Below are 55,162 nucleotides of genomic sequence, written 5' to 3'. Positions count from 1 at the left end.
GCTACCTGAGCGGCGAACTGAGCCACGAAGACCAGCGCCGCCTCGGCCTGCCCTGGAGCCCGGCACTGACGCGGCGCACCGTGCGGGCCGTCGGCGGCTCGCTGCTGGCCACCGAGCAGGCCCTGCAGCACGGCCTGGCCTGCCACCTGGCCGGCGGCACCCACCACGCCCACTACGACTACCCGGCGGGCTTCTGCATCTTCAACGACCTGGCGGTGATCGCCCGCTACCTGCTGGAAAGCGGCAAGGCCGGGCGCGTGCTGATCTTCGACTGCGACGTGCACCAGGGCGACGGCACCGCGCGCCTGCTCGAGAACGTGCCCGACGCGATCACCGTGTCCCTGCACTGCGAGCAGAATTACCCGGCGCGCAAGGCCAGCAGCGACTGGGACATTCCCCTGCCGCGCGGCATGGGCGATGCCGATTACCTCAAGGTGGTCAACGACACGCTGGGCTACCTGCTCGCCCTGTACCAGCCGGACATCGTGCTCTACGACGCCGGTGTCGATGTGCACAAGGACGACGCCCTGGGTTACCTGCAGCTCACCGACGCCGGCGTCGCCGCCCGCGACGAGACCGTGCTCAACCACTGCCTGGGCCGAGACATTCCCGTGGTCGGGGTGATCGGCGGTGGCTACAGCAAGGACCGCCACGCCCTCGCCCGCCGCCACGGCATCCTTCACCATAGCGCCGCGCGGGTATGGCAGCAGCGAGGCCTCGGGTAAACTTCGCCCTTTGCCCAGCCGACGCCGCCATGACCGATTTCTCCCCGCCCACCGCCCACTCGGTCGCCATCATCGGCGGCGGCCCTGCCGGCCTGATGGCCGCCGAAACCCTGGCGCTCGCTGGCGTGCGGGTCGACCTCTACGACGCCATGCCCTCGGTAGGCCGCAAGTTTCTGCTCGCTGGCGTCGGTGGCATGAACATCACCCACTCCGAAGCCTATCCGGCCTTCGTTGGCCGCTACGGCGAGCGCGAGAGGGAAATCCACGCCCTGCTGCAAGGCTTCGATGCCGATGCGCTGCGCGAATGGATCCATGGCCTGGGCATCGACACGTTCGTCGGCACCTCGGGCCGCGTATTTCCTACCGACATGAAGGCCGCGCCGCTGCTGCGCGCCTGGCTCAAGCGCCTGCGCGAGGCCGGTGTGCAGTTGCACACCCGGCACCGCTGGCTGGGCTGGAATGCCGACGGCAGCCTGCGTGTGGCGGGCCCCGAAGGCGAGCAGGTGATCCGCGCCGATGCGGTGCTGCTGGCCCTGGGCGGTGGCAGCTGGCCGCGCCTCGGCTCCGACGGCAGCTGGGTGGCGCATCTGCAGCAGGCTGGCGTGCCCGTCGCGCCATTACAACCGAGCAACTGCGGGTTCGACGTGGCCGCCTGGAGCCCGCTGCTGCGCGAAAAATTCGCCGGTGCGCCGCTGAAGAACGTCGCCCTTGGTTTGCCGGGCGAAGCGCCGCGCCCCGGCGAGTTCGTGCTGACCGCCACCGGTATCGAAGGCAGCCTGGTGTATGCGCTGTCCGCCGGCATTCGCCAGCGCATCATCCGCGACGGCAGGTGTACCGTCTACCTTGACCTGCTGCCACAGCGCAGCGAGGCGGCCCTTGGCAACGCCCTGAGCAAACCCCGCGGCTCGAACTCCATGGCCAAGCACCTGCATCGCCAGGCTGGCCTGGATGGTGTAAAGGCCGCGCTGCTGCGCGAGGTGACGCCCGCCGAGCATTTCACAGATCCGCAGCGGTTGGCTGCCGCCATCAAGGCGCTGCCGATCACGCTATGCCAGGCGCGCCCGATCGAAGAAGCGATCAGCAGCGCCGGCGGCGTGCCGTTCAAAGCACTCGACGACAATCTGATGCTGACGCAACTGCCCGGCACCTTCTGCGCCGGTGAAATGCTCGACTGGGAAGCACCCACCGGCGGCTACCTGCTCACCGCCTGCTTCGCCAGCGGCCGCGTGGCCGGTCAGGGCATGCTGCGCTGGCTCAAGGCGCAAAACCGATAATTCAGGGAAGAGGAAAATCCATGCTCACCAGCCTGCAACTCAAGACCTTCGTTCCGGCCAGGGACTACTCCCTCAGCCAGGCCTTCTACACCGCCCTGGGCTTCAAGGCGGCGTGGCAAACGGACCAGATGAGCTACTTCAGCCACGGCGAGCACTGCGCCTTTCTGCTACAGAATTTCTACGTTAAGGAGCAGGCGGAGAATTTTGTCATGCACCTGATGGTCGATGACGTGCGGGCCTGGTGGGCCCACGTGCAGGCAGAAAACATCGCCGAGCGCTTCGGCGTGCGCACCATCGCCCCGGAAGATCAGCCCTGGGGCATTCGCGAATTCATCGTCTTCGATCCGAGCGGCGTGCTGTGGAAAATCGGCCAGGAACTCTAAGTCTGGCCGGTCCCGCCGTTATTTCTAGCGTTTACCCTTGGGCTTGCCACCAAAGCTTGGCACCTTGCGGATCGCCTTGACCGGCGGCTCGGCCGGCTCGTCGCTTTCCATCCAGCGGCCCAGACCACCGGCTTTACCGCCGCCAACCACCTTGGGCTTTTTCGGTTTCTTGGGCTTTTTCACCACTAGGCCGCCAGCCACCGTCTGCGGCACGCGGTGATCGGGGATGAAGTCCGGTTCGTCGACGCGCTGCAAGATCTGCTGGATCAGCGCTTCGATGGCCGACAGCAGTTGCACCTCGTCGGCGCAAACCAGGGATACGGCCTGGCCGCTGGCGCCGGCGCGCCCGGTACGACCAATGCGGTGCACGTAGTCTTCGGCGACGATGGGCAGGTCGAAGTTGACCACCAGCGGCAGGTCGTCGATATCCAGGCCACGGGCGGCCACGTCGGTGGCGACCAGCACGTCGACTTCGCCAGCCTTGAAGCGCTGAAGGGCACGCAGGCGCGTCGGCTGCGGCTTGTCACCGTGGATCGAGTCGGCGCGAATGCCTTCGGCCAGTAGCGCCTGCTCGAGCTCGTCGACGCCCTTGCGGGTCTTGGCGAACACCAGCACCTGCGACCATTTCTTGCTGCGATACAGGTGCAGGAACAGCTCGGCCTTGCGCTTCTTGTCCACCGGAATCAGCCACTGCTTCACCGACTTGGCAGCGGCGTTGCGCGGGCTGACTTCGATGCTCAGCGGGTCGCGCAGCATTTCCTTGGCCAAACCACGGATGGCGTCGGAAAAAGTCGCGGAGAACAGCAGGGTCTGGCGCTTCTTCGGCAGGGCGGCGAACAGATCATCCAGCTCGCGGGCAAAGCCCAGGTCGAGCATGCGGTCGGCTTCGTCGAGCACCAGCACCTGCAACTGGGAAAACTTCACCGCGTTCTGACGGTACAGGTCGAGCAAGCGGCCTGGCGTGGCGACCAGCACGTCGAGGCCCTTGCGCAGCTTCATCATCTGCGGGTTGATGCTCACCCCGCCGTATACCGCGTAGCTGCGCAGGGGCAGGAACTGCGAGTAGGTCTGCACGCTCTGCTGCACCTGTTCGGCCAGCTCGCGGGTCGGCACCAGCACCAGGGCACGCACCGAATTGCTGGCCACCACCGGGCCTTCCATCATCAGACGCTGCAGGATCGGCAAGGTAAAAGCGGCGGTCTTGCCGGTGCCGGTCTGCGCCGCCGCCATGATATCGCGGCCCTTGATGATCGGGCCGATGGCCTGGGCCTGGACGGGCGTCGGGGTCTTGTAGTCGAGGCCGTCGAGGCAGCGCAGCAGGGGTTCGATCAGGCCGAGGGAAGCGAAGGTCATGGCGGGCAACATGGCGGGCAGTGGAGATGGCGCGCAGTTTAGCGCGTCCGGGTATCGATCGCTCAGCCGTTGCAGCGCAGGGAAAGCAACCTGGGTATCGCTACGCTCAACGCTAGGCTACGCGGCGAGCAAGGCGCGCACCTTGGCGGCGGACATGCCCTGCAGCTGACGCAGGAAATCGTGATCCACGGCGCTGCGGCCATGCTGTTCGCGCAGCACCTTGCACAGGTGCAGGGTCAGGTTGGCGGCCATTTCCGCGTCAGCCAGCGCCCGGTGCACCTTGCCGGTATCGGGCAGCCGCGCCCAGCGATTGAGATTGCCAAGCTTGTGGCTCGGCGCACCTGGCAGCAAACGGCGCGACAGCAGCAGCGAGCAGGCGAAATGCTGCACGCGGGTGCGCCCGATCAGGCCCAGCTCGGCGTCCCAGAACTTCTGGTCGAAGGACGCGTTGTGCGCCAACATCGGAATGTCGCCAACGAACTCGGCGACCTCGTGCATCACCTCGGCCGCCGGTGGCGCGCTGCGCACCATGGCGTTGCTGATACCGGTCAGTTGCTCAATGAAGGGCGGCACCCAGGCTCCGCTATTCATCAGGCTCTGGTAGCGGGCAGTGATCTGCCCACCTTCGATGATCACCACGCCGATTTCGGTGGCGCGGGCCTGCTGGGCCGGCGACATGCCGGTGGTTTCGAAGTCGATGACAGCGATGGGTTTCACAGGAACCTCAGTGTTTGAGCAACAGATGGCCCTCGATGGGCACGTAACGGCTGGCTGCGCGCACCAGCGACTGCGCGGTAAGCCCAGGCACGCCGTAAGCCACGGCTTCGACGCCATGACGCTGGCGAATGCGTTCGAGCAGCAGATCGAAATCGCCGTCACCGGAGGCCAGCACCACGCTGTCGACGTTCGCCGCAGCGTCCATCACGTCGATGGTGATGCCCACGTCCCAGTCGCCCTTGGCCGAGCCGTCGCTACGCTGGATGTAAGGTTTGAGCTTCACGGTGAAGCCCAGGTTGCGCAGGATCTGCTGGAACTGCTGCTGCTTGGGATCACCGCGATCGATGGCATAAGCGTACGCCTCGACGATCTCGCCGCCCGCCGCCAGTTCGTTCCACAACGCCGTGTAGTTGAAGTGGCAGCCATAGGCCTGGCGCACGGTGTAGTAGAGATTCTGTACGTCGGCGAACACGGCAATTTTCTTCACCGGACATCCTCACAAGGTTCGCGCGGGTTGCACGGGCGGCCAGTATGCCAGCCCTGGCCCCTCGAGGTCGAAGGCAGCGCCACGGCGGCGACGAACGTCATCGCTGGTGGCCGGCCTGCCACGCTCGTATCATGGCGGCCTGTTTTTTTCGCCTGCGACCGTTCATGAATCCACTCGACGCCCTGCGTGACGCCTGGTTCTTCTTTCGGCAAAACTTCTTGCAGATCCTCCTGCTGTGCCTGCCCTTCCTGTTGCTCGAAGCCTTCGTGAGCCTGCAGCTCGAGGACCTGGTCGGCGCCGCCAAGGTGCCGCTCTATGAGGTGCTGCTCGGCCTGTTCTTCTATCCGCTGTACAGCGCGGCGCTGATCCTGTTCATCGATGCCCGCAGCCGCGGTGAAGAGCCCGGCAAGGGTGCACTGGTGGCCATGAGCCTCAGCCTGTGGCCGCGCTTCGTGCTGCTGGCCGGCATCGGCACCCTGGCGATCATGCTCGGCATCTCGCTGTTCATCCTGCCGGGGTTGTGGCTGATGGTGCGGCTGGTGTTCGCCGACTACCTGTTGGTGCTGCGTGGCCTCACGCCATTGCAGGCGCTGCACGAAAGCCTGCAACTGACCCACGGGCACTTCTGGCCGATCTTCACCTGCGTGATGTTGGTGATGGTACCGCCATGGCTCGCCGGCTTCTGGGCCGCCGATATCTCCGCCGAGCCAGCCGGGCGCCTGTTGCTGGACGTGCTGTTCGGCCTCTGCCAGCTGTTCACCACCGTGGTGGTGTTCCGCCTGTACATGCTGCGCGCCGGCGACAATGCCGCGCCGCTGCCGTAACCTTCGCGAATCGACCCTACCCCCATCGAGACGAGCACGTGGCAAGAAAATCGCGCAGAGAACTGGCCAAGGACCGCGGCGACCTCAGCGATCTGCCGGTGACGGTCAAGGATGTCGCGCTCAGGGCTGGCGTGTCGCCGATCACCGTCTCGCGGGCGATCCAGCGGCCCGAGCTGGTCAGCGATACCACCCGCGAGCATGTACTGGAAGTGGTGCGCGCCATGGGCTACGTGCCCAACCTGATGGCCGGCGGGCTGGCCACCAGCAAGAGCCGCCTGGTGGCCATCGTGCTGCCGACCATCGCCAACTCGATCTACGCCAGCGTGGTGCAGGCGATCATGGATCGCCTCGCCGAGGCCGGTTACCACACCCTGGTCGGGCCCAGTGGCTATGTACCGGAGCAGGAGGAAACCCTGCTGGCCGCCATTCTGGGTCGCCGCCCCGACGGCATCGTGCTGACCGGCACCTTCCATACCCAGGCCAGCCGCCAGCGCCTGTCGTCAGCCGGCATCCCGGTAGTGGAAGCCTGGGACCTGAGCGACGACGGCCTGGACATGCAGGTGGGCTTTTCCCACGAACAGGTCGGCGCAGCGGTGGCCGAGTATTTCTTCGCCAAGGGTTACCGCCGCTGGGCGGTGGTCGGCGTCGACGATCCGCGGGCGCTGCGCCGCTGCACGGCGGTGATCGGCCGCCTCGCCGAGCTGGGTGTGGATAACGTGGCGGTGCAGACACTACCGCTGCCCGCCACCTGGGAAGTCGGCCGCAAGGGCCTGGCCAACCTGCTCGATGCCGGCGAGCAACCCGACTTCATCTTCTGCAGCTCGGACACCGTGGCCCTTGGCGTGCTGGCCGAAGCCTCCACCCGCGGGCTGAGCGCTCCCGCCGATATCGCCGTGCTGGGCTTCGGCGATACCCTCAATGGCCAGTTCGCCAACCCGGCGCTGTCGACCGTCAGCGTCAACGCCACCGAGATGGGCCAGCAAGTGGCCGAAGCGCTGCTGCGCCGCTTCGCTGGCCAGAAGGCCGAGGCGAGTGTGGATACCGGGTTTGCCATTATCGAACGTGGCAGCACTGCTCGATCCTGAATCCTGCAATCTGATCGTGGAAGCGGGCGGGAACGCTTGGAACCTGTTCATAATCTTCCGGCCCAGGTTCGCCGATTTTGGCCGCCAAGTGACGGGAGTGGCCGTTCACCGACCCACTGCGGGAGCGCGCCATGCGCGCGAAAAATCGCCGGCATGGACTGGGCGTCCCCGCCGCTCCCACAGATACCGCGCCGATGACCGCTTCTGTCTTGTTAATTACCGCTGCAAGCGCATAGAGATCGTGAACAGGCTCCTAGTCCATGCCCGCCAAGCCGTCGCGCGCATGGCACGCGCTCACATAAGCTCGTAGACCATCGAGTGGGGCGGGTCGCTCCTGCACGGCCGTACCCGCAACCATCACACTTGAAATTTCCGCTTGAATGATAACGCTATCCGACTATTATGATAACGTTATCTTTTCAATGAGAAGCGAAAGCGATCCGTTATCGCTGCCTCGGCATGGCAGCCAGACCCACCGCAACGCCTTCAACGGCACAGGAACCACGCGATGAACAATAACAACACCCATGCAGGTACTCCGGTCATCACCGCCCTGGAAGTCATTCCCGTCGCCGGCCACGACAGCCTGCTGCTCAACCTGAGCGGCGGCCATGCGCCGTTCTTCACCCGCAATCTGCTGATCCTGCGTGACAACGCCGGCCATGTCGGCGTCGGCGAAGTGCCGGGCGGCGAAGCGATTCGCCAGACCCTGGAAGACGCCCGCCAACTGCTGCTCGGCCAGCCCATCGGCCAGTACCAGAAATTGCTCGGTCAGGTACGGCAGGCTTTCGCCGACCGCGACTCCGGCGGGCGTGGCCTGCAGACCTTCGACCTGCGCATCACCATTCATGCGGTCACCGCCGTCGAGGCCGCTCTGCTCGACCTGCTCGGCCAGTATCTGGACGTGCCGGTCGCCGCCCTGCTCGGCGAAGGCCAGCAGCGCGATGCCGTAGAAATGCTCGGTTACCTGTTCTACGTCGGCGACCGCAAGAAAACCGACCTGCCCTATCGCCAGGAAGCCGATGCCGACAACGCCTGGTTCCAGGTGCGCAACGAAGAAGCGTTGGACGCACAGGGCGTGGTGCGCCTCGCCGAAGCCGCCTACGAGCGTTATGGTTTCAAGGACTTCAAGCTCAAGGGCGGCGTGCTGCGCGGCGATGAAGAAATCGAAGCGGTCACCGCGCTGGCCGAGCGCTTCCCGGAGGCGCGCATCACCCTGGACCCGAACGGCGCCTGGTCACTGCAGGAAGCCATTCGCCTGTGCCGCGATCAGCACCATGTGCTCGCCTATGCCGAAGACCCCTGCGGCGCCGAGAATGGTTATTCCGGCCGTGAAGTGATGGCCGAGTTCCGCCGCGCCACCGGCCTGCCGACCGCCACCAACATGATCGCCACCGACTGGCGCCAGATGGGCCATGCGATCCAGCTGCAATCGGTGGACATCCCCCTGGCCGACCCGCACTTCTGGACCATGCAGGGTTCGGTGCGCGTGGCGCAGATGTGCAACGACTGGGGCCTGACCTGGGGCTCGCACTCGAACAACCACTTCGACGTGTCCCTGGCCATGTTCACCCATGTAGCGGCGGCCGCGCCGGGTAAGATCACCGCCATCGACACTCACTGGATCTGGCAGGACGGCCAGCGCCTGACCAAGGAGCCGCTGCGTATCGAAGGCGGTCTCGTGCAGGTGCCGAAAAAGCCGGGCCTCGGCGTGGAGCTGGACATGGATGCCGTGGCCAAGGCCCACGAGTGCTACAAGGGTATGGGCCTGGGCGCGCGCAATGACGCCGTGGCCATGCAATACCTGATCAGCGGCTGGACCTTCGATAACAAGAAACCTTGCCTGGTGCGCTGAGCGAGCATGCATTGCGCTCGGCTGCCGGGCTGAAGCGGATCGCCGCCCGGCACCCTACGGCCGAGCGCAGGCCTTTGTGGGAGGGCGCCATGCACCCGAATCGCGGGCACGGACTGGGCATCCCCGCCCGCTCCCACTGATACGGGGCCGGGCTTTATGCCGGGCTCGCTATTCCCCGCCGCTGAGGCAGCCTAGCCATGATTCAACTGCGCGTTGAGGCGATCACGGAAGCTCTGGATCAGCGGTTCCCGTGAGCGCCCACGGCGCAGCGCCAGGGTGAAGGGTGCCTGGTAGCCAAAGGTGGTGGGCAGCAGCACTTTCAGGCGCTTCTGTTCCGCCCACTGCTGGGCGTAATGCTCGGGCAGATAGCCGATATAGGCGCCGGACAGCACCAGAATCAGCTGTGCTTCCATCGACTCCACGGTCGCCGCGCTGTGCTTGAAACCATGACGCGCGAGTTCGGCCTGGCTCCAGTAACCACGGCCCACCATGCGTTGCTGGGTGATCACTTCTGCCGGAATCTGCCGCTGGGTATACAGCGGGTGCCTATCGCTGCAGTACAGCCAGTGCTGCTCGCGGTACAGGGCCTGGTAGATCAGCCCGTTGGTACGCACCGAGAAGGCGCCGATGGCCAGGTCCAGGCGATTTTCCAGCACGCCGAGTTGCAGCTCAGCCGGGCTGAGCACCGCCAGGTGCAGGTGCACGGCCGGATGTTCCTGGCTGTAGGCGCCGATCACCTCGGCCAGCGGCAGAGACGGATCGCTTACCGTCGAATCCAGCACGCCCAGATTCAGGGTGCCGCGTAGCTCACCCTTGAGCGCCGCCGAATAACGCTCGAACCCTTGCACCTCGGCCAGCAGCCGCAACGCTTCCTGATGGAACAGCTCGCCCTTGCTGGTCAGGCTGAAGCCGCCACGCCCGCGATGGCAGAGCACGAAACCAAGCTGCGCTTCGAGCTGGCTCATATAGGTACTGATCGCCGAGGTGGACAGGTTCAGCTCCTGCTGCGCCGCGGCGAAACCCTGGTGGCGCACGACGCAGACGAACAGGCGCAGCAGCTTGAGATCAGGCATTGGCAAACCATGACGGTGGACGAGCCCGGCACATGCTAAAGCCTGCTCATCAGTTTAGGAATTTCTGAACTGATTATTTGTGCTGCTCGATTCTTCTCGCCGCCAACCCTGACCAGAATCGGGCCACGACAACCACAAGAACTGTGAGGCCCCCGTGGACAATTCCCTCCACCAGCCCCTGGGCGGCAACGAAATGCCCCGTTTCGGCGGGATCGCCAGCATGCTGCGCCTGCCTCACGTGCAGGCACCCGAGGAGCTGGACAAGCTCGACGCTGCCTTTATCGGCATCCCGCTGGATATCGGCACGTCCCTGCGCTCCGGCACCCGCTTCGGGCCGCGGCAGATTCGCGCCGAGTCGGTGATGATCCGCCCGTACAACATGGCAACCGGTGCCGCGCCGTTCGATTCCCTGAACGTCGCCGATATCGGCGACGTGGCGATCAACACGTTCAACCTGCTCGACGCCGTGCGCATCATCGAGGAGCACTATGACCGCGTGCTCGCCCACGACATCATCCCGCTGACCCTCGGCGGCGATCACACCCTGACCCTGCCGATCCTGCGCGCCATGCACAGGAAATACGGCAAGGTCGGCCTTGTGCACATCGACGCCCATGCGGATGTGAACGACCACATGTTCGGCGAGAAGATCGCCCATGGCACCACCTTTCGCCGCGCCCAGGAAGAGGGCCTGCTCGACAGCCAGCGCGTGGTGCAGATAGGCCTGCGCGCCCAAGGCTACACCGCCGACGACTTCAACTGGAGTCGCAACCAGGGCTTCCGGGTGGTGCAGGCCGAAGAGTGCTGGCACAAGTCCCTCGCCCCGCTGATGGAAGAAGTGCGCGCCAAGGTCGCTGGCGGCCCGGTGTACCTGTCCTTCGACATCGACGGCATCGACCCGGCCTGGGCGCCCGGCACCGGCACGCCGGAAGTCGGCGGCCTGACCACTATCCAGGCGCTGGAAATCATCCGAGGCTGCCACGGCCTGAACCTGATCGGCGGCGATCTGGTCGAGGTCTCCCCGCCCTACGACACCACCGGCAATACCTCACTGCTGGGCGCCAACCTGCTCTACGAGATGCTCTGCGTGCTACCGGGTGTGGTGCGCAAGTGAGCCGCGCGCTCGCCCGGTAGCCCCGGTTTCACATCACCGAACAACCCACACGGGACATCAGAAGCCCGCCGTGGCGCATTACCCGTTCGCGGGTCATGGAGCGCACTGCGCTCCGCGCGGCCCTGCCGCACTGCCGAAGCACCACTACCCGACGGCTGCCGGGGGTGAATAACAAGGTTGGCGCTATGGCGCCCCTGACAAGAATCGTGACAGGCGCTGGAGAAACACATGATCCCGGATATATCCGTAGTACTGATTTACGCCGCCGGCATGCTGCTGCTCGGCTGGTACGGCATGCGCCGCGCGCGCAGCCAGGAAGATTACCTGGTGGCCGGCCGCAACCTCGGCCCGGCCTTCTACATGGGCACCATGGCCGCCACGGTACTCGGCGGCGCCGCGACCGTCGGCACCGTGCGCCTGGGTTATGTGCACGGCATTTCCGGGTTGTGGCTGTGCGCCGCCCTGGGCGCCGGGATCATCGTGCTCAATCTGTTTCTGGCCAAACCGCTGCTCAAGCTGCGCATCTTCACGGTCACCCAGATTCTCGAGCGCCGTTACACACCCGCGGCGCGCCAGGCCAGTGCGGTGGTGATGTTCGCCTACGCGCTGATGATCTCGGTGGTCTCGGTACTGGCCAGCGGCACCGTGCTGCAGGTGCTGTTCGATTTGCCCCTCTGGGCGGCCATCCTGCTGGCTGGCGGCGTCGTGGTGGTGTACTCGAGCGTCGGCGGCATGTGGTCGCTGACCCTCACCGACATCGTGCAGTTCGCGATCAAGACGGTCGGGCTGATGTTCGTGCTGCTGCCCATCTGCCTGTACCGCGTCGGCGGCTGGGACGAACTGGTGGCCAAGTTGCCGGACACCGCCTTCAGCCTGACCACCATCGGCTACGACACCATACTCACCTACTTCCTGATCTACTTCTTCGGCATCCTCATCGGCCAGGACATCTGGCAACGTGTGTTCACCGCCCGCAACGAGAAGGTGGCTCGGGTGGCCGGCAGCCTGGCCGGCGTGTACTGCGTGCTGTACGGGCTGGTTGGCGCGCTGATCGGCATGTGCGCCAAGGTGCTACTGCCGGACCTGGCCAACGCCAACAACGCTTTCGCCTCCATCGTGCAGAGTGCGTTGCCCGACGGCATTCGCGGCCTGGTGATCGCCGCCGCCCTGGCCGCGATGATGTCCACCGCCAGCGCCGGCCTGCTCGCCGCGTCCACCACGGTGACCGAGGACCTGCTACCGAAACTGCGCGGCGGTCGCCCGTCGAGCCTCGGCACCGCTCGGCTGTTCACCCTGCTCACCGGCCTGCTGGTGCTGGCGATCTCCCTGGTGGTCAGCGACGTGATCGGCGCCCTGACCCTGGCCTACAACCTGCTGGTAGGCGGTATCCTGATTCCCATCCTTGGCGCCATCTACTGGAAACGCGCCACTACCATCGGCGCCATCGCCAGTATGGCGCTGGGTTGTGCCACCGCGCTGGTGTTCATGTTCAAGGACGGCCTGGAAGCCAATACGCCGATCTACTACAGCCTGGCAGTCGGCCTGCTGGCCTTCGTGATCGGCAGCCTGCTGACCCGCCCGCAGGCGCGCGCCGCCAGCCTCGCCTGAACCCGTTGCAGATGCTGGTGCAACTACCGGTATCTGCAGATTCATCATCAAGGAGCCAGCATGACCACCTGCGGTGAATTTCTCGTCAAGCAACTCGAGGCCTGGGGCGTCGACACCGTCTTCGGCATTCCCGGCGTGCACACCATCGAGTTGTACCGCGGCCTGCCGGGCAGCGGCATTCGCCACATCACCCCGCGCCACGAGCAGGGCGCCGGCTTTATGGCCGATGGCTATGCGCGCGTCTCCGGCAAGCCTGGCGTGTGTTTCATCATTACCGGGCCGGGCATGACCAACATCGCCACGGCCATGGGCCAGGCCTATGCCGACTCGATTCCCATGCTGGTGATCTCCAGCGTCAACGAGCGCGAGCGTCTGGGCCGCGGCAACGGCTACCTGCACGAGTTGCCGGATCAACGCGCCCTGGTCGCTGGCGTAGCCGCCTTCAGTCATACGCTGATGAGCGTCGACGAATTGCCAGACGTGCTGGCCCGCGCCTTTGCGGTCTTCGATGGGCGGCGACCACGACCGGTGCATATCGAACTGCCGCTGGATGTGATCACCGCCCCCGCCGACTACCTGCGCCTACAACCACGACTGATTGCCCCACGCCCGGCACCACAGGCCGCACTGATCCAGCAGGCGGCGCAGCGCCTGCGCCACGCCCAGCGGCCGCTGCTGCTGATCGGCGGCGGCTGCGTGCAAGAGCCCGAGGCAGTGCGCAGGCTGGCTGAAGCACTCGATGCGCCCACCGCCCTGACCATCAATGCCAAGGGCCTGCTGCCCGCCGCCCACCCGCTGCTGATCGGCAGTAATCAGTCGCTGCCGCCGGTACGCCAGCTGGCGCTGGACGCCGACGTGGCGCTGGCCATCGGCACCGAGCTGGGCGAGACCGATTACGACGTGGTGTTCGACGGCAACTTCAGGATCGGCGGCGAGCTGATCCGTATCGACATCGACGCCGAGCAGTTGCAGCGCAATCATGCGCCGGCATTGGCCATCCTCAGCGATGCCGGCCTGGCCATCGAAGCGCTGCTGAAACAGCTGCCGCAGCGCGAGCGTGATGAACAAAGCAGCGGCGCCAGGCGCGCGGACGCAGTTCGCCGGCAAGTTATCGAAGACTTCGCCGGCTGGGCGCACTACCGCCAGCTGTTCGACTGCATCCTCGACGTGCTGCCCGACGCGCGCTTCGTCGGCGACTCGACGCAAACCGTGTATAGCGGCAACCACCTCGTCGAGCTGGACGGCCCACGGCGCTGGTTCAACGCCTCAACCGGCTACGGCACCCTGGGTTACGGCCTGCCGGCAGCCATCGGCGCCAAGCTCGCCGAACCAACTCGCCCGGTGATCAGCCTGATGGGCGACGGCGGCATCCAGTTCACCCTGCCGGAACTCGCGAGTGCCGTGGAAGCACGGGTCGGCATCATCGTGCTGCTGTGGAACAACCAGGGCTACGGCGAGATCAAGCGTTACATGCAACGCCGCAACATCACCCCATTGGGCGTCGACATCTACACACCTGACTTCCCGACCATCGCCCGCGGCTTCGGCTGCCTGGCCGAACGCGCCTGCGACCACGCACACCTGCAAACCCTGCTGCGTGAAGCGCCGAGCGACCGGCCGCTGCTGATCGAGATTGCCGAAGCGCCGCCGTTCGCGCCGTGAACGCGCGGCGCGGTTGCTTACTTGCGCGGCTTGGCACGCGCCGTCGGCTCGGCGATCAGCGGGTCGTCCGGCCAATAATGCTTCGGGTAGCGCCCCTTCAAGTCCTTCTTCACCTCGGCGTAAGTGGTGCGCCAGAAGTTGGCCAGGTCTTGGGTCACCTGCACCGGTCGCCGCGCCGGGGATAGCAAGTGCAGCAACACCTGCTGGCGGCCATTGGCGATGCGCGGCGTCTCGGCCAGGCCGAACAGCTCTTGCAGGCGCACCGCCAGCACCGGCGGGTGCTCGCTGTAATCCAGGCCGATGCGCGAGCCGGACGGCACTGCGATGCTGCGCGGCGCCCATTCGTCCAGACGCTGAGGCAGCGGCCACGGCAACAGGGTTTGCAACATCGCGTGCAGGTCGAGGTTGCCGAAGTGGCTCAGCCGGGTGACCTTTCCCAGGTACGGCGCCAACCAGGTTTCCAGCGCGGCCAGCAGCGCCTCGTCCGAGACATCCGGCCAGTCGCTGGCTGCCTGGCTTTGCAGATCGAGGCCGCGCAGCAACATCACCCGCGCCTGCCACTGACGCAGATCGGCCGTCCACGGCAGCAGCGCCAGCCCCTTGCGCCTTACCAGGCCGATCAACGCGCTGGTGCGCGCCTCGGCGTCCAACCCCGGCAAGGCTTCGCTGCTGAGCACCAGATCACCGATCTTGCGCTGCCGCTCGGCACGCAGCACGCCTTCACGTTCGTCCCATTCGAGCAGATCCTGGCTGCTCACCTGTTCGGCCAGCACCGAGTCGAACAGTGCCGGCTCCAGTTCGGCAGCCAGATAGATGCGCTCCTCACGCTGGCCCTGCCGACTGCCCAGGTCGGCGACCACCAGCCAGGTGTGTTTCATCAAGGCGTCGGCTTCGGCAAACTGCGCGGCACGTCCATTGGCCAGGCGATATTCGGCGCCGCCCTCGCGGCGCTGGCGGGCGATGCGGTCCGGATAGGCGAACGCCAGCAGCGCGCCTAGCCAGCGGCCATGCTCGGGGTCGCCGACCGCCTCGGTGATCGGCACCCGACGCAAGTAGCCTTGGAACTGTTTGGCCAGTTGTCGCGCGCGCTGCACGCCGCCATTGGCACCGCGCGCAGCCCGGCTCTCGCCCGCCAGCAGCGTCAGGCGACTGTGCAGGTCGGCTCCGCCACCTCGTTGAATATCACGCTCGCCCAGCAGGGCCGCCAGGTCGCAGGCCAGCCCACCGAGCCCAAGCGCCTGCCCGCGCAGCAACAGATGAGCCATACGCGGATGTGCCGGCAGCTCGGCCATGGCCTGGCCATGGGCGGTCAGCACGCCACGTTCGTCGAGCGCGCCGAGGCGTTGCAGCAAGTCGCGCGCCTGGGCATAGGCCGCGGCAGGCGGCGGATCGAGCCATACCAGCTCGTCCACCTCGACGCCCCAGCGCGCCAATTGCAGTGCCAGGCCCGCCAGGTCAGCCTGAAGAATTTCTGCCGAGGAATAAGCAGGCAATTGCTCATGCTGGGCCTGGGACCAGAGCCGATAGCAGGCCCCCGGCTGCAGACGCCCCGCACGGCCCGCGCGCTGGGTGGCTGACGCGCGGGAAATGCGCGCGGTGTCCAGGCGCGTCATGCCGCTGCCGGGATCGAAGCGCGGCGCCCGCGCCAGCCCGGCGTCGACCACCACGCGCACACCGTCGATAGTCAGGCTGGTCTCGGCGATGTTGGTGGCCAGCACTACTTTGCGCAGCCCGGATGGTGCCGGCTCGATGGCCGCACGCTGGGCCGACAGTTCCAGCTCGCCATGCAGCGGACAGACCCGCACGTCGCTGCGCCTGCCCAGCGCTTCCTCCAGTTGCTCGGCCACCCGGCGAATTTCCGCCTGGCCGGGCAGAAACACCAGCAGGCTGCCGGGCTCGTCGTCCAGCGCCTGCAGTACCGTCTGCAACACTCTAGGCTCCAGCCACTCGCCGCCCTGCCACGGCGCGCCCCAGCGGATGTCCACGAGGAACATGCGCCCTTCGCTGCGCAGCACTGGCGCGTCACCCAGCAAACCGGCCAGGCGCTCGCCTTCCAGGGTTGCGGACATCAGCAGTATCTTGAGCGGCGCCTCGCCACTGTCGGCACTGCGAAACATCGCCCGCCCATTGAGGGTCAGCGCCAGGGCCAGGTCGGCGTCCAGGCTGCGCTCGTGAAATTCGTCGAAAATCACCAGCCCGACACCTTCCAGCGCCGGGTCGTCCTGCAGGCGGCGAGCGAGGATGCCCTCGGTCACCACCTCGATGCGCGTGTTCGGCCCCACCTTGCTGTCAAGGCGGATGCGATAGCCCACCGTCTCGCCGACCTGTTCCCCCAGCTCACTGGCCAGCCGCTCGGCCGCGGCACGGGCAGCCAGGCGCCGCGGCTCGAGCATGATGATGCGCTGCCCGGCCAACCATGGCTGATCGAGCACGGCCAGCGGCACACGGGTGGTCTTGCCGGCACCGGGCGGCGCCTCGAGCACCACTTCATCACGGTCGGCCAGGACGCGGCGCAGGTCGGGCAGCAGGGAATCGATCGGCAGGCTGTTCATCGGGGCTCCAGTTCAGGCCGGCGATTATAACGGCGAACCGCCGCCATGCTTGCTCGGTCATATACCGTCGAAGGCTGCGTATTGCTGCGTCACGGCAGCTTTGCAATGCTCGCCTTGCTATAGTGGCATCCACTTTTTCTGGAGGTGCTCGATGCGCACGAAATCCCGCGTTATTGGCGGCGTTCTCGCCGTTACATTGGTCACTCAACTGTCCGCTTGCGGCACCGTCTTCTTCCCCGATCGCCGCGGCCAGATCGAGGGCCGGGTCGACCCACTCGTCGCCGGCCTGAACGCCATCGGCATCCTCTTCTACGTGATTCCCGGGCTGATCGCTTTTGGCGTCGACTTCGCCACCGGCGCCATTTACCTGCCAGGCGGTACCACAGCACAGGTCGATACGCAGTCCCTGAAAAACGTGGTGGACGCCGATGGCAAGGTCGATACCGCCAAGCTCAAGGCGCTGATCGAAACCCAGACCGGCCACAACCTGCCGCTCGACGACCCACGCCTGATCCAGCATAGCGGCAGTACCGAGCAGTTGGCGGCCTACGGTCTGCGCCCCTCCGCCTGATCCCCCGCAGCCCGTCAGTGATGACGGGCTGCGCCCGCCATCGTGCATGGATTGCCAATGACTCTCGACCGCCAGCACGCCCGCCTGATGCGCCAAGCCACCGCCGCCGCACTCTGCGTGGCGCTCACCCTGGTGCTGTGCAAAGCGATCGCCTGGTGGGCCAGCGGCTCGATCAGCCTGCTCGCCGGCCTTACCGATTCTCTGCTCGACAGCGCCGCCTCGCTGCTCAACCTGATCGCCGTGAACATCGCCCTGCGCCCCGCCGACGATGACCATCGTTACGGCCACGGCAAGGCCGAAGCACTCGCAGGTCTTGGCCAGGCGCTGTTCATCGCTGCCAGTGCCATCCTGGTCGCCGTGCAAGGCTTCGAGCGCCTGCGCCAGCCTGAGCCGCTGACCGCTCAGGGCCTGGGCATCGCGGTAATGCTGCTATCCATGGCGCTGACGGTCGCCCTGCTGATGTTCCAGCATCACGTGGTGCGCAAGACCGGTTCCACCGCCATCCATGCCGACTCGCTGCACTACCGCTCCGACCTGCTGCTCAATGGCGGGATCCTCCTTGCGCTGCTGCTCGCCTACCTGGGTTGGCACCAGGGCGATGCATTATTCGCGATCGGCATCGCGGCCTACATCTTGTGGAGCGCTGTGAGTATCGCTCGCCAGTCGGTCAGCGTGTTGATGGATCAGGAACTGGCGCCCGACGTCAGCACGCGCATGGTCGAGCTGGCCTGCGCCGTTCCTGGCGTCGTCGGCATTCACGACCTGCGCACACGCCTGTCCGGCACCCGCTGGTTCGTACAGCTGCACATCGATTTGCCCGGCAGCCTCAGCCTCACCGAAGCCCACGTGTTGTGCGACCAGGTCGAGGACGCCATCCGCGGCGAATTTGCCCAGGCCGAGGTGCTGGTGCATGCCGACCCGGTCGACATCGCACCGTTATAAGGCAGGCGATGCGCCATCAGAAAAACACTGAACCGTCATCGCGAAAGGCCAGTCAGCTTCACTAAGCCCAAACGATTTGGGTGGGACGCTCCCGGCTCCCCTCACCCTCAATCAGGGCGGCACCGGGAATCTATTCGTGATGAGAGGATTACCACATGAAGCGCGTATCCATGTTCGTCATTGCCGCCGTACTGGCCGCACCGGCCTTCGCAGCTGATGACCTGTGCACCGTCAACCTGCAGAAACTCGACAATGCCGTGGCCGCCAAAGCCACCCTGCCCGAGCCGCTCAAGCAGCAGGTCCAAGAAGCCAAGAAAGAAGCCACCGACGCCCAGGCTGCGGGTGACCTTAAAGCTTGCGGTACCCATGCCGAGCGCGCTCTGCAGCTGCTCGACGCACCGGGTGATGACGGCAGCGGCGCTACTAGCTGACAGCTGACGGGCCGGCTCCACGCCGGCCTGTTTGCGAGCGCGCCGTGTAACCTGGGTCGACGCCACGAACCCTTTTGGCGTACACTGCGCGCCTCGCAAGTTTCGGGGCCGATTAGGATTCGACGCCGGTGGCGAAGCTCGAGGTGCATGCCGACTTGGTAACAGAAGTCGTAAATCCACTGTTGCAACTTTCTATAGTTGCCAATGACGAAAACTACGAGGGCTACGCTCTCGCTGCGTAAGCGGCGCGACTAGTCCTTCTGGTAGCTTCGGCTCCAGCGATCACTAGGGGATGCCTGTAAACCCGAAGTGATTGTCATGCAGAACAGGATCGCCGCGTAGTACGTTGTGGACGAAGTGGCTAAAACTTACACAACTCGCCCAATGCACCCTGCCCGTCGGGCGGCTGAGGGTTAACTCAATAGACACGGCTAAGCATGTAGTACCGACAGTGGAGAACTGGCGGACGGGGGTTCAAATCCCCCCGGCTCCACCAAATAAACCCCTGATTTTCCTAGAGAAAGTCAGGGGTTTTTCTTTGGGTGTCGAAAAAGTGTCGAAGCGCTAAGCTTGCTGCAGGAGATCGCTTTCGATCTCTGAAAAATTACTGATCTTCACTGAGCCATCGGGAAACCGGGCAACGACATCCAATTGACCACCCATGGCCTCTATGTGGCTACGCAATGTGGAAATGTACATGTCAGTACGCTTTTCCATCTTGGCAATGGAGGGTTGTTGTACATGCAGTACTTCAGCCAGCACCTTCTGTGACAGCCCACGAGCCTGGCGAAGCTCATTAAGCGGCATTTCTGCAAGCAGCTTCTGGGCTTTGGCCTCTACTCTAGCCTGAGACCCAGGAGCCATCTTTGCGCGCAGCTCTGCGAATTTCTTAGCCATCTATCAAGCCCTCCTTTCGAAGCTGTTCCAGATGTTCGTCATACAATCGATCAGACAGCGGAACGTTGATGTCATACCAACGATCATCACCAGTCTTGTCGCCGCCGATCAGCAAAATAGCCGAACGCCTGGGATCGAATGCGTACAGGGTTCTGTATGGTCGGCCTTCATGCTGTGTCCTCAGCTCCCGCATGTGGCCGTGACGCGAGCCGTTGATCCCAGTGCTATGTGGAAAGCCAAGGGATGGGCCTCGCTCTTCCAAGAGCTTAACCGACACCGCAACGGACTCCTGCTCCTCAGCAGACAAGCGTTCCCACCACTCACCGAACTCATCGGTATATTCGATATCCCAAGTCATGGCTAAAATATAACCTCAAAGGAATATTCCATCAATGAAATATCTGAATCAGAGAGACGAAAGCGGGCCAAAGCGCAAAGCATCCTGTAGATGATCAGGAGCCAAATGCGCATACCGCATGGTCATCGCCAAACTCGAATGGCCCAGGATGCGCTGGAGCGTGACGATGTTCCCGCCGTTCTGGATGAAATGGCTAGCGAAGGTGTGGCGCAGTGCGTGCGCTGCCTGCCCCTTCGGTAGCTTGATGGTCGTCCGGGCCAAGGCGCGGCGGAACGCGGTAATAGCAGCGTTCGGCTGACCATTCTCACGCCAGTGACGAATGATCCTAGCTTCAAGCTCGGCAGAGATAGGCACTGATCGCACCTTGCCGCTTTTGGTACCACTGAACGTGATCACCCGGTTTCGCACCGAATGCGGCTTGAGCTTTTCGGCCTCAGACCATCGAGCACCGGTGGCCAAGCAGATCAACACGATAATTTCGACATGCGGGTTATCGCAGCCCGACCGGATGGACTGCAGGAGTTCGGCTATCTGTTCATTGGTCAGCCAGGACAGCTCACGCTCCTGGACACGCAACGGTTTCACCAGCTCCAGCGGGTTCGGGTAGTCGATGACGCCGAGTCCACGTAGCTCGTTGTAGACCGCACGCAGGTAGCCCAGCTCGTTATTGAGCGTCTTGGGTGACGTGCCAGCTTCCATCCTCAACCGGCGGTCATTGGCATAGGCGTGCGGGTCGAGGCGGATCGCCACTGGATCACGTAAGCGCTTGGCCAGATAGAGCAGTTTGCGAAGGCGACCGTCCGCGTATCGGAGCGAGTGGCCGTGCAGGTCATACCAAAGCTGCAAGAGTTCAGAAAGGCGGCGTTTGTCCTTGGGTTTGGGTGACCAATCCTTGTTCTCGACCAGCTTGGCGCGGCACGACGCCTCAAAGCGTTGGGCTTCACCCTTGGTTTTGAACGTCTTGCGGAAGCGCTTGCCCTTGATGGGCTCAACGTCGACCTTCCAGCGACCGTCAGGCAATTGCAGGATCGACACTAGATCGCTCTACCCCACCGCACATGCCGCTCAGTGAGCAGGTCTCGAATATGGCGATACAGATCGTCCTGGGTCATGTCCTTGGCGGCGTAGTGATCGCGGATGACCGGCCAGCAGTCCCATTGCTGGAGGGTCTTAAACGCCTTTTTTGCGCCCACCTGCTCCCTTGCTAGCAGGCTTACGAAGTTTCCCAGGAACAGCTCCACGTTCTTGCCGGAGAAGCCGCGAGAGGTCTTGTAGTAGCGCTTGTATTCGGTGTCATCGAGCAGCGAGTCCACCGGCAGATCCACGCGAATATCATCACGGATCAGCGTCCAGATGGGCTCGAAATACCCAGGACGGCAAAGCAGCTTGAATTGGCGAAGGCCATAGCGCCATAGGCCGTCCAGATGCCCAGCAAAGGCAGCGAATGAACGCGTATCAATGAATTCGCCGGTCTTGATATCAATCGAGCCACTGGCGAACTGCTGCACCACTGAATGGTGGTAACGAAGCTCTATGCGCCACACATCCGCGTTCGGGTCGTAGTTGTCCGGGTCTTTGGCGTCGAAGCTGTCACGGCGCTTCCAGACGCTTTCCCAGTAGTCGAGCTTGTCAGTAGCGCGGGCCTGTTCGGTCTTGTTGTAGATGCAGAGCTGCACGCCGGTGGCCGAACCGAACATGAAGGTTTCACCGCGCCCGTAGGTGCTGGACTTGGTTGTCCAGTTAACCGTGTTGATGCCCGAGATATCGCGCTGCATACGTGCACGACAGTGCATGCGGGCCACCAGATCGACCGGGGGTTTCCAGTTCTGCAGATCCATCGCGAGGTGGACAGCGCATTGATTGGTTTCGCAGTGAGTCAGCACCTGATGCGCGTAGTAGTCCAGGCGCTCTTGCAGGCGCTGAGGCGACAAAGCATCAATGGCATGAGGCGAGACTTCAATTTTCAGGTGTGCGCCGATTGTGTCGATCTTGGCGTTGAAGTTCTTCACCAGCAGGATGATGCCGAGGTCAGCGTTCTGCAGCTTGTACTGGTAACCGGAGTCCTTCGCGACGCGCCCCGCATGCCAGGTGTGCCCCGCAAACTCCACCATGCCCGGCTTTTCGAAGAAGGCCATGATTTCAGGGCGGATCAGGCCGCGGAAAAGCTGCCGCACCGTATCCACGCCGCAACGCAGCAGGCGTACAGCCGACAGGTCGGTAAGTGCCGCCGAAGCGGGATCAAAGAACAGCCGGCCATCCTTGCTTTCGAGGCCGGTCAGTCGATCCAGTCGCCTTTGATCTTTGCTCATGGTTTTCTCCGTTATTGACCAACAATGGCCACTTCGTTAGTTGTTTATCTGACGTGTTACAGGGACGTCGCCGAAGGCGCGTGCCTCGCTCGCGCCTTCGTTCTGAACTGAACCACTCCGGCGCTCGCTCGTTAGCGCCACGGCCGTGACGCGTAATCGCCATCGGGCACCACGTTCACGCCTTGCCGTGCTGGGGCGATGCTTGCGGGAGAGGCTGGCTGTGCGGGTGTTGCAGGGACTGCCGAGCCGTTATCGAAGCGGCGCGCGCTTTCTTCTCGCTGCACCGGCCGCCCAGGGCAGAACGCTTGCCCCTTGAACCCCATGGGGTGGCTGATATCGACGATGCACTGGCCGCGTATGTGGATCTGGTAGCCGAGCTGCTGCAGGTCGGCGAGGGACTGCTGTAGCACCAGCCCTTGCTGGTCGATCAGATCGAGCTGGCCGATCTGCCGAACCTTTCCGTCGGTCTTGGCGATCATCACCGCCCGGATGGCGAACGAGCGTGGTGCAAAGGGGTGGTTCAGCTCAGGAGGAGGAACAGCAGCCGGTTGACGCCCCAGAAGACCAACAGAAAGAGGATTACCCGTATCAGCAGGTACTGAAGCACTTTGAGCAGCAGGCGCAGGATCTGCCGCAGGGGCTTTAGCAGCGGGGACAGGCTCTGTCTTAGGAGCCGTAGCAGGGCCGAGGTTGACTCCACCAAGAGAAAGTACAGCCCCAATAAGAATGGCCATAAATGCCAGGAGAGCCAGAAGCTTAGGCGACCGGAGGAGGCTTTTGCCGGCCTTGGTGTCCTGGGTGATGCCGGTGGCGGTGGACTGGTAGAGCTTGAAGGTTTCGGGCTTGATCTTTCGGAACTCGACAACGGTTCCTTTCTCGGGAGGTCGGTTGAGCTGTGCATCATGCTGCGCCTCTTTGTAGCGGCCGCCGATGCCAATCACGGCCAGGTTGGAATGCTTGTAGGCCATCTCGCAGGTCATGCGGATGTCGTCGCGGATATAGCTGATGTTCGGGGTGGTCAGGACGATGTCCCAGTTCCAGTGGCGGTGGCGTGTCCAGCCATCGAGCCAGGAGATAGGCCGGTCGGCAGCGGCAGCCGCTTCGGGGCCACCGGGGAAATCGAAGCGCTCCAGATCGCGCTCGCGCCATGCCTTGGGGAACACCAGCTGGGTTTCGTCGAAGATGATGAACGCGCCCCGCGGTGCCCACTGGAACCACGTGCGCATGCGCTCCATGTCGTCGAGCTTTTCGAGGTCGAGGTTGATGATGTCGACCGACTCGGGCAGATCGGGGTACACCTGCAGGACGCGCTCCAGGGTGAAGCCGCGCACGTTGGTGATGATCAGCCGTCCCTCTTTGAGGGCTCGCACGGCATCGTCCTGAATCGCGCCGCTGGTCTTGTAGGAGCCGTTCGGGCCATGGTGGATTTTGATCGACATGGTTAGCGCCCAATGAACGGCACGAACTTCAGGGCGAAGCGCGTAGAGAGGGCGGAAAAGATGATGTTCAGGGCCTGGGGGATGCCGAAGAACTGGAGCGTGTCCGCCAGATCGCCGGGCAACGCGCCGTAGCGCTGGCGTACAGCCTCAGCGACACCCAAGTCGCCCATGACCTGCTGTGCAGTCTCATAGGCGACTTCCAGGGCCAGCAGCTGGATCTGAACCCATGAGTACATGGCGGCCTTGGTGAGCAGCACCAAGCCATCTTTGATGAAGGTGTATATACCGACGGTGAGGAAGTCCCACACCCACTGGAAGAAGACGATTATCTGGTCGAGGAAACCACCGAGCCATTCGAACATATCAGCCTCGCAGGATTATCACGGCAGCCAGCGCAGCCGCACCGAGCAGCAGCGCATAGCGCAGGTAGGAAAGTGGGTCGGCGTAGTCGGCCAAGCAGAAGCGCAGCGTGGTGGACGTGCCGCCGAAGGAGACCGGGATGTTGTCGCAGGGCAGCGAGCCGCCGCCGGTGGACAGGTCTAGGTCGAAGACGCCTTTGAACATGCCGGAATACTGGTCGAGCTTTTGATCCAGCTCGCCACGCACCTCGCTGATGCGTTGATCCCACTCGCTGATGCCCTCGGCAAAGCTGCCCTGCTCGCCTTTCTGCAGGGTGCCTTGCGGGCCAGCAGGGCCTTCGCCTTCCTCACCTTCGCCTTCTCCCTCGCCATCGCCGTCGCCTTTCCCGTCACCCTTACCTTCATCAGAACCAGTACCGGTGCAATTGGAGCCGGTGCAGGTGGAGGACTCGCTGCCCTTGGTACCGTCGGCGTTGGTGTTGTTGTGGTTAACGTTGGTGGTGGAGTTGGTGCTGCAAGCACCGGCACCGGAGCAGTTCTTTTGCTCGGTGGTCTTGGTGGTGGTTTCGCTCTTTGAACCGTCCGGGTTGGTCTTGCTTTCGGTTTTGGTCTCGGTCTTGGTCTCAGTGGCCTTGGGGCCTTTGTTGGAGGCCACGCACTGCATGACGCCATCGACGCTACCAACGGAGCCGCCCTTGGCTACACAACCTTGGTTGTCTATTTCGGTCTTGGTTTCGGTACAGCTGGAAGTCTGAGTGCCGTCTTCAGCTGTCGCTGTAGGCGTGCAGTCACGGTCGGACTTCGATTCAGTAGGTGCCGGTGGATTGTTATCGGGGCCGTCGGACGTAGAGCAGCTCTCACCCGAAAACATGCCCGTGACCCACCAGTAGGTTTTGGTGATGTCGCTGGGTTTCTTGTAGGGGGTGATGGGATCGGGCGAGGATGAATCGACGACGACGATACACTTGTCGATGCAGGCTTCCATCTGGCCCATGTCGGTGCCGAAGGAATGCGTCTGGCCGATCTTAGATTGACATTCGTTTTGTTCTTTCGGTGTGCAGATACCCGTCTGCGAATCATATGAGCCTGAACAGGTGTCACCGTAGCGCCAAACTGGCTGAGAGTATTGAGAGCCGTAGCTAATGCCTTGGCAGAATCCTTGGGACTCGTTAACGATCTCAACAGTAATAGAGTGAATCTGGTAAGCCCAATCCTTACTTTGATCGGCAAAATAATTCTCGCACGCTGTTTTTGGCGATGCAGATTTGAACGAGCCCGCAGACCAATAATAATCCTCAGCAAAAACAAACGGCCCCCACCCCAGCAGGACGAGAGCAAGCAACCAACGCTGATAAAAAGTGATCCCCATACGCCATAAAAGAAGGGGCTTATTAAGCCCCTTCGACCCCATCAGAAAAACTCGCCGATTCGGAAGCCGGTGATGAATGCCCCGGCTATGAACGCGCCGAGCATTACTGACCAGAGCATGTGGGGTTACGCCTTGCGCAGCATGCCGAACAGCACGCCAGCACAGGCCAGCAGGGACAGGCCCAGGGCAACGTAACCGGCCACGGTACCGGCACTGGTGGCACCGGAGTTGATCTGCGCTTCGACGCCTTCGATGGAGATCGGCACCTGGGCGAAAGCGGCGCTGGTGGACAGGGCCACGAAGCCACCGATGGCGGCGTTACGGGCGTAGCGGCGAGCGCGGCCGAAGTTGGACGCGGTGTTCTTGAGCTGGGTTTTCATCTGTTGCATGGGTGTTACCTCATTCTGCGTAGGATTGATGCGACCATTCCACCGGAAAGGCCGATTGCGAAAACCAGTAGCGTTCCGCCAAAACCAACGGCGAAGGCTTCCGGCGAAAAACCACCCGAGACCAGGATGTCTACGTATCCAGCGGCCTCAGGTGGAATCAGGTAGGCCTGTTGCCAGCCAAGCTGGGTGCAGGTCATGGATGAGTCAGTACTCACCCACTCCATGCACACTTGAACGGCAACGACCGACATTCAGGTGCACTCAGTACGGGGAGAACTGGCCGGCTACCGGGGCCATGCGCACGGCATAGGCAAACCCGTCAGCGTTGCCCCAGGCGTAACCGCCTACGAAGGCCAGTGCAGCGATGAACAGATAACGGCGCATGGCTCAGCCTCCCCGGTGCTTAGGGCTTGGGTTGTTCAGTGGGTTTGGCGGCGCTGGCAGCAGGTGAGGCTGCAGCAGTGGCGGCTGGCTTGGCCTGCGCCTTGGCGGACTCAACGTGCAACACGATGAACTTGCCGGCGTTCTTGGAGCCGCGTTCGATTTCCGCGGTTACGCGGACGGTTTCGAGTACGTCCAGGCCTTTGCAGGCGGCCCACACTTCGTCGCGCACTTCCTCGGAAACCTGCATGGAGAGCAGCGAGATGCCGAGGTCTTTTTCGCCGTCCGGCTCATCACCGAAATAGAGTTTGATCAGGTCAACGTTGTCGAACTGGACGCGCTCGGCGCTGATGAAAGCCAGATCCATAGTTGTACGTGCCATGTGTGTTGCCTCGCTAAGTTGCGCGTTACATGCGCTTTTCAGGTTTTTCAGGCCGAGCAGTCCCGTTAAGCCAACTTTGTGTTCTTGGCTTTGTTCGTTACTGGTGCCTGGGTCGGTTTGTTGCGGTTATCAGGTGATGCGGTTGGTACGTTGAAGTCTGTTCACACCAAGGGCTTCGCCCTTGTCATCCCACTCTTGCCGCCGAGGGCTCAGGAGCGCGGGGCGGAGAAGCTGCCCCACACTCATGAGCGGAGGCTGATTTGTCCGGGGGGCGTTCAATAGTTCGCGCTGCCCGTGCTTCCGTTCGACGGAACGATGAAGCGTGTTCCGACGAGCCGGGAGCGCGGCTATTGACCGATCCAGCATTGCGGAAGAAGCCCAGGCGGATAAGGCCGTACATATAGAACGGGAGGATCATCACCAGCACGATGCCGGCCAGGATGAAGCCCATCTCGATGACGCTTGGCGACTTATCGAACATTGATCACCCCATGAACGACCGGGCCTTGCAGGGCCATGACGATTTCTTGCCATTCCTGAACGTCCCAGCGCTCGGGAATGCCCTTTTGGTCGGCAGCGTCCTGTTGGATCTGTGCGCGGGCAAGCTGCTGGCTGGCCAGGGGCAACAGCTCAGCGGCTTGGGCGACGGTCAGGACGATGCCGGGCATTGCTCAGACTCCAGCTCGAACAGATCCCAGCGCGGGACGTAGGGCGTTGGCTTGCCGGTGTTCTCCACCACGTACCAGTACCGAGGCGGGCGCGGGGTTGGTGAGTGCTGGGGACAGGTAAAGCCCGAGACCCAGCGGTAGGTACTGCTCACGTGCAGCCAGTGCCCGTTCACCAGCCGCATTTGGCCAACGACCGGAAAACAGCGCACGGGGCGGCATTGGGTGCAGCGTGGCGACAGGCTGATAGGCCCCAGTCTTCTGACATAGCAGACAGAGCAGTCGCAGTCCGGCCTGTGGGGTTGGTGCAGGTACTTTTGCATTGGTCATCTGGCCTCCCCCATGGCTAGGCGGTAGCCGATAAAAATTGCGCCCATGGAAGCAGCGACGATGGCGGCAATTGCCTGTACAGGAGCATCGACGATCAGAGCCCAAATGCTCTTGAGCAGATGGCCGAACAGCACGCAGAAGGCGACGTAAGCGGAGAGCCAGAACAGCCAGACGCAGAGGTCTTTGAATTGCTGAACAGAGAACAGGGCAGGTGCTTTCATGCGGAAGTCCTCACGCCACGGACGCGGAACAGAGCCAGGGCACGTTCAGGACGCCAGTGGGCGTACATGCTGGCAATGGTGCTACCCACGTAGGCGTTGCAGTCCATGAGGGACGGGCCGGTGTGCACGCGGTGCCAGCGGCGTTGCTTGGACGGGCCGTGGAAGGTGCAGGTCTCGACGACGTATTGAGTTTTCATCACTCCCACTCCTCTTCCATGAGCTGCTTAGTCAGCAGTGCAACGTTCACCAGAACGTATTTGCCGATCTTCTTGGACGGCAGGTAGCCGTTGCGAATCCAGCCCCGCACGGTGTCGTGTTCGTTCTCCATGCGTATCCAGTTAGCGAACTCGCGCCATGGCATCACTGGCGGGGCTCCAACTACGCGGCTTAAAGTCAGGTCGGTTCCTTCCACAATCTTGCCCTTTGTTGCACTATGAAGGTCTTTATCGGGGCGATACTAAAACGCTGGCAGACCAGCGCTTTACGTAATCTACATTCGTAATATACAACGATAGTAGAGCCATTTGTATATTACAGACGTAAATTTATAGACGATTATGGAATCGATAGACGACCGAGTTAGAACTCTTGTCGATAAGGCAGGCATGGACGAGTTGGTCAAAAAGACTGAAATCGGGAGCACCCGATGGAGAACAGTTCGCTACGACAAGCGAACCAGGATCAGCACACATGAAGTCGAGGCGCTAACCAAGCTCTACCCGCAATACGCACTGTGGCTAGCGTTGGGGCAGATTGCGCCGGAAAGCGGCCAAACGAGCCCTGAGTACGACGAGGCCAACCGAACCTTGACCGGTCAAAACGCGGGATAGCGATCACTCAGGAAGTAGCTAGGCGCTGGTACGCCCGAAGGGAATCGAGATAGGGATGAAACGGATAATTGCGACAGCGAGCTTAGCCATTTGCATGTCAGCAAATGCGGACTTGTTCGACGATGCAGCAAAGGGAATCAGCGACTACGTTATGAAGCCCATGGCCGACTCTCTCAATAAGCGAGTGCAACGCTCGCTAGCCGAAGGGAGTGGCCCGATGGCCAAGGGCGCGAGAGCGAACCTCAAGCAGCAAGAACTCGCCGAGAAAGAAGCGAATCGTGGCGTGCGCCGGTCGGTTAAAGACTGCATGAAACCGGGCAACGTGATTGATGACGACGTACAAGAATGCGTACAGGGTTATCGAGAGAAAACGTGGTGATTAGCTAGACGCAGACAAGGATGAACATATGAAAGCTGACAGGGATGACGCACCTACCTACGTCAGGCCGAGTGCCCGCAAAAGCGACATGACAACATGGGTTGTTGCTTCATTCCTGGGCAGCGCCTTCACAGTCGGGCTGCTGTACACGCTGAGCTCTCTTTACATGCAGGGCAAGGTTGATCAGCTAGAGAACACGCATAAGCCAAAACCAGCTCCCGTTGCAGAAATCACCAGATCGGTGCCCGCCGAAAAAGACTGGGACAAGATCGTTGAGGACGTGGCCCGACGCAGCAATGCGGCTAACCAAGATCAGCCACGCAAGCAACAGACACAGCAGCCGGATAAACAAACCGAATACAGCACAGCAACATACGTTCCGCAGACATTGCCCAACGTAATCCCGTCTCAACGCGCTTATTCACAACAGGCGAAACCACAGCAACAAAGCAAAAAACAAGAGATCGTGATTATCGGCAAGGAAACTCGTTTAAGAGACTTTTGTCCTTATGCCGAAGGGAGCATTGAAAGACGTAACTGCAAAGCGCAGATAGGTCTTCAGCACAGATAAGAAAAAACCAGAACTAACAAAACCATTAGAAAATAAACAGATGATTACGAAGCCAGAAAAATGGTAAAAGAACACATTCCTTTGGCAGCCTATTCCAAATGTTCCCATTCTTTATATATATTAAGTATTGGCTTATATGATGACGTCAGAGGGTTAAAATACTCTTGCAAATCTTCATTTTCGACAAGCCTCCGAATTTCAGTTTTATATGTTTTTCTAAACCTTATCTTATCGACTTTTCCGTCGGCATATTTTGAACAAGCTGAATCATAATAATTAATTAGAGTCTGCGTCGCTGCGTTGAAATTTTTTCGATAAAGCGACAATGCTTCCACATCTTCACTTGACAGTGCGTTGGCCTTTTCTTTGGCAACAAAGGGAACCATTATAAGGGCTATCTCGTTGATCTTTGATTTAGCATTCTCTATAGATTGACTTATTTCAAGCTCAACCATGGCATGCTGCAGGCTTAAGTTTTCTTGAGCGATTGCATTTGCCTTTTCATTTGACTGTTTAGCGAAAATGACAGCTCCAACAGAAGTGATTAGACTGAGAAATGCTATAGCCTCACTTGCCCCGACTTCCATCACTCTGCCTTTTTCTTCATTGCGCTAATGACATCTAATATATCGCTATTGTCTGATGCTGTGGCGCCTTGCTTATTTATTTCATAGGACCTGGACTCATCAAGATGCTCAAGCCCCGGCACGCCCCTAATGAGTTTTTCTAACTCGTCTAGGATTTCTACTTTTGTGTTACGATCGATCGGTCTTTGAGTAGCAGTGAATACCAGAGAATTAAGATCGAGCTGTATTCTCTTAAGCTCAGCTAGCCGATCCTTTGATTCTAATAACCGTTTAAAGTAATGAAGGGCGCGATCTTTACTGCTCATTGATGCCATGTTAATGCTCCATGCTAGAGCTTATTTAATATAAGCCAGGCAGCTACAGTTTTTAAATTTATCGGTAAGTTTAAGTATCTGATCCAATAACCATACCTAATAGACAGGGCAATATGGCCAGATAAGCCATCTATGAGAGGCCTATGCTTTAGGCTCTGATGGCATGAAGCTACCTATAGGGAGTCAGACTGTCTAGATGCAATGTCGAAAAACTGTCGAAATCAACAGGCGGCAAAGGCCGGCAGTGGGCAGGAGGAGCATGAAAATGCCCTGAATCTGCTAGCGTTGGCCAGCAACGGGCTACAACGGGCAGGAGATAAAACGGATTCAAATCCCCCCGGCTCCACCAAATAAACCCCTGATTTTCCTAGAGAAAGTCAGGGGTTTTTCTTTGGGTGTCGTAAAGGTGTCGTAACCGCCTATCCTTGCAAAAGGATATCTGTATGAAACTACTGGCAATTGCTGTACCGTCGCGCCGCCCACGCCCACGCCCACACACGAGTGCAGCTCCTTGAAGATAGACCTAAAAGATCTAGATTTCGGAAGCGTCGAGCGCTATTGCGCAGACGGTGCTATCGAAATCATCAAGGCTGGGATGGCAAAAGATCCAAAAAGCATTAACGAGCTTGTGAGATTGATCGAAGCACACCAGTCAGATAAGCACTCGCCGGGCGAGCTGAGGTATATCAAGCACCTTGCAGCTAATGCCTTAGCCAGAGCGAGAATCAGCGACAAGTAGCCGCTGAGAATCACAACGAAGGGCCGAAGCGCAAAGCGTCCTGCAGATGGTCAGGAGCGAGATGCGCATATCGCATAGCCATAGCCAAGCTCGACTGACCCAGGATTCGCTGCAGCGTGACGATATTCCCGCCGTTCTGGATGAAGTGGCTAGCAAAGGTGTGACGTAGTGCCTGCGCCGCCTGCCCCTTCGGTAGCTTGATGGTCGTCCGGGCCAAGGCACGGCGGAATGCAGTGATGGCGGCGTTTGGCTGTCCATATTCATGCTAGTGACGAATGACCCTGGCTTCAAGTTCCGCAGAGATAGGCCCTGCTCGCACCTTGCCGCTTTTTGGAGCCGTCGAAGGAGCCTTTGGACATCGCATCCCGGTGGCCCTGACAGATCCGTACGATCATTTCCGTGTGTCGGCAGCACCGAGCAGCGCCTGACGACAGGAAACTACGTGCGATGCCGGTGACACCTACCCAGCCTGAGCGAACCACACAAACAAAAACGCCGCGCAAATGCGCGGCGTTTTCAGGCAAGGCAAACTCAGATCGAGAACGACGAGCCGCAACCGCAGGTGGTGGTCGCGTTGGGGTTCTTGATCACGAAGCGAGAGCCTTCGAGGCCTTCCTGGTAATCCACTTCCGCACCGACCAGGTACTGGAAGCTCATCGGGTCGACGACCAGGCTGACGCCCTCGCGCTCGACGATGGTGTCGTCGTCGGCCACTTCTTCATCGAAGGTGAAGCCGTACTGGAAGCCCGAACAACCGCCTCCCGTGACGAACACGCGCAGCTTGAGGCGCGGGTTGCCCTCCTCATCAACCAGGCTCTTCACCTTGCTGGCCGCACCCTGCGTGAACTGCATCGCAGCGGCAGGGGTGAAGGTTTCGACGCTCATGTTCTATCTCCCGGCGCCAGGCGCCCATACTGCGTGGTAGCGCTGTATTATCCGCTTACCCTAGAAAATTGGTCAACTATTGAGCGTCATCCACGCTCTCGGGCAGCTCCAACGGCCTGTCCTGCTCCTTGATCGGCCGCAGGCCGCCTTCGACCTGAGCGCCCATGGCCATTTCCATCAGCCCGTAATAGAGGTTGCCGCGCACCCGGGCCTTGGGGCCCAGTTCGACGTGCTGGCCGGCATAGACATCACCGACGATCTCGCCGTCGATGACTACATGGGGGGCGCGCACCTCACCTTCAACCTGCCCTTCGACGCTGACCCGCACCAACCCCTGCTCAGTCAGGATGTCGCCGAGCACCTTGCCGTCGACCTGCACCGCGCCCTGAAACTCCAGGTCGCCACGAAACACCGCGCCCGCCGCGATCAGGCTGGTTTTGCCCGTGAAGCGCTGCATGTCTGCCTTGCCCTTGCCTTTATTCCACATGGCGACCCATCACCTATCCGTCAGTCCACTCGATTTGACGCTCGACGGCTTTTCCACCCTCGACATCAGCCTTGATACGTATGCGTTTGGGCGCGAAGCCCTCGGGAATCCGCAGCTCACCCAACCGCCCGCCGTCGGGAATCGCCTGCAGGTGCTTGAACGCGAAGGGAATCGCCTTCTCGGTCGAGCCCTCCGGGAGGTCGCCACTGAGCTGAATCAGCGGCAGACTCTTCGCCTTGCCGTTCATGCTGCCCTCGAGCTGCACGTTCAAACGCCCCTGCAGGGGTTTGTCGTCCTTGCCGATACGGCTGAGCATGAGCTTGAAACGATAGACGCCAGGAGTTTCCGCCGGGTGAATGTCGAAGCTGCGGATCAGCAATCCGTTGACCTTGCTGTCCGGGGCCAGAACACCCTTGTAAAACGCCAGCTCCTGTTGCTGCTTGAAATTCTGCTCTTCGAGCAACTTGATGGTCAGGCGGCTCTGCTCGTTGGATTGCTGCGCCAGTTGCTCACCACTGCTGAGTACCGCCATGCGCTGGCGTAGCTCGTCCAGTTCGCGGGCCTGCGCCTCGACCTGCGCCTGCATTTGCTGGAATGCCAGTGTCTGCTCTTGAGAGGACCTGGCTTGCCACCAGTTGCCGCCATAGAAGGCGAGCGGCACCGTGACGAGCAATATCACCAGCGCAACTCGCAAGCGTCGCTCCTGAGCCCGGTTGCTGGGGCGAACCTCCCAACCCGTCATCAGGACCGATGCCCGGGCACGCTGCCACCGCGGTGCCGCGGTGTAATGGCAAAGGGAGCGGATGGGCGCATCGGGTGCCTCGAAGCTGTTCGACGAAAAGTCCGATGATAAGGCCCACCCTGCCTGCGGCCAACCGTCTTGATGACTATCGAGATCATCGGCACTAGTATCGCAAGCCTCATCAATGAAAAGGAACGGCAATGCTTTATCTGTGGATCAAAGCCCTGCACATCGTCGCCATGGTCTGCTGGTTTGCCGGTCTGTTCTACCTGCCGCGGCTGTTCGTGTACCACGCCATGAGCGAGGACGAGCCGAGCCGTGAACGCTTCAGCACCATGGAGCGCAAGCTGTACCGGGGCATCATGACGCCGGCGATGATCGCCACTCTGGTATTGGGTGTGGGCCTGCTGATGCTCGCGCCAGGCTGGATGAGCCAGGGCTGGATGCATGCCAAGCTCACCCTGGTGGTCCTGCTGGTGGGTTACCACCATATGTGTGGCGCCATGTACAAACGTCTGGCCCGCGGCGAGAACACGCGCAGCCACGTGTTCTATCGCTGGTTCAACGAGGTGCCGGTGCTGATCCTGATCGCCGTCGTCATTCTGGTCGTGGTCAGGCCATTCTGATCCCACGCTGGCGCGCCCTGCTGGCAAGCTGAGAACCACCGCTCAGCTGCACCGAAAACCGACCCTCGCCCACTTGCCGAACCGATGGCGGCGGGATAGGGTCGGCGACCACTTCTTTCCGTGCAGACAAGGACGCGCATGAGCCAGCCCCGCTACAAGATCGTCTTCGATGGCAGCCTGATGCCTGATACCTCGCTTGACGAGGTCAAGGCCAACCTGGTCAGCCTGTTCAAAAGCGATCGCGCGCGTATCGACGCCCTGTTCGGCCGTGGCCCGGTGGCCATCAAGCGTGACCTGGAAGAAGCCCAGGCCGAGCAGTACCTGAACGTGCTGCAGCGTGCCGGTGCCCGCGCTCGCAAGGAGCCGGATCTGGCCGCTGCGCTGAGCCTCGTGGAAACGGATGAAGAGAGAGCCGCCAAGGTGGAGCCAGCGAGCCAGCCGCAGACGTCCATGACCTGCCCCAAGTGCGGCCATCAGCAGCTCACGGCTGCCGAATGCTCGGCTTGCGGTGTGATCATCGAGAAGTACCTGGCCCGCCAGGCGGAAGCGCCGCAAAGCCCGCCACCACGCGCGGCGTCTAGCGTCTCCGGTCAGCCGCAGACACCTTACTCACCGCCCAAGGCGGATATCGACCCCCAGGCTGGCCAGGTTGGCCAGTTGAAGATCAATTCGTTCAAAGGCCGCATCGGCAGGATGCGTTACCTGGCCTGGTCGCTGGCATTGCTGTTCATCTTCGTCGGCGTCATGGCCGGCATCTCGGCCATCACCGTGGTGGCCGATACCCTTGGCAGCATCCTGTTGGTCGGCGCGGTGATCGGCATGCTGGTGATCAGCGCGCAGATCGGCGTGCAGCGTCTGCATGACATGGGCTGGTCCGGCTGGCTGTGGCTGCTCAACGTGGTGCCGATCATCAGCAGCGTGTTCTGGATCGTCATGCTGGTGGTGCCAGGCCCCGCCGGCAGCAACCGCTACGGCCCGCCGCCACCGCCCAACAGCCTCGGCGTGAACCTGGTGGCGGGCATCTTCCTGATTCTGCTCATCGGCGCCCTGCTGATGATGTTTCTGAGCGGCTTCGCCATGCTGGCCATCTTCACCGGCCTGTTCGGCGACCTGTTGACCGGCAGTTGAGGCAGCGTACCGCGAGCACTTTATTTTCTTCACCTGCGCTGCGAGTGCAGCGCTGGCGGCTCGGTTGCGGATAGGCTATACACCTGCCCGCGAAGTGCTCTGGAGAACCTCATGTCACGTTATGCCCTGGTCACGGGTGCCTCGAGCGGCATCGGCCTTGCCCTGGCCGAAGCGCTGGCTCGCCGCGGGCGTAACCTGATCCTCGTGGCGCGCAAGCGCGATGCGCTGGAAAGCATCGCCTACGAGCTGACCCAGCGCTTTTCCGTGGACGTGCTGTTTCGCGTGTGCGACCTCAGCGAGCCTCTGCAACTGTCAGGTCTGCTCCACGAGCTGGAGCAGAACGGCCAGGTCATCGAATTGCTGGTGAACAATGCGGGCCTGGGCAGCGGCGGCGCGTTCGTCGCCCAGGACTGGCGCAACGAACAACGACTGCTGGAGGTCAACGTGCTGGCCCTGGCGCGCCTGTGCCACGCCATCGGCACGGTGATGGCAGCCCGCGGCCACGGGCAGATTCTCAATGTCGCCTCGGTTGCCGCATTCCAGCCCGGCCCGTGGATGAGCAGCTATTACGCCAGCAAGGCCTATGTGCTGCATTTCTCCGAGGGGCTGCGTGAGGAGCTGCGCCCCCATGGCGTCAAGGTTTCGGTGCTCTGCCCCGGCCCGACCCACAGCGCCTTCTTCCGCAATGCCCAGCTCGATGCCACGGCGCTCGAACGCGGCACGCTGATGCTGAGCGCCGAGGAAGTGGCGCTGATTGCCGTGCGCGGCCTGGAGCGCAATCGCGCGATCATCGTGCCCGGTTGGCGCAACAGCCTGCTGACGATGGCGCCCCGGTTGTTTCCCCGCTGGCTGGTGCGGCGAGTGGCGGCGCGCATCAATCGCCGCTTCGGCCGCGCCTGACTCAGTTCGCGCTGACCGTCCGCCCCCGCGCCCAGGCCCGCAGGTCGGCGAGCCGTTCGGCCATGATCACCGACAACGGTGCCGTGGCCTGAATACCGCGCAGCAGCGTGCCATTGTCGACCGACTGCTGCTGCGCCTGGGCCGCATACAGGGCGCTGACCACCACCTGCTCGATCTCGGCGCCGGAAAAGCCATCGGAGGCCGCCGCCAGTTGCACCAAGTCGAAGGCCGAAGGCTCCAGCTCGCGGCGCTGCAGGTGAATGCGAAAGATCTCCGCGCGAATCTCCGCCTCTGGCAGGTCGACGAAGAACAGCTCGTCGAAACGCCCCTTGCGCACCAGCTCCGGCGGCAGGCGGTCGATCACATTGGCAGTGGCCACCATGAACACCGACGACTTGCGTTCGGCCATCCAGGTCAGCAGCGTGCCCAGCACGCGCTGGCTGACGCCGCCATCCTGATCACCGCTGGCCAGGCCCTTCTCGATCTCGTCGACCCACAGCACGCACGGCGACATCTGTTCGGCCAGCGCCAGCGCTTCGCGCAGGTTGCGCTCGGTTTCACCGAAGAACTTGTTGTACAGGCAACCGAAATCCAGGCGCAGCAAGGGCAGCCCCCAGAGCCCGGCCACCGCCTTGGCGGCCAGGCTCTTGCCCGATCCCTGCACGCCGACCAGCAGCACGCCCTTGGGAATATCCACGCCTTCACCCGCGAAGAAGATACGCTGCCGCTCGCCCAGCCAGCGCTTGAGGTTGGCCAGCCCGCCGACATCGGCGAAGCGCGCCGTGTCGTGTTCGTAGCTGAGCACGCCATCGAGTTCGAGCAGCTCGAACTTGGCCTTGTTCAGCTCCGGCAGGTCTTCCTGGGTGATGGCGCCGTCGTCGCAGATCAGGTTGCGGGCCAGCAGCCTCGCCTCGGCGTGGCTCATGCCGCGCAGGTTCTTCACCACCTGCTGCAGGGTGCGGTTATCGGTGCGCACCCGGCGGTTGCGGTTGCGCTCGCTCCAGCGCGCCGCCTCCTCGCGGACGATGGCCAGCAGCTCGTCTTCACCCGGCAGCGCCAGGTTGAATCGCGCGGCGTAGCGCTGCACTTCCGGTGGCAGCTTGCAGGCGTGGGACACCAGCACGAGAGTCGGCGCATGGACGGCATCGGCCATAGCAACCTCCTTGAGCAGGCGCACCAGTTTTGGGTTGTCGGTTAGAAACGGATGCAGGTCGCACATCACGTAAAGACTGCCCTGCTGGTCGGCCTTGATCAGCCGCAACGCCGCTTCGGGGTCGTGGCTATCGCCCTCGGCGAAGGCTTCCCCCGCGAAACCGGCACGCTGCAGGCCGTCGGTGATCGACCAGGTGAACAGGCCCAGCGCGCGACGTACCGCCAGGCCGGTGAGGGTTTCCAGCACGCGGCGCTCGTCCCAGGACTCGATCAGCACCAGCTTGACCTTGGAATCGAGCACCAGCCCCAGGTCGTGAATATCGTTCTTCACAGCAACTCCTTATGCCCAAGCGGCAGCACATGTTCCTGCCAAGCCGAGAGGCGAGCAAGAGGCGGATACACCGCAATGGACGTGCCGCACGTTTATGCGCATGCGCCGGGCGTCACGCCCGTAAACGCCATTTGCGGTAGACTGGCCGCTCATGTCATCGCCGGAGAAACCTCATGGCCAACGACCGCCATTATTCGCCCGTCGACCGCCTGCTGCTGCAAGCCGATATGGCGCTGCGCACGCTACTGCCCTTCAGCGGCCAACCTTCTCGCCCGTCCCCTGCCATCGTCGAGCAGGAGGCCGAGCTCGATGCCAAGCAGACCCGTCATATCGCTGGGCTGATGCGCATCAACCATACTGGCGAGGTCTGCGCCCAGGCGCTGTATCAGGGCCAGGCGCTGACCGCGCGGCTGCCGCGCGTGCGCGAAGCCATGGAGCACGCAGCCGACGAGGAAATCGATCACCTGGCCTGGTGCGAGCAACGCATCCGCCAGCTGGGCAGTCATCCCAGCGTACTGAATCCGGTGTTCTACGGGCTTTCGTTCGGTGTGGGGGCGATAGCGGGTCTGGTCAGCGACCGGGTCAGCCTGGGCTTCGTGGCTGCGACCGAGGATCAGGTGGTCAAACACCTGGACGAGCACCTGGAGCAGATCCCCGAGCAGGACACCAAATCCCGGGCCATCCTCGAACAGATGCGCAGCGATGAGCTGGAACACGCCAACAGCGCGCTGGATGCCGGCGGCGTGCGCTTCCCCGCACCGGTCAAGTTGGGCATGACGCTGTTGTCCAAGGTCATGACCAAAACCACCTATCGCATCTGACGCAGGCAATCACAGGGCGACGCGGGTCGCCCTGCTCTCTCAGGCACCCAGTTCGACGATCTCGTAATCGTGGGTGATTTGCACACCGGCGCGGCCGAGCATGATCGACGCGGAACAGTACTTGTCCGCCGACAGTTCCACCGCGCGCTTGACCTGGGCCTCTTTGAGGCCACGACCTTTGACCACGAAATGCAGGTGGATCTTGGTGAACACCTTGGGATCTTCGGACGCGCGTTCAGCTTCCAGAAAGGCTTCGCAACTCTCGACCGGCTGACGGGATTTCTTGAGGATGCTCACCACATCGAAGTTGCTGCAGCCACCGAGGCCGATCAGCAGCATTTCCATGGGGCGTACGCCCAGGTTGCGGCCGCCGCTCTCGGGTGGCCCGTCCATCACCACCGCATGACCACTGCCGGACTCACCGAGAAACAGCGCTTCACCGGCCCATTGAACGCGAGCTTTCATCGTTGCCGCTCCTCCTTGCAAAAGGCTGGCAGCTTATCACAGCGCAGCTTTTGCACGGCGCACCACGGATGCTGATAGAGTTCCGCCAAGAACGTGTAACGCCTCACAAATCGGACCACCGGTAAGTATCACCGGCCATGATGATGCCGTTTTAATGGCACAATCGATTTCATGAGGTACGACGACGCTCCCGATCGATAAGAACAAGGTATTCATCCGGGCCGCCTTTCCTGCACCGGAGCTGGACAGCGTCACCTACTCACGCCTGTCACAGGCCTATCTTCACAAATTTGGAATTACAGGCATGGTCGCTATCACTCTCACGCCAAAGGTCAAAAACTTCGACAAGCTGCTCGCCCATTGTCACCGTCGTCGCTATACGGCCAAGAGCACCATCATTTATGCCGGTGATCGCAGCGAAACGCTGTACTTCATCGTCAAGGGCTCGGTCACCATCCTGATTGAGGACGATGACGGCCGAGAGATGATCATCGCCTACCTCAATCCCGGCGATTTCTTCGGCGAGATGGGCCTGTTCTGCAAGGAAGGCGCCGAGAAGGAACGCAGCGCCTGGGTACGCGCGAAGACAGAGTGTGAAGTGGCCGAGCTGAGCTACGCCAAGTTCCGCGAGTTGACCCAGCAGGACCCGGACATCATGTTCGCCCTGGGCTCGCAGATGGCCGAACGCCTGCGCAACACCACCCGCAAGGTCGGTGACCTGGCCTTTCTCGACGTGACCGGTCGCGTGGCGCGCACCCTGCTCGACCTGTGCAAGCAGCCCGATGCCATGACCCACCCCGACGGCATGCAGATCAAGATCACCCGCCAGGAAATCGGCCGTATCGTCGGCTGCTCGCGGGAGATGGTCGGCCGCGTACTCAAGTCCCTGGAAGAACAGGGCCTGGTGTTCGTGAAAGGCAAGACCATGGTGGTCTTCGGTACGCGCTGAAAAAAACGGGGCATCGATCGCTGCCCCGTTCCGCCATCAAGCCTTGGCCGCGACCGCCAGGGCTTCGACTTCAGGCCGTTTGATCAGCGCGTAAACCACGCCGGTCACCAGGCTGCCCGCCACGATGGCCAGCATATACAGCAACGCATGATTGATGGCGTTGGGGATCAGCAGCACGAACAAGCCGCCATGCGGCGCCATCAGCTTGCAGCCGAAGTACATCGACAGCGCACCGGTCAGCGCGCCGCCGGCGATGCTGGCCGGGATCACGCGCAAGGGGTCCTTGGCCGCGAACGGGATCGCCCCTTCCGAGATGAAGCACAGCCCCAGCACGCCAGCAGCCTTGCCGGCCTCACGCTCGGTCTGGCTGAATTTGCGCCGGGCCAGCACGGTGGCAATGGCCATGCCGATTGGCGGCACCATGCCGGCGGCCATGGTCGCGGCCATCGGTGCGTAACTCTGCGAGGCCAGCAGGCCAACCGAGAATGCATAGGCTGCCTTGTTGATCGGCCCACCCAGGTCCACGCACATCATGCCGCCGAGCAGCAAGCCGAGCAGGATCGCGTTGGTGGTGCCCATGTTCTGCAGAAAGGCTTCCAGCGAGGCCATGATCGCGGCCACCGGCGTGCCGATCACATAGATCATCGCCAGCCCGGTGACCAGGCTGGCGAGCAGCGGAATCAGCAGGATCGGCTTCAGCGCTTCGATGCTCTGCGGCAGGCGCAGCCAGCGATTGAGCGCCAGGGCCAGGTAACCGGCCAGGAAGCCGGCGATGATGCCGCCCAGAAAGCCGGTACCCAGGGCACTGGCCAGCATGCCACCGATCATGCCGGGCGCCAGGCCTGGGCGGTCGGCGATCGAGTAGGCGATGTAACCCGCCAGCACCGGAATCATCAGCGCGAACGCGGCATCGCCGCCGATCTTCATCAAGGCCGCCGGCAGGGTACCTTCCTGCTTGAAGGCCTCGATGCCGAAGACGAACGACAGGGCGATCAGCAAGCCCCCCGCTACCACCATCGGCAGCATGAAGGAAACGCCGGTCAGCAGGTGCTTGTAAGGGCCGCTCTTGGTAGCCGGCTTGCCGCTCTCGGCGCTCTGCGCCTGCCCCGCGCCCTGCTGCAGAACGCCTTCGGCCAGCGCCTTCTGTAGCGTCTGCTTGGGCTGCTTGAGGGCGACGCCCGTGCCGCAGCGATAGACTTTCTTGCCGGCGAAGCGGTCGGTTTCCACCTCGATATCGGTGGCCAGCAGCACCACGTCGGCCGCGGCGATGCTCGCCTCGTCGAGCAGATTGCGCGCACCGACCGAGCCGCGGGTTTCCACCTTCAGGTCATAGCCCAGTTGCTCGGCCGCCTGCTGCAGCGCTTCGGCGGCCATGAAGGTGTGCGCCACACCGGTCGGGCAGGCGGTGATCGCCACCAGCCGGGGCTTGCCGGACGGAGCCGTAGCGGCCGGTGCCACTTGATCCAGCACCTGCGCCTGCTCGGCAGCGGTACGCAGAAATTGCTGCGGGTCGGCCAGTGCCTCGGAAGGAGTGGATTGCACCACGCGCTTGCCGACGAAACGCTGCAGATCCAGCTCACCGGTCTTGACCACCAGCACCAGCTCCGCCGCCTCGATGGCTGCCGCGCTCAGCGGCGAGCCAATGGCCTTGGCATCATGCACCTCGACCTGGGTGGACCAACCCAGTCGCTCGGCCGCCGCCTGCAGCAGGCGGGAACACAACACGCTGGTGACCTGACCATTGGGGCAGGCGGTAACGATCAGCACATTCATTGCAGCGACCTCTAATTATTGTTTCGACGTGACAGTCACGCCCGCCTCCAGGCGGGCGAGCTGTTGCCGATCGTGAATTCCGAAACCGATTTGCGTGACCGCCTGGGCGGCGACCGCCGTTGCCAGACGCAGGGTGCGCTCGACTGGCCAGCCGCTCAGCAACCCGTGCAGGGTGGCGGCGAGCAGCGAATCACCGGCGCCCACCGTGCTGGCTACGTCCACACGCGGCGGCTGGGCATTGAGCACACCGTGGGGGCCGAACCAGTCGGCACCTTGCGAGCCGCGCGAGAGCAGCACGTGCTCGACCCCAGCGGCGCGCAGCTTGCCGATGGCGGCGTCGAGCCGTTCGGGCGAAGCCGGCTCCAGCTCGCAAGCCTCGGCCAGTTCTTCCTCGTTGGGCTTGATCAGCCAGGGACTGGTGGCCAGACCGGCACGCAGCGCCGCGCCGCTGGTATCCAGCGCAACCGGCAGGCCGAGTGCCGTCAGGCGACGCAGCAAGGCGGCGAACCATTCGGTGGTCACCCCGCGCGGCAGGCTGCCAGCGACAACCACCGCATCGTGGCCAGCGGCAATGTCGTCCAGTTGGGCGAGCAACTGCGCCTGATGTGCCGAATCCACTTCGGGGCCGGGCCCGTTGAGATCGGTGATACGCCCGTCACGCTCGGCGAGCTTGATATTGCTGCGGGTTTCCCCCGGTACGCGCACGAAGGCGTCGATAAAGCCGCGGCGGTGCATCAGGTGTTCGAACGGCCCCGCATTGGCCTGGCCGAGAAAACCACTGACCGTGACCTTGTGGCCAAGATCGGCCAGCACCTGCGCCACATTGAGGCCCTTGCCTGCCGCATGGCTGGTCATGCCCAGGCTACGGTTGACGTTGCCGGTCTGCAGGGTATCCAGGCTGACGGTCAGGTCCAGTGCCGGGTTGAGGGTCAGGGTAAGAATCCGCGCCATCACTGCGCCTCCTCGACCAACGCACGGACTGCCGCGGCACTGGGCAGCAGCAGCGCCTGTTGGGCCTGGGCCTGGCAATGCTGCAGATCCAGCTCACGTACCCGCGCCTTGACCAGCGGGATGCTACGCGCAGCCACGCTCAGCTCGTCGACGCCCAGGCCCACCAGCAGCGGCACCGCGAGCATGTCGGCCGCCAGCTCACCGCATACGCCAACCCACTTGCCTTCGGCGTGGGCGGCTTCGACAGTCATGCCGATCAGGCGCAGCACCGACGGGTGCACGCCGTCGGCCTGGGCCGAGAGCGTCGGATGGCCACGGTCGATGGCCAGCGTGTACTGCGTCAGGTCGTTGGTGCCGATGCTGAAGAAGTCCACTTCGCGGGCCAGCACGGGCGCCAGCAACGCTGCGGACGGCACCTCGATCATGATGCCCAGTTGCAGGTCGTTCAGCGGAATCTCGCTGCGCAGCTTTTCGACCATTTCTCGCGCCGCACGCCACTCCTCGACCTGCCCGACCATCGGAAACATGATGCGCAGAGGGCGACCTTCAGCGGCCTGCAGCAGGGCGCGCAGCTGGGTTTCCATGATCTCCGGGCGCTGCAGGGTCAGGCGAATGCCGCGCACCCCCAGAAAGGGGTTTTCCTCTTCAGGCATTGGCCAGTACGGCAGCGGCTTGTCACCACCGACATCCAGGGTGCGCACCACCAGCGGCCGGCCTTGCAGGGCGTCGAAGACGCGCCGGTACTCGGCTTCCTGGGCGGCGACGTCGGGCGCCTGGCCGTGATTCATGAACACCAGCTCGGTACGCAGCAGCCCCACCGCTTCGGCGCCCAGTTCCACCGCGCCGGCCGCCTCGCCACTGGCACCGATGTTCACGGCGACCTCGACGGCATGCCCGTCGCGGGTGTGCGCCGGTTGCAGACGCTCGCCATGGGCGCGCTCGCGGCGCTGCTCGCTGGCCTGCCGCTCGCGTTCGGCCTGGGCCTGGGTCGTCTCGTCCGGCTGCACCCAAAGCTGGCCGCGGTCGCCGTCGAGCAGCAAGGCCGTACTCTGTTCCAGCAACAGCAGGCTTTCACCGGCGCCGACCACACAGGGAATGCCCAGCGCACGGGCGATGATCGCGCTGTGGGCGGTCGCCCCACCGCGGGCGGTAACGATGCCGGCCACGCGCTGGCGGTCCAGGCTGGCGACGCCCGAAGGGCCGACTTCGCCCATCACCAGAATGTAGGGTTCGACAGGCTCTTGCGGCGCTTCGACGCCGCACAGGTGGGCCAATACCCGACGACCGACGTCACGCAGATCGGCGGCCCGCTCGGCCAGCAGGGCGTCGTGCAGGGATTCCTGCTGCGCGGCGGCCGCTTCGATCTCACCAATCCAGGCGGCCTGGGCGCTGGCACCGCTGGCCAGGCGCGCGTCGACATCCTCGCGCAGCGCCGGGTCGCGGAGCATCGCCTGATGGGTCACGAAGATGTCCCTGATACTGGCCTCGTCGCTGCGCTCGACCAGCCGCTGGATCTCGCCGTCAATGTGTTGCAACGCCTGATCCAGACGCTGGCGCTCGGCCGCGACGCCTGCGCCGCGTTCGGGATACTCGAGGCGCGGCATGCGCCGCACGAAGGCCGGGCCATTGGCGATGCCCGGCGAGGCCGCCACGGCATGCACACGCGAACCGGCGACCGGTGCGACGACGGTTTCCTTGGTACGCGATTCGACGACGGGCTCGGCAGCGTTCTCGACCTGCTCGGGCAGCGGCTCGACGTCTTCACCCAGGCCAGCGCGGACCGCCGCCTCGATGGCCGACAGTGCCTGCTCGGCGATGGCCGGGTCGGCGCTGAACTCCAGCACCTGGCCACGACGTGCGCCGAGGGCCAGCAACTTGCTCAGGCTCTTGGCCGATACCGTGGCCGCTGAACCATCGGCCAGACGTACGCGAACTTCACCGTCAAAACCCTGGGCGATTTCGCTAAGCGTTTTCGCCGGCCGGGCATGCAGACCGTGGGCGTTGGCCAGGGTAATGCGCAAGCTCGGCCAGTCGGCCGGCAGCTCGGCGCCCAGCGCCTCGAGCACACCGCGGCTGCTGGTGGCCTGGGTGAGCACCTCGCCCTGCCCGGCGATCAGCAGGTCGCAGAGTCGCTCGAGCACCTGGCGATGGCCTTCACCCAGACAGGCCAGGCAGAACAGACCGGCTACCGGCTGGTCGCCACGCTGCAGCGGCTGCGCGGGAGTGACGAAGGCCAGGCCCGGGCGCTCGACGCCCCGCTCGCTGCTCAGCCACCACAAGCCATTGCCCAGCGGCAGCGGCTCAGCCTGCACCAGGCTGGCCGCGTAACCGGCGCCCGCGCAACCGGCCTTCTTCAGCAGGCGTGCGCCCTGCCAGGTCAACTCATCGAGATCTTCGGCCTCGACGCCCAGGCCGACCAGTTGTGCATCCAGCGCCAGCTCCGGCGCCGCACCCTGCAACAGGCCGAGAATCGCCTCGGCATCCTGGGCCTCGCGCAGCGCCTGACTCAGGTCGCCCTCGCCCAGCGCGCGAGTGAGCAGTTGCAGCAGGTGCAGGTGTTCGTCGGAGCGCGCCGCGATGGCGATCGCCAGGTAAACCCGCTGGCCATCACCCCAATCCACACCCTCGGGAAACTGGATCAGCCGCATGCCGGTCTCGAACACCTGGTCGCGGGTTTCCGGGGTGCCGTGGGGAATGGCGATGCCCTGCCCCAGGTAGGTCGACCCCTGGCGTTCACGCGCCTGCATGCCATCCAGATAGCCGGCCGCTACCAGGCCATCGGCCAGCAGATTCTCGGCAAGCAGGGCCAGCGCCTGCTGCTTGTCGACAGCCTGGCGGCCCATCTCGATTTGCGAAGGGTGTAGTTCGAGCATGACGCTTCTCCTCAAGCAAGACCGGCTGCAGGCGGGCTTGGCGGACATTCTTGTTAGCTTAGTCGACTCGTTTGCTGAATCGTTTCATCTAGCACTGGCACGTTACCTGATTATGGGTAATCCTTGAAGGCCTGGCAGAGGAGACAGCCATTTGAAGTTGACCGATATTGCCCGCCTGGCCGGCGTTTCACTGACCACGGCCAGCTATGTGATCAATGGCCAGGCCGCCAAGCGGCGTATCAGCGCGGCCACCATCCAGCGCGTGCTCAAGGTCGTGGAAGCGCACGACTATCGCCCCAACACCCAGGCCGCCGGCCTGCGCCGGGGGGAAAGCCGCTGCCTGGGGTTCATCCTCCCGGACCTGGAAAACCCCAGCTACGCGCGGCTCGCCAAGCTGCTCGAACAGCGCGCGCGGGCAGCCGGTTACCAGTTGCTGATCGCCAGCTCCGACGACCAGCCAGACAGCGAGCGGCAATTGCTGGAACTGTTTCGCTCGCGGCGCTGCGATGCGCTGATCGTCGCCAGTTGCCTGCCCCAGGACGCCGCCGATTACCGCCAGCTGGTAGCTGCCGGCACGCCAGTGATCGCCGTCGACCGCGCCCTGGACCCCGAGCACCTGTATTCGGTGGTCAGCGATGACCGCCAGGCCGGCGAGCAGCTGACCCGCAGCCTGGTGCAACAGGGCCAACGCCATGCCGCCCTGATCGGCGCTCGATTGGAGTTGCCGATCAGCCAAGCCCGTGAACAGGGTTTTCGGGATGCGCTGGCCGGCGTCGGTGGGCTGGTGAGCGTCAGCCACGCCGAGCAATTCAGCCGCCAGTGGGGCTACCGGCAAATGAAGCAACTGCTGGCCAGCGATGGCCTGCCAGACGTGCTGGTCACCACCGCTTACGTACTACTGGAGGGCGTGCTCGATGCGTTGCACGAGCATCCGGAGCTGGATACCCGCACCTTGCGCCTTGGCACCTTCGGTGATGCGCAGCTGCTGGACTTCCTGCCAATTCGCGTGAACGCCATTTCCCAGCAACACGAGCGTATTGCCGAGCGGGTCTTCGACCGTCTGCTGGACGCCCTGGACGGCAGCTACCACCCGGGCCTGGATGCCATCGAGCGGGGTCTGAAAATTCGCTTCAAGCCCTAGGCAGGCCTTTCAGCCGGAGGCCTTACGCGCAGCCCTCAGCGCCTGTTCAAAATCTTGTGTGCGCACGAAGCGGCAACTACAAGGCAGAACAAGCCATCCAGCGAATTCGTGGGAGCGGCTTTAGCCGCGAGTTTTTTATCAGGGCAGACAAAGAACTCGCGGCTAGAGCCCCTCCCACAAAAGAGCAGCGCTCCATGTCCGCTCCCGCTACTGGGCTACCAAAATCGATGAACCCGGGCTTAACGATCTCAGCGCCCCTGGCGAATCTGCTGCAGCAGCGGTTCGCACTCATTGGGCTGATCGCCACTGGGGGCGACCAGTGCCACCAGGCCGGCGGCGGGTGCGACCAGCGCGCCCAGGGCCAGCATGCCGGCGCCACGCAGCACCAGCGGCCCAGCCTTCACACCAGGGTTGGGGTTCTTGAAAGTGCCGCGCACATAGAGCGGCGAACGCAACGAGAAGATCCGCAAACCCTTGGACTCGGGAGTGATGGTCAGGTCGAGCTGCTCGCTGCCGAAATTCACCGTGCCGTCCACGCCGATCAGCGCGTTCTCGGTGTCGATCACCATCAGTTGCGGGCGCATCACGCCTTGCTTGATGTCGAGGTTGGCGGCCGCGCAGTTGATCTCCACCTCGTTGTCGCCAAACAGTCGCCCGACCAGATAATTGCCGACGTTCAAGCCGGCGATCTCCATCAGGTTACGGCTGACCCGACCGTCGTTGATCAGCAGTTTGACGTGCCCATCGGCGCTACCCAGCAGCGTCGCTACCGAGTTGCCGGTGCCGCTGATGGCGGCATCGCCATTCAAGGCGCCAAGGCTGCTTTGCATGACCTCGACATTGGGGAACAGCTGGCGCAGACGGAAATTACGCGCGCTCAGCTGGGCGCGAGCGCGAAGCGGTGTGGCGCTGCCGTCCAGGCGCACTGTGGATTCCAGCCGACCACCCGCCACGCCAAAGCGTAACGGCTCCAGGCTGAGGTTGCCGTTGTCGAGCACCACATGGGTGAACAGGTCGGTAAAGGGCAGTTGCTCGCTGTGCACGATACGCTTGCCGGTGAAGCTGACGTCGGCGTCCATGTCGCGCCAACGCTCGGTGCGAAATTCCTCCACGGGCAGCACCTTGTTGCCGGGCTGAACGCTGGCCGCGCCCCGCTCCTTCTTCTCGGCATTGGAATCGGCGCCGATCAGCGGCGCCAGATCGGCGAAGCGTAGCTGGTTGGACACCAGCGCTCCGGAGAGCTTCGGTCGCGGCTTGTGAGCCACGAAGGTGAGATCCCCGTGGATGTCGCTTTCGCCGATATGGCCATTGAATTTTTCGTAGCGAAACAGCGGGCCATCCGGGTCCTGCAATTGAGCAACCAGTCGCCCGTCGGTGGAATAGGCCGGCGTATCGGGCAGCGTGACGCCGGTCAGCGGGTGCAGGTTACCAAGGCTGGCGCCAGACAGCCGCAGACGCAGATCCAGGGCGCCCAGCTTCTTCGGGTCGGTCAGGGTGCCGGCTACCTGCACCCGCGTGGTGCCGGCGCGCACATCGGCCTGCACCGGGAATGGCAAGCGGGCATCCTGCAATGCCAGCAAACCACCGATGCGGCCATTGCCGCTCAGAGCCTGACCTTTGTAACGGCCCTTGGCCTGCCAGGCAAACGCGTAATCCTGAGGCTGCGCGGCGCCCTCCTCGGCCTGGTTGGCCGCCTTGCCGACGATCTCGGCAAAGGCGATGGGCTCGCCGAGCGGCTCGACCTGCAGATTGACGCTGGCCTGGGAAACCTGATCGTCGGCGCTGACCCGTGCCCTGTCGAAGCCGATGGTGCCGATATCCATCACCCAGGGCGAAGCGCTTTCTTCTTCCGGCTGCTCCTGCTCACCGAGATCGAAGGTCCAATTGGCGCGCCCGTCGGCCAAGCGCTCCAGCACGGCATCGGCGCCGGTCAATTGGATGCGCGGGATGGATACGGTTTTCCACAGCAGCGGCACGGGCGACAGGCTGGCTTCGACCCGCTCGAGATAGACGAAGCGCTCACCCTTGGCCCACTCGGGGTTGCCCAGGCTGAGCTGTTCGGCGGACACGTGAGGCCAGGGCACCCAGGCACGAAGGCCGGGCTCGTCAGGCTCGCGCTGCCAGGTGACGGCCAGATCGCCCTCGATCGCGAAGGGGCGATTGAGGGCTTCGGAAACCCGCGCATTGATGGTGGGCTTGAGCAGGTTCCAGTCGAACAGCACCAGAAAAAGCATCAGGGCTGCGATCAGTAGCAGGAGACTGGCAAGGCACCAGCCGAGTATCTTGCGAAGACGCATCATGCGGCGGCCCCTTTTTTATCGGCGATCCCCACAATCACCGTCCCTGATGGTTCGACTGGCTAATGCCGAGAATGACTCACAGAATGTTGTCATGCAGGGTTACAAACCTGCTGCCCTTACAACCTCGACCCCTGGCGGGCCCATGCAACTGATCGACACCCACACCCATTTGGACTTTCCCGACTTCGATGAAGATCGCCCTCGCGTGCTCGCCGAGGCCCGCGCGCTGGGCGTCGAGAAGCTGGTGATTCTGGGTGTCGAGCATGACAACTGGCAGCGCCTTTGGGATCAGGTGCTGGCGCACGATGGACTGTATGCGGCCTTCGGCCTGCATCCGGTCTATCTGGACAGCCACCGGCCAGAGGACATGCAACGACTCGAGCAGTGGCTGCTGGAGCGGCAAGGCCACGAAAGGCTCTGCGCGATAGGCGAATTCGGCCTGGATTACTACTTGCCTGAACTGGACCGCGAGCGCCAGCAAATGCTCTTCGAAGCACAACTGGCACTGGCCGAGCGCCTCGAACTGCCGGTGCTGCTGCATGTCCGGCGCGCCCATGCCCAGGTGATCGCCGCGCTGAAGCGGTTCAAGCTGCGCCGTGCCGGCATCATCCACGCGTTCGCTGGCAGCTACGAGGAGGCCCGCGAGTACCTGAAGCTGGGCTTCAAACTGGGTTTGGGCGGCGCGGCCACCTGGCCTCAGGCCAAGCGCCTGCGCCAGGTCATCCCGCGCCTGCCACTCGACGCCGTGGTACTGGAGACCGATTCACCGGACATGGCGCCGGCCATGCACCCGCACGTCCGCAACAGCCCGATTCACCTGCCGGCGATCTGCCGCGAGCTTGCCACACTACTCGCGATCGAACCCGAGGCGCTGGCCGCCGCCAGCAGCCGCAATGCGGCCGAGCTGTTCGGCTGGCGTCATTAGAATCTTTTCACGATCTCGCGAGCTAGCGCGATCCAAGGGCCGGGCGCCCCCGCAAAAAACGAGCGAGGAAGCGGACTGGGCTCGCAGGCGAGTTTACAAGTAGTAAATGTCGCTCGCCCTTCGCGCCGCGCTAAAGCGCGTTAGTTGCAGGCGGTTTTCCGACTGGGCTGGCGATCCAGCTTGCGCTAACGCAGGAGCGCCGACGCGCAGCAGTTCGTGTGCAGGTTCTTGATCTTGCAGGCGCATGAAGCGGCAACTACGAGGCAGAAGCAGACATCGTTGCTTCACTTGTGGGAACGGGCCGTGCCCGTGATTTTTCGCGGGCATGGCCCGTTCCCACAAATACCCCGCCGATGTCCGCTCACGCCATTTAGCCGGCGAAATCGCCGAGCCTGGGCTTGACGATTATGAACAGGTTCCTAGAAGAACAGCGTCCATAGGGCGATGGCGGCGTACCAGAGGATGGCCGTACGTACCAGCAACTGCCAGAGGCCGTCGAGCGTCGTCACCCCTGCCTCGCCCAGTGCCGGCTCCGGGGTTTCGGCGGCGGCCCGCGCCGCACCGGCAGCCAGCTGTGCAGCGGAGATATCCCAGCTCAGCACTTCGTGCAGCAGCGCGCGACTGACCGCGATGAAGTTGCCGACCAGCGCGAAGCTGGCCGCCAATACCCGTACCGGCAACCAGTCGAAGGCATGCCGCAGCTGACCGGCGCGCTCACGCAGGGCCTCCGACTGGCCGTTCTCGACGATCAGCGCCAGCAGGCGGTAGGCCAGCGCGGCCAGCGGCCCCAGCAGCACGTACCAGAAGATCACCGCGAAGAAACTCTGGTAGGCCTGCCAGACCAGGTAGGTCTGCACGTTCGGCAACAGCTTCGCCTCGCCGTCGGCCTGCACGCCCAGATCACGCTGTGCGACCAGGAATGCCGCCTCGCCGTCACCACGCCGCCAACTGTCACGAAACGGGCCCAACGCAGCGAGCAGATCGCCACGACCCAGGCTGTAGATCACCACGAGAAGATGGACCGGTAACAGCAGCCAACCGTAGGCCAGGGGCGCCAGCAATTTCAGCACCGCGGCCAGAATCAGCAGTGGCACCCCGACCAGCAGCGCGATGGCAAGCCACGGCGAGTCGCTGGTGGTACCGCCGCGCTCCATCCGAGCCAGGGCGCGCAGCCAGGGTTCATCGTGCTGGATTCGCTGACGCCAGGCGGAAAACTTCTCCACCCACAGCACCAGCAACAACACCAGGAAACTCATGATGCCTCCTTATCAGTCATCAGTGACGAGCGCAGCCGCGCCCAGTCGAATGCCGGCCCAGGGTCGGTCTTGCGGCCCGGCGCGATATCGCTGTGCCCACAGATACGCGCAACGCTAATGGCCGGATAGGCCTGCTGCAGCGCGCGCGCCAATTGCGTCAGGGCAGCGTACTGCGCATCCGTGAACGGTAGATGATCAGTGCCCTCGAGCTCGATGCCCAGGGAGAAATCGTTGCAGTTCTCGCGCCCCTCGAAGCAGGACACGCCGGCGTGCCAGGCCCGGTCCAGGCACGACACGAACTGCACGGTGGTGCCGTCGCGTTCGATCAGAAAGTGCGCGGAAACCGTCATGCTGGCGATCCCCGCGAAGTACGGGTGCGCGTCGGCCTGCAGACAGTTGGTGAAGAACGCCTGCACCTGACCGGTACCGAATTGCCCCGGCGGCAGGCTGATGTTGTGAATGACCAATAGGGAAATCTCGCCCTGCGGACGCTCGTTGAAGTTGGGCGAAGGACAGTGCTGAATCCCCTGATACCAGCCGTCTTCGAGTTGCTTGCGCATAGGTGCTCCCCGAGAGAGCGGACACTCTAGGGTTTGTTGATGTTTCAGCGCAAGTCGTGGCACGGCGCGCGGCCTTTTGCAGCAGCCAGAACGACTCACGGCCCTGACGGGCCGTGAGAAAAGGAACGATCAGCGCGAAGCGGCTTTCAAGCGCCCTTGAGCCGGCGCAGGTTGCCGATCACCGATTCCAGGGCGCGGTCGAAGAGCAGCGCATCGTCGAGCAGTCGCACCGCATTGCGGCGGAATTCCACGGCCAGACCCATGCGGGTCTTTTCGAGCACTTTCATACCGGTCCGGTTGACGAAGATGTACTTGCCGGTAGATTTGATGATCGCCGCCAGCTTGCAGCGCAGCTTGTGCTCGTCGTCTTCCTGGAATTCGACCCAGCTGCCGACGCGCAGGGCATCGACGTGCAGCAACGATGCATCGTCGGCGGCCAGCACCGGTTCGTCCTGCGGCTCGCTACGCGGTTGCCCTGGTGCTTCGAGCACGATCTCCTCGACGATCTCGACCATCGCCGAGATGCTGCTCTCCTCTTCCGGCTGCAGGTCGAGCAATGGCAGCTCGATACCAACAGCGGAAAGCGCCGAGCGCTGCACTTCATCGGACTCGGTCGGCGCCGGGCGCTCGACATCGGGAATGGCCCGCTTGAAGCGCTGGAAGGCCTGTACGTGCAAGGCTTCCAGCTGGCTGAAGAATTCACTGGTGGAGAACGGGTCGAACGCCGCGCTGGCCATGCCTTCACGCAGCGCCTTGAGCAGGCCGGGCACCAACTCCAGCAGGCGCAGACGTGCTTCCGGGTTGTCGTGGGGCTCCACGCTCCAGATCAGCTCGTCCATGGTAGCGAGGCTGTTCTGCCACTGCTCGGAATCGGTGCCGTGCTTGAGACAGGTCAGCATCATGACCTTGCTCCAGGCCTCGCGCAGCAGACGCACGACCACCTCGGGCAGCGTTCTGCCAAGCAGCCGCTCGTTCAGCGCCTGCTCCACCTCGCGGCGGGCCATCTCGGCACGCGCGCTGCCCTCTTCGGCGTCGCGGGTGCGCTGTTCGAGCAGCTCGCTGCGGCGGCGTTCGTCACCGGTGAAGGCCAGGAAGTCGGCCAGCAGTTCGGAGAAGATCGCCGGGTCATCGGTGAAATCGTTGAGCAGACGCTGCACGACCTGCTCGATCTTCTGATAGAGGCTGTCGCGCTGATTGCTGTCGTGGTCGCCCCAGCCGAGCGCGGCGGTGGCGATTTCGTTGAGCAGGCGGCGTGCCGGATGGCTGCCGCGGCTGAAAAACGTCTTGTCGAGCACCGCAACCTTGAGCATGGGAATCTGCAGACGGGCGATCAGCGCCTTCAGCGAATCCGGCAGGCTGCGGTCGTCGAGAATGAACTCGAACAACATCGACACCAGATTGATGACGTCTTCATCGACCTCGCCAACCACCCGCACGCGACCACTCTTGGCACTGGCACGGGTCAGCAGGTGTTCGAGCTGGGCACGCAGGTCGACATCCGACGGCGCCTGGATCGGCGCACGCTGTTGCAGATGAGACAGAAGGCGCATCAGGTCGTTGGTGGAAATCGGCATCGCGTTGGCGGGCGCCTGGCGCCGCGGCGCAATGCCCTCACGGGTTTGCGACAGCAGCTCCTGCAGCGCGCCGAATACCTCGCGCACTTCGTCCTCGCCAAACCCGGCGGAGCGCTCGAAGCCATCGACCGAATCACTGCGCTCGGAGCGGCCTTGAGAGGAAGCGCGACGGGCGGGCGCTGTTTTCAGCTCTGGCAGCACGCCAGCCTCGATCAGCACACCGTTGGCGTCGGTATACAGCTGTTCGAGGCTGCTGAGCACGTATTTCTCGAACAGTTTGAGAATGATCAGCTTGACCTTGATTTCCACACCCAGGCCGCTGCACGACTCAAGGAACAGCTCGCTGAGCGATACCGGGCCGAGGGGATTGGACTTGTCGTCGAGTTTCTTGCTGACGACGGCATTCAGGCGCGTGGTCAGGTGGGTGAGCGCGACATGGTCGCGGCTGAGCACCTTGGCGATCATGGAATCCAGCGCGACGGTTTCTTCCAACTCGTCGTTCTGCACCAGCGAGAGGCTGTCGAAGGACACCGCATCCAGAGTCGCAGGTTTGCCGACCACGTACTGGTTGAGGCTGGCGAACGACTCGAATACACGCTGCAGGAAACCACGCTCGATCCCTTTGCGCTTGAGGCGCAGGTCACGCATGGCTTCAAAAAAGGCGTTTTGCTCGGCATTGCTGGTGGCACGGTCGGCCATGTCGAACAGGGTGTCGTCGGCATTGTCGAACAATGCCTGCAGCGCCTGCTTGAGCTGGTTGGCGGCGCGGTCACGAACCTGAATGAGCGATGCAGGCAGCCGGGCAGCCGCGGGCTGGGCCGTCTCAGGAACCATCTTGTTCAGATGCACTACGTTGGCATCGTTCTTCATCAAGATCTCCTGCGCAGAGCGCTGGTGAAGCAAACTGAAACAGGAATGCGGGCACCGCTTCAACGTCAAGGGTATGACGTCAATACTTCTGTATTAAAACATATCGGATTGCTGCTGGAGATACCAAAGCAATTTCCTGCAGATATGAAATGCATCACAGGCCGCCCGACCGGGCCGCCGGCGAACTGCGCATGTGACCAATCGCTATAGCCAGGGTTCATTTTTACCCGATGAACGTACGGTGGCGGTCACAGCCCTTATAATCGCCGCCTCAGCCAATCGGAGGCTCCATGCCGAACTTACTGCTCCCTGAGCTTCGCGCCGAAATCGAGGCCAACGTCCGTCGCAGCCTGCGCGAAGACATCGGCAGCGGGGACATCACCGCCCAATTGATTCCCGAAGCACGCCTGGCCAATGCTACCGTGATCACCCGCGACCGCGCGGTGATCTGCGGCACAGCCTGGGTCGACGAGGTATTTCGCCAGCTCGATGCGAGGGTTGCCGTGCACTGGCAGGTGCAGGACGGCCAGCAGGCTGAACCCAATCAGCCGCTGTTCCACCTCGAAGGGCCGGCCCGGGCGCTGCTCAGTGGTGAGCGCACCGCGCTGAATTTCCTGCAGACGCTGTCGGCCGTCGCCACCCGCTGCCAGCATTACGCCAACCTGGTACAAGGCACCGGCGTGAAGCTGCTCGACACCCGCAAGACCCTGCCCGGCCTGCGCCTGGCGCAGAAGTACGCGGTGACTCAGGGCGGCTGCCACAACCACCGCATCGGGCTGTTCGATGCCTTCCTGATCAAGGAAAACCATATCGCGGCTTGCGGCGGCATCGCGGCAGCAGTGACCAGCGCGCGGTCCATCGCGCCGGGCAAGCCGGTCGAAGTGGAAGTGGAAAGTCTGGACGAACTGCAGCAGGCCCTTGCGGCCGGTGCCGACATCGTCATGCTCGACGAGCTGTCCCTGGACGACATGCGCCAAGCCGTCGCCATTACCGCTGGGCGTGCCAAACTGGAGGCCTCGGGCGGAATCAACGACAGCACCCTGCGCGGCATCGCCGAAACCGGGGTGGATTACATCTCCATCGGCACCCTGACCAAGGACGTCAAGGCGGTGGATCTGTCGATGCGCCTGGCGCTGTAACCCCCCCCAAAAAAAACGGCGCCCTCGCAGACTGTGTGAAAACCTAGCAGTCCGAGGGTGAGTTGAAGACAATGCCTCTATCGGTTGATAGGGGCATTGTCGTTTATGGGTTATATCCAGGGCGAAGGTCGCGGGCAAA

The 55,162-nt window shown here is 62.9% G+C and carries 59 protein-coding genes and 1 other RNA gene (1 of these 60 cut by a window edge); 24 read left to right on the top strand and 36 right to left on the bottom strand.

Annotated elements, in window-relative coordinates:
• The 3 genes in view from BVH03_RS08055 to BVH03_RS08045 are tightly spaced (at most 29 nt apart) and all read left to right on the top strand, a layout consistent with a single transcriptional unit that may run on beyond the window.
• Positions 1-725, top strand: the 3' portion of a protein-coding gene (locus tag BVH03_RS08055) for a histone deacetylase (protein ID WP_075960680.1). 196 nt of this gene lie to the left of the window's left edge; only the last 725 of its 921 coding nucleotides appear in the window; its start codon lies off the left edge, out of view; its stop codon occupies positions 723-725.
• Between the two features lie 29 nt (positions 726-754).
• Positions 755-1,999, top strand: coding sequence for a TIGR03862 family flavoprotein (locus tag BVH03_RS08050; protein WP_075960679.1), 1,245 nt, complete (start codon positions 755-757; stop codon positions 1,997-1,999).
• Between the two features lie 20 nt (positions 2,000-2,019).
• On the top strand, positions 2,020-2,382 hold the full coding sequence (locus BVH03_RS08045) for a VOC family protein (protein ID WP_075960678.1): 363 nt from the start codon (positions 2,020-2,022) through the stop codon (positions 2,380-2,382).
• A 24-nt stretch (positions 2,383-2,406) separates the two neighbouring features.
• On the opposite strand, the gene BVH03_RS08040 is transcribed toward BVH03_RS08045, so the two are convergent.
• The 3 genes from BVH03_RS08040 to BVH03_RS08030 form a co-directional block, all read right to left on the bottom strand.
• Positions 2,407-3,735, bottom strand: a complete 1,329-nt coding sequence (locus tag BVH03_RS08040; RefSeq protein WP_075960677.1) for a DEAD/DEAH box helicase — start codon at positions 3,733-3,735, stop codon at positions 2,407-2,409.
• Positions 3,736-3,852: 117 nt separating this feature from the next.
• A complete protein-coding gene (locus BVH03_RS08035; protein WP_075960676.1) occupies positions 3,853-4,452 on the bottom strand; it encodes a PolC-type DNA polymerase III in 600 nt (199 codons plus the stop codon).
• Between the two features lie 7 nt (positions 4,453-4,459).
• Positions 4,460-4,939, bottom strand: a complete 480-nt coding sequence (locus BVH03_RS08030; protein ID WP_075931845.1) for an NYN domain-containing protein — start codon at positions 4,937-4,939, stop codon at positions 4,460-4,462.
• 164 nt (positions 4,940-5,103) lie between these two features.
• Between BVH03_RS08030 and BVH03_RS08025 the strand changes: the two genes are divergently transcribed.
• The 3 genes from BVH03_RS08025 to gudD all read left to right on the top strand — a co-directional run bounded on the left by BVH03_RS08025 (position 5,104) and on the right by gudD (position 8,703).
• Positions 5,104-5,763 carry a YciC family protein gene (locus tag BVH03_RS08025; protein ID WP_075960695.1) on the top strand — a complete coding sequence of 220 codons (660 nt, stop codon included), beginning with the start codon at positions 5,104-5,106 and terminating at the stop codon, positions 5,761-5,763.
• 38 nt (positions 5,764-5,801) lie between these two features.
• Positions 5,802-6,848: a LacI family DNA-binding transcriptional regulator gene (locus tag BVH03_RS08020; RefSeq protein ID WP_075960675.1), complete on the top strand. Its 1,047-nt coding sequence runs from the start codon at positions 5,802-5,804 to the stop codon at positions 6,846-6,848.
• A gap of 508 nt (positions 6,849-7,356) precedes the next feature.
• Entirely contained in the window at positions 7,357-8,703 is a 1,347-nt protein-coding gene (gudD, locus tag BVH03_RS08015; protein WP_075960674.1) for a glucarate dehydratase, read from the top strand.
• Between the two features lie 191 nt (positions 8,704-8,894).
• Here gudD and BVH03_RS08010 read toward each other — a convergent pair whose 3' ends face one another.
• Positions 8,895-9,776: a LysR family transcriptional regulator gene (locus tag BVH03_RS08010; protein WP_075960673.1), complete on the bottom strand. Its 882-nt coding sequence runs from the start codon at positions 9,774-9,776 to the stop codon at positions 8,895-8,897.
• A gap of 154 nt (positions 9,777-9,930) precedes the next feature.
• Here BVH03_RS08010 and speB point away from each other — a divergent pair, with 154 nt between their 5' ends.
• The 3 genes from speB to BVH03_RS07995 all read left to right on the top strand — a co-directional run bounded on the left by speB (position 9,931) and on the right by BVH03_RS07995 (position 14,160).
• Positions 9,931-10,890, top strand: coding sequence for an agmatinase (speB, locus tag BVH03_RS08005; protein ID WP_075960672.1), 960 nt, complete (start codon positions 9,931-9,933; stop codon positions 10,888-10,890).
• 228 nt (positions 10,891-11,118) lie between these two features.
• Positions 11,119-12,498: a sodium:solute symporter gene (locus tag BVH03_RS08000; protein WP_075960671.1), complete on the top strand. Its 1,380-nt coding sequence runs from the start codon at positions 11,119-11,121 to the stop codon at positions 12,496-12,498.
• 60 nt (positions 12,499-12,558) lie between these two features.
• Complete coding sequence (locus tag BVH03_RS07995) at positions 12,559-14,160, top strand: 5-guanidino-2-oxopentanoate decarboxylase (protein ID WP_075960670.1); 1,602 nt, start codon at positions 12,559-12,561, stop codon at positions 14,158-14,160.
• A 17-nt stretch (positions 14,161-14,177) separates the two neighbouring features.
• Here the strand turns inward: BVH03_RS07995 and hrpB are convergent, their stop codons facing one another.
• Positions 14,178-16,712, bottom strand: coding sequence for an ATP-dependent helicase HrpB (gene hrpB / locus BVH03_RS07990; RefSeq protein ID WP_075960669.1), 2,535 nt, complete (start codon positions 16,710-16,712; stop codon positions 14,178-14,180).
• Between the two features lie 151 nt (positions 16,713-16,863).
• On the opposite strand from hrpB, the gene BVH03_RS07985 reads away from it, so the two are divergent.
• The 4 genes from BVH03_RS07985 (at position 16,864) to ssrA (ending at position 19,152) form a co-directional block, all read left to right on the top strand.
• Positions 16,864-17,283 (top strand): polyribonucleotide nucleotidyltransferase, encoded by a 420-nt coding sequence (locus tag BVH03_RS07985; RefSeq protein ID WP_075960668.1) that lies wholly within the window; start codon positions 16,864-16,866, stop codon positions 17,281-17,283.
• A 57-nt stretch (positions 17,284-17,340) separates the two neighbouring features.
• On the top strand, positions 17,341-18,225 hold the full coding sequence (locus tag BVH03_RS07980; protein ID WP_075960667.1) for a cation diffusion facilitator family transporter: 885 nt from the start codon (positions 17,341-17,343) through the stop codon (positions 18,223-18,225).
• 155 nt (positions 18,226-18,380) lie between these two features.
• The gene (locus BVH03_RS07975; protein ID WP_073268639.1) at positions 18,381-18,656 is read left to right on the top strand and encodes a hypothetical protein; all 276 of its coding nucleotides are present in this window, start codon (positions 18,381-18,383) and stop codon (positions 18,654-18,656) included.
• Between the two features lie 104 nt (positions 18,657-18,760).
• Positions 18,761-19,152, top strand: a transfer-messenger RNA (tmRNA) gene (ssrA, locus tag BVH03_RS07970).
• 68 nt (positions 19,153-19,220) lie between these two features.
• Here the strand turns inward: ssrA and BVH03_RS07965 are convergent.
• The 15 genes from BVH03_RS07965 to BVH03_RS07890 form a co-directional block, all read right to left on the bottom strand.
• Entirely contained in the window at positions 19,221-19,553 is a 333-nt protein-coding gene (locus BVH03_RS07965) for an XRE family transcriptional regulator (protein ID WP_075960666.1), read from the bottom strand.
• Positions 19,546-19,911, bottom strand: a complete 366-nt coding sequence (locus BVH03_RS07960; protein WP_075960665.1) for a type II toxin-antitoxin system RelE/ParE family toxin — start codon at positions 19,909-19,911, stop codon at positions 19,546-19,548. Before BVH03_RS07960 ends, BVH03_RS07965 begins: the two co-directional genes overlap by 8 nt.
• Positions 19,912-19,959: 48 nt before the next feature.
• Positions 19,960-20,946: a tyrosine-type recombinase/integrase gene (locus BVH03_RS07955; RefSeq protein WP_075960664.1), complete on the bottom strand. Its 987-nt coding sequence runs from the start codon at positions 20,944-20,946 to the stop codon at positions 19,960-19,962.
• Complete coding sequence (locus BVH03_RS07950; protein ID WP_075960663.1) at positions 20,946-22,220, bottom strand: hypothetical protein; 1,275 nt, start codon at positions 22,218-22,220, stop codon at positions 20,946-20,948. The genes BVH03_RS07955 and BVH03_RS07950 overlap by 1 nt, the downstream gene beginning before the upstream one ends.
• 131 nt (positions 22,221-22,351) lie before the next feature.
• A complete protein-coding gene (locus BVH03_RS07945) occupies positions 22,352-23,659 on the bottom strand; it encodes a zonular occludens toxin domain-containing protein (RefSeq protein WP_075960662.1) in 1,308 nt (435 codons plus the stop codon).
• Positions 23,660-23,661: 2 nt separating this feature from the next.
• Positions 23,662-24,021: a DUF2523 family protein gene (locus BVH03_RS07940; protein WP_075960661.1), complete on the bottom strand. Its 360-nt coding sequence runs from the start codon at positions 24,019-24,021 to the stop codon at positions 23,662-23,664.
• A gap of 1 nt (position 24,022) precedes the next feature.
• Complete coding sequence (locus BVH03_RS26320) at positions 24,023-25,429, bottom strand: hypothetical protein (RefSeq protein ID WP_168175603.1); 1,407 nt, start codon at positions 25,427-25,429, stop codon at positions 24,023-24,025.
• A gap of 83 nt (positions 25,430-25,512) precedes the next feature.
• Positions 25,513-25,776, bottom strand: a complete 264-nt coding sequence (locus tag BVH03_RS07930) for a major capsid protein (protein WP_075960659.1) — start codon at positions 25,774-25,776, stop codon at positions 25,513-25,515.
• Between the two features lie 261 nt (positions 25,777-26,037).
• Positions 26,038-26,160: a hypothetical protein gene (locus tag BVH03_RS26765; protein ID WP_256574655.1), complete on the bottom strand. Its 123-nt coding sequence runs from the start codon at positions 26,158-26,160 to the stop codon at positions 26,038-26,040.
• A gap of 19 nt (positions 26,161-26,179) precedes the next feature.
• Entirely contained in the window at positions 26,180-26,539 is a 360-nt protein-coding gene (locus BVH03_RS07920; protein ID WP_075960657.1) for a hypothetical protein, read from the bottom strand.
• A gap of 470 nt (positions 26,540-27,009) precedes the next feature.
• Positions 27,010-27,207: a hypothetical protein gene (locus BVH03_RS07910; protein ID WP_027903343.1), complete on the bottom strand. Its 198-nt coding sequence runs from the start codon at positions 27,205-27,207 to the stop codon at positions 27,010-27,012.
• Positions 27,189-27,527: a DUF5447 family protein gene (locus BVH03_RS07905; protein ID WP_075960656.1), complete on the bottom strand. Its 339-nt coding sequence runs from the start codon at positions 27,525-27,527 to the stop codon at positions 27,189-27,191. The genes BVH03_RS07910 and BVH03_RS07905 overlap by 19 nt, the downstream gene beginning before the upstream one ends.
• 3 nt (positions 27,528-27,530) lie before the next feature.
• Entirely contained in the window at positions 27,531-27,755 is a 225-nt protein-coding gene (locus BVH03_RS07900; protein WP_075960655.1) for a hypothetical protein, read from the bottom strand.
• Entirely contained in the window at positions 27,752-27,952 is a 201-nt protein-coding gene (locus BVH03_RS07895) for a hypothetical protein (RefSeq protein WP_256574654.1), read from the bottom strand. The genes BVH03_RS07900 and BVH03_RS07895 overlap by 4 nt, the downstream gene beginning before the upstream one ends.
• Positions 27,952-28,116, bottom strand: coding sequence for a DNA-binding protein (locus tag BVH03_RS07890; protein WP_172140312.1), 165 nt, complete (start codon positions 28,114-28,116; stop codon positions 27,952-27,954). Before BVH03_RS07890 ends, BVH03_RS07895 begins: the two co-directional genes overlap by 1 nt.
• Positions 28,117-28,312: 196 nt before the next feature.
• On the opposite strand from BVH03_RS07890, the gene BVH03_RS26760 reads away from it, so the two are divergent.
• The 3 genes from BVH03_RS26760 (at position 28,313) to BVH03_RS07875 (ending at position 29,535) form a co-directional block, all read left to right on the top strand.
• Entirely contained in the window at positions 28,313-28,585 is a 273-nt protein-coding gene (locus BVH03_RS26760) for a hypothetical protein (protein ID WP_075960653.1), read from the top strand.
• 112 nt (positions 28,586-28,697) lie between these two features.
• Entirely contained in the window at positions 28,698-28,964 is a 267-nt protein-coding gene (locus BVH03_RS07880) for a hypothetical protein (RefSeq protein ID WP_143485915.1), read from the top strand.
• 28 nt (positions 28,965-28,992) lie between these two features.
• Entirely contained in the window at positions 28,993-29,535 is a 543-nt protein-coding gene (locus BVH03_RS07875) for a hypothetical protein (RefSeq protein WP_075960651.1), read from the top strand.
• A gap of 89 nt (positions 29,536-29,624) precedes the next feature.
• Here the strand turns inward: BVH03_RS07875 and BVH03_RS25860 are convergent, their stop codons facing one another.
• The 6 genes from BVH03_RS25860 to BVH03_RS07845 all read right to left on the bottom strand — a co-directional run bounded on the left by BVH03_RS25860 (position 29,625) and on the right by BVH03_RS07845 (position 33,490).
• The gene (locus BVH03_RS25860) at positions 29,625-30,122 is read right to left on the bottom strand and encodes a hypothetical protein (protein WP_143485914.1); all 498 of its coding nucleotides are present in this window, start codon (positions 30,120-30,122) and stop codon (positions 29,625-29,627) included.
• Complete coding sequence (locus BVH03_RS07870) at positions 30,122-30,436, bottom strand: hypothetical protein (protein ID WP_075960650.1); 315 nt, start codon at positions 30,434-30,436, stop codon at positions 30,122-30,124. Before BVH03_RS07870 ends, BVH03_RS25860 begins: the two co-directional genes overlap by 1 nt.
• A 749-nt stretch (positions 30,437-31,185) precedes the next feature.
• Positions 31,186-31,392 (bottom strand): tyrosine-type recombinase/integrase, encoded by a 207-nt coding sequence (locus BVH03_RS26755; RefSeq protein WP_256574653.1) that lies wholly within the window; start codon positions 31,390-31,392, stop codon positions 31,186-31,188.
• Positions 31,393-31,706: 314 nt separating this feature from the next.
• A complete protein-coding gene (gene erpA, locus BVH03_RS07855) occupies positions 31,707-32,060 on the bottom strand; it encodes an iron-sulfur cluster insertion protein ErpA (protein ID WP_013789740.1) in 354 nt (117 codons plus the stop codon).
• 76 nt (positions 32,061-32,136) lie between these two features.
• On the bottom strand, positions 32,137-32,547 hold the full coding sequence (locus tag BVH03_RS07850; protein WP_075960648.1) for a polymer-forming cytoskeletal protein: 411 nt from the start codon (positions 32,545-32,547) through the stop codon (positions 32,137-32,139).
• A gap of 13 nt (positions 32,548-32,560) precedes the next feature.
• Positions 32,561-33,490 (bottom strand): DUF6776 family protein, encoded by a 930-nt coding sequence (locus BVH03_RS07845; RefSeq protein WP_143485913.1) that lies wholly within the window; start codon positions 33,488-33,490, stop codon positions 32,561-32,563.
• On the opposite strand from BVH03_RS07845, the gene hemJ reads away from it, so the two are divergent.
• From hemJ to BVH03_RS07830, 3 genes are all read left to right on the top strand, one after another.
• Complete coding sequence (gene hemJ / locus BVH03_RS07840) at positions 33,490-33,915, top strand: protoporphyrinogen oxidase HemJ (protein WP_075960646.1); 426 nt, start codon at positions 33,490-33,492, stop codon at positions 33,913-33,915. The genes BVH03_RS07845 and hemJ overlap by 1 nt on opposite strands.
• 138 nt (positions 33,916-34,053) lie before the next feature.
• Positions 34,054-35,043 (top strand): DUF805 domain-containing protein, encoded by a 990-nt coding sequence (locus BVH03_RS07835; RefSeq protein ID WP_075960645.1) that lies wholly within the window; start codon positions 34,054-34,056, stop codon positions 35,041-35,043.
• Positions 35,044-35,154: 111 nt separating this feature from the next.
• Complete coding sequence (locus tag BVH03_RS07830; protein WP_075960644.1) at positions 35,155-35,943, top strand: SDR family oxidoreductase; 789 nt, start codon at positions 35,155-35,157, stop codon at positions 35,941-35,943.
• Between the two features lies 1 nt (position 35,944).
• Here BVH03_RS07830 and BVH03_RS07825 read toward each other — a convergent pair whose 3' ends face one another.
• Positions 35,945-37,426, bottom strand: a complete 1,482-nt coding sequence (locus BVH03_RS07825) for an AAA family ATPase (RefSeq protein WP_075960643.1) — start codon at positions 37,424-37,426, stop codon at positions 35,945-35,947.
• A 173-nt stretch (positions 37,427-37,599) separates the two neighbouring features.
• Here BVH03_RS07825 and coq7 point away from each other — a divergent pair, with 173 nt between their 5' ends.
• Positions 37,600-38,247 (top strand): 2-polyprenyl-3-methyl-6-methoxy-1,4-benzoquinone monooxygenase, encoded by a 648-nt coding sequence (gene coq7 / locus BVH03_RS07820; protein ID WP_075960642.1) that lies wholly within the window; start codon positions 37,600-37,602, stop codon positions 38,245-38,247.
• Between the two features lie 39 nt (positions 38,248-38,286).
• On the opposite strand, the gene BVH03_RS07815 is transcribed toward coq7, so the two are convergent.
• Entirely contained in the window at positions 38,287-38,712 is a 426-nt protein-coding gene (locus BVH03_RS07815; protein WP_075960641.1) for an OsmC family protein, read from the bottom strand.
• A gap of 36 nt (positions 38,713-38,748) precedes the next feature.
• Positions 38,749-38,928 carry a hypothetical protein gene (locus BVH03_RS25855; protein WP_143485912.1) on the bottom strand — a complete coding sequence of 60 codons (180 nt, stop codon included), beginning with the start codon at positions 38,926-38,928 and terminating at the stop codon, positions 38,749-38,751.
• Between the two features lie 88 nt (positions 38,929-39,016).
• Here BVH03_RS25855 and crp point away from each other — a divergent pair, with 88 nt between their 5' ends.
• A complete protein-coding gene (crp, locus tag BVH03_RS07810; RefSeq protein ID WP_075932187.1) occupies positions 39,017-39,661 on the top strand; it encodes a cAMP-activated global transcriptional regulator CRP in 645 nt (214 codons plus the stop codon).
• Between the two features lie 36 nt (positions 39,662-39,697).
• On the opposite strand, the gene BVH03_RS07805 is transcribed toward crp, so the two are convergent.
• The 3 genes from BVH03_RS07805 to ptsP are packed head-to-tail and all read right to left on the bottom strand — an operon-like array spanning position 39,698 to position 45,258.
• Positions 39,698-41,434 (bottom strand): PTS fructose-like transporter subunit IIB, encoded by a 1,737-nt coding sequence (locus BVH03_RS07805; protein WP_075960640.1) that lies wholly within the window; start codon positions 41,432-41,434, stop codon positions 39,698-39,700.
• Positions 41,435-41,449: 15 nt separating this feature from the next.
• Positions 41,450-42,385, bottom strand: a complete 936-nt coding sequence (gene pfkB / locus BVH03_RS07800) for a 1-phosphofructokinase (RefSeq protein WP_075960639.1) — start codon at positions 42,383-42,385, stop codon at positions 41,450-41,452.
• Complete coding sequence (gene ptsP, locus BVH03_RS07795; RefSeq protein WP_075960638.1) at positions 42,385-45,258, bottom strand: phosphoenolpyruvate--protein phosphotransferase; 2,874 nt, start codon at positions 45,256-45,258, stop codon at positions 42,385-42,387. Before ptsP ends, pfkB begins: the two co-directional genes overlap by 1 nt.
• Before the next feature lie 151 nt (positions 45,259-45,409).
• On the opposite strand from ptsP, the gene cra reads away from it, so the two are divergent.
• A complete protein-coding gene (cra, locus tag BVH03_RS07790) occupies positions 45,410-46,399 on the top strand; it encodes a catabolite repressor/activator (RefSeq protein WP_075960637.1) in 990 nt (329 codons plus the stop codon).
• A gap of 248 nt (positions 46,400-46,647) precedes the next feature.
• Here the strand turns inward: cra and BVH03_RS07785 are convergent, their stop codons facing one another.
• Positions 46,648-48,699: an AsmA family protein gene (locus tag BVH03_RS07785; RefSeq protein ID WP_075960636.1), complete on the bottom strand. Its 2,052-nt coding sequence runs from the start codon at positions 48,697-48,699 to the stop codon at positions 46,648-46,650.
• Between the two features lie 142 nt (positions 48,700-48,841).
• Between BVH03_RS07785 and BVH03_RS07780 the strand changes: the two genes are divergently transcribed.
• Entirely contained in the window at positions 48,842-49,624 is a 783-nt protein-coding gene (locus BVH03_RS07780; RefSeq protein ID WP_075960635.1) for a TatD family hydrolase, read from the top strand.
• 419 nt (positions 49,625-50,043) lie between these two features.
• Here BVH03_RS07780 and ampE read toward each other — a convergent pair whose 3' ends face one another.
• The 3 genes from ampE to BVH03_RS07765 all read right to left on the bottom strand — a co-directional run bounded on the left by ampE (position 50,044) and on the right by BVH03_RS07765 (position 53,884).
• Positions 50,044-50,880, bottom strand: coding sequence for a regulatory signaling modulator protein AmpE (ampE, locus tag BVH03_RS07775; RefSeq protein WP_075960634.1), 837 nt, complete (start codon positions 50,878-50,880; stop codon positions 50,044-50,046).
• Positions 50,877-51,440: a 1,6-anhydro-N-acetylmuramyl-L-alanine amidase AmpD gene (gene ampD, locus BVH03_RS07770; RefSeq protein WP_075960633.1), complete on the bottom strand. Its 564-nt coding sequence runs from the start codon at positions 51,438-51,440 to the stop codon at positions 50,877-50,879. Before ampD ends, ampE begins: the two co-directional genes overlap by 4 nt.
• A gap of 146 nt (positions 51,441-51,586) precedes the next feature.
• Entirely contained in the window at positions 51,587-53,884 is a 2,298-nt protein-coding gene (locus BVH03_RS07765; protein WP_075960632.1) for a DUF1631 domain-containing protein, read from the bottom strand.
• Positions 53,885-54,174: 290 nt separating this feature from the next.
• On the opposite strand from BVH03_RS07765, the gene nadC reads away from it, so the two are divergent.
• A complete protein-coding gene (gene nadC, locus BVH03_RS07760) occupies positions 54,175-55,023 on the top strand; it encodes a carboxylating nicotinate-nucleotide diphosphorylase (RefSeq protein ID WP_075960631.1) in 849 nt (282 codons plus the stop codon).
• Positions 55,024-55,162 lie beyond the last annotated feature (139 nt).

Source organism: Pseudomonas sp. PA15(2017), assembly GCF_001945395.1.
Lineage (GTDB): Bacteria > Pseudomonadota > Gammaproteobacteria > Pseudomonadales > Pseudomonadaceae > Aquipseudomonas.
Note: the sequence above shows the minus strand (reverse complement) of the source record. Positions and strands in the feature narration are given on the sequence as shown.

Coding starts and splice junctions, on each gene's coding strand:
- BVH03_RS08050 (WP_075960679.1), top strand. CDS start 755: ATGACCGATTTCTCCCCGCCCACCGCCCACTCGGTCGCCATCATCGGC.
- BVH03_RS08045 (WP_075960678.1), top strand. CDS start 2,020: ATGCTCACCAGCCTGCAACTCAAGACCTTCGTTCCGGCCAGGGACTAC.
- BVH03_RS08040 (WP_075960677.1), bottom strand. CDS start 3,735: ATGACCTTCGCTTCCCTCGGCCTGATCGAACCCCTGCTGCGCTGCCTC.
- BVH03_RS08025 (WP_075960695.1), top strand. CDS start 5,104: ATGAATCCACTCGACGCCCTGCGTGACGCCTGGTTCTTCTTTCGGCAA.
- gudD (WP_075960674.1), top strand. CDS start 7,357: ATGAACAATAACAACACCCATGCAGGTACTCCGGTCATCACCGCCCTG.
- BVH03_RS08010 (WP_075960673.1), bottom strand. CDS start 9,776: ATGCCTGATCTCAAGCTGCTGCGCCTGTTCGTCTGCGTCGTGCGCCAC.
- BVH03_RS08000 (WP_075960671.1), top strand. CDS start 11,119: ATGATCCCGGATATATCCGTAGTACTGATTTACGCCGCCGGCATGCTG.
- BVH03_RS07995 (WP_075960670.1), top strand. CDS start 12,559: ATGACCACCTGCGGTGAATTTCTCGTCAAGCAACTCGAGGCCTGGGGC.
- hrpB (WP_075960669.1), bottom strand. CDS start 16,712: ATGAACAGCCTGCCGATCGATTCCCTGCTGCCCGACCTGCGCCGCGTC.
- BVH03_RS07985 (WP_075960668.1), top strand. CDS start 16,864: ATGCGCACGAAATCCCGCGTTATTGGCGGCGTTCTCGCCGTTACATTG.
- BVH03_RS07980 (WP_075960667.1), top strand. CDS start 17,341: ATGACTCTCGACCGCCAGCACGCCCGCCTGATGCGCCAAGCCACCGCC.
- BVH03_RS07975 (WP_073268639.1), top strand. CDS start 18,381: ATGAAGCGCGTATCCATGTTCGTCATTGCCGCCGTACTGGCCGCACCG.
- BVH03_RS07965 (WP_075960666.1), bottom strand. CDS start 19,553: ATGGCTAAGAAATTCGCAGAGCTGCGCGCAAAGATGGCTCCTGGGTCT.
- BVH03_RS07960 (WP_075960665.1), bottom strand. CDS start 19,911: ATGACTTGGGATATCGAATATACCGATGAGTTCGGTGAGTGGTGGGAA.
- BVH03_RS07950 (WP_075960663.1), bottom strand. CDS start 22,220: ATGAGCAAAGATCAAAGGCGACTGGATCGACTGACCGGCCTCGAAAGC.
- BVH03_RS07945 (WP_075960662.1), bottom strand. CDS start 23,659: ATGTCGATCAAAATCCACCATGGCCCGAACGGCTCCTACAAGACCAGC.
- BVH03_RS07940 (WP_075960661.1), bottom strand. CDS start 24,021: ATGTTCGAATGGCTCGGTGGTTTCCTCGACCAGATAATCGTCTTCTTC.
- BVH03_RS26320 (WP_168175603.1), bottom strand. CDS start 25,429: ATGGGGTCGAAGGGGCTTAATAAGCCCCTTCTTTTATGGCGTATGGGG.
- BVH03_RS07930 (WP_075960659.1), bottom strand. CDS start 25,776: ATGCAACAGATGAAAACCCAGCTCAAGAACACCGCGTCCAACTTCGGC.
- BVH03_RS26765 (WP_256574655.1), bottom strand. CDS start 26,160: ATGCGCCGTTATCTGTTCATCGCTGCACTGGCCTTCGTAGGCGGTTAC.
- BVH03_RS07920 (WP_075960657.1), bottom strand. CDS start 26,539: ATGGCACGTACAACTATGGATCTGGCTTTCATCAGCGCCGAGCGCGTC.
- BVH03_RS07910 (WP_027903343.1), bottom strand. CDS start 27,207: ATGCCCGGCATCGTCCTGACCGTCGCCCAAGCCGCTGAGCTGTTGCCC.
- BVH03_RS07905 (WP_075960656.1), bottom strand. CDS start 27,527: ATGCAAAAGTACCTGCACCAACCCCACAGGCCGGACTGCGACTGCTCT.
- BVH03_RS07900 (WP_075960655.1), bottom strand. CDS start 27,755: ATGAAAGCACCTGCCCTGTTCTCTGTTCAGCAATTCAAAGACCTCTGC.
- BVH03_RS07895 (WP_256574654.1), bottom strand. CDS start 27,952: ATGAAAACTCAATACGTCGTCGAGACCTGCACCTTCCACGGCCCGTCC.
- BVH03_RS07890 (WP_172140312.1), bottom strand. CDS start 28,116: ATGCCATGGCGCGAGTTCGCTAACTGGATACGCATGGAGAACGAACAC.
- BVH03_RS26760 (WP_075960653.1), top strand. CDS start 28,313: ATGGAATCGATAGACGACCGAGTTAGAACTCTTGTCGATAAGGCAGGC.
- BVH03_RS07875 (WP_075960651.1), top strand. CDS start 28,993: ATGAAAGCTGACAGGGATGACGCACCTACCTACGTCAGGCCGAGTGCC.
- BVH03_RS25860 (WP_143485914.1), bottom strand. CDS start 30,122: ATGGAAGTCGGGGCAAGTGAGGCTATAGCATTTCTCAGTCTAATCACT.
- BVH03_RS07870 (WP_075960650.1), bottom strand. CDS start 30,436: ATGGCATCAATGAGCAGTAAAGATCGCGCCCTTCATTACTTTAAACGG.
- erpA (WP_013789740.1), bottom strand. CDS start 32,060: ATGAGCGTCGAAACCTTCACCCCTGCCGCTGCGATGCAGTTCACGCAG.
- BVH03_RS07850 (WP_075960648.1), bottom strand. CDS start 32,547: ATGTGGAATAAAGGCAAGGGCAAGGCAGACATGCAGCGCTTCACGGGC.
- hemJ (WP_075960646.1), top strand. CDS start 33,490: ATGCTTTATCTGTGGATCAAAGCCCTGCACATCGTCGCCATGGTCTGC.
- BVH03_RS07835 (WP_075960645.1), top strand. CDS start 34,054: ATGAGCCAGCCCCGCTACAAGATCGTCTTCGATGGCAGCCTGATGCCT.
- BVH03_RS07830 (WP_075960644.1), top strand. CDS start 35,155: ATGTCACGTTATGCCCTGGTCACGGGTGCCTCGAGCGGCATCGGCCTT.
- coq7 (WP_075960642.1), top strand. CDS start 37,600: ATGGCCAACGACCGCCATTATTCGCCCGTCGACCGCCTGCTGCTGCAA.
- BVH03_RS07815 (WP_075960641.1), bottom strand. CDS start 38,712: ATGAAAGCTCGCGTTCAATGGGCCGGTGAAGCGCTGTTTCTCGGTGAG.
- BVH03_RS25855 (WP_143485912.1), bottom strand. CDS start 38,928: ATGAATACCTTGTTCTTATCGATCGGGAGCGTCGTCGTACCTCATGAA.
- crp (WP_075932187.1), top strand. CDS start 39,017: ATGGTCGCTATCACTCTCACGCCAAAGGTCAAAAACTTCGACAAGCTG.
- BVH03_RS07805 (WP_075960640.1), bottom strand. CDS start 41,434: ATGAATGTGCTGATCGTTACCGCCTGCCCCAATGGTCAGGTCACCAGC.
- pfkB (WP_075960639.1), bottom strand. CDS start 42,385: ATGGCGCGGATTCTTACCCTGACCCTCAACCCGGCACTGGACCTGACC.
- ptsP (WP_075960638.1), bottom strand. CDS start 45,258: ATGCTCGAACTACACCCTTCGCAAATCGAGATGGGCCGCCAGGCTGTC.
- BVH03_RS07785 (WP_075960636.1), bottom strand. CDS start 48,699: ATGATGCGTCTTCGCAAGATACTCGGCTGGTGCCTTGCCAGTCTCCTG.
- BVH03_RS07780 (WP_075960635.1), top strand. CDS start 48,842: ATGCAACTGATCGACACCCACACCCATTTGGACTTTCCCGACTTCGAT.
- ampE (WP_075960634.1), bottom strand. CDS start 50,880: ATGAGTTTCCTGGTGTTGTTGCTGGTGCTGTGGGTGGAGAAGTTTTCC.
- ampD (WP_075960633.1), bottom strand. CDS start 51,440: ATGCGCAAGCAACTCGAAGACGGCTGGTATCAGGGGATTCAGCACTGT.
- BVH03_RS07765 (WP_075960632.1), bottom strand. CDS start 53,884: ATGAAGAACGATGCCAACGTAGTGCATCTGAACAAGATGGTTCCTGAG.
- nadC (WP_075960631.1), top strand. CDS start 54,175: ATGCCGAACTTACTGCTCCCTGAGCTTCGCGCCGAAATCGAGGCCAAC.